At 67.6% G+C, this 54,054-nt stretch carries 57 protein-coding genes and 6 pseudogenes (1 of these 63 running past the window's edge); 31 read left to right on the top strand and 32 right to left on the bottom strand.

All coding sequences use genetic code 11. The features are described from left to right. Positions 1-192: 192 nt before the first annotated feature. Both ACWGIH_RS10040 and ACWGIH_RS10035 read left to right on the top strand, forming a co-directional pair. Complete coding sequence (locus tag ACWGIH_RS10040; RefSeq protein ID WP_453446933.1) at positions 193-1,083, top strand: NAD(P)-dependent oxidoreductase; 891 nt, start codon at positions 193-195, stop codon at positions 1,081-1,083. A gap of 240 nt (positions 1,084-1,323) precedes the next feature. Continuing rightward, complete coding sequence (locus ACWGIH_RS10035; protein WP_453446793.1) at positions 1,324-1,563, top strand: hypothetical protein; 240 nt, start codon at positions 1,324-1,326, stop codon at positions 1,561-1,563. Between the two features lie 284 nt (positions 1,564-1,847). On the opposite strand, the gene ACWGIH_RS10030 is transcribed toward ACWGIH_RS10035, so the two are convergent. Next, a complete protein-coding gene (locus tag ACWGIH_RS10030; RefSeq protein ID WP_453446795.1) occupies positions 1,848-2,474 on the bottom strand; it encodes a TetR/AcrR family transcriptional regulator in 627 nt (208 codons plus the stop codon). A gap of 186 nt (positions 2,475-2,660) precedes the next feature. Here ACWGIH_RS10030 and ACWGIH_RS10025 point away from each other — a divergent pair, with 186 nt between their 5' ends. The 4 genes from ACWGIH_RS10025 (at position 2,661) to ACWGIH_RS10010 (ending at position 6,852) form a co-directional block, all read left to right on the top strand. Further along, a complete protein-coding gene (locus tag ACWGIH_RS10025; protein ID WP_453446797.1) occupies positions 2,661-4,004 on the top strand; it encodes an MFS transporter in 1,344 nt (447 codons plus the stop codon). Further along, positions 3,997-4,962 carry a D-2-hydroxyacid dehydrogenase family protein gene (locus ACWGIH_RS10020; protein ID WP_453446799.1) on the top strand — a complete coding sequence of 322 codons (966 nt, stop codon included), beginning with the start codon at positions 3,997-3,999 and terminating at the stop codon, positions 4,960-4,962. Before ACWGIH_RS10025 ends, ACWGIH_RS10020 begins: the two co-directional genes overlap by 8 nt. Positions 4,963-5,012: 50 nt before the next feature. Then, positions 5,013-5,969, top strand: coding sequence for an MBL fold metallo-hydrolase (locus ACWGIH_RS10015; RefSeq protein WP_453446801.1), 957 nt, complete (start codon positions 5,013-5,015; stop codon positions 5,967-5,969). 436 nt (positions 5,970-6,405) lie between these two features. Continuing rightward, complete coding sequence (locus ACWGIH_RS10010) at positions 6,406-6,852, top strand: hypothetical protein (protein ID WP_453446803.1); 447 nt, start codon at positions 6,406-6,408, stop codon at positions 6,850-6,852. Positions 6,853-6,928: 76 nt separating this feature from the next. Here the strand turns inward: ACWGIH_RS10010 and ACWGIH_RS10005 are convergent, their stop codons facing one another. From ACWGIH_RS10005 to ACWGIH_RS09995, 3 genes are all read right to left on the bottom strand, one after another. Then, positions 6,929-8,242 carry a replication-associated recombination protein A gene (locus ACWGIH_RS10005; RefSeq protein WP_453446804.1) on the bottom strand — a complete coding sequence of 438 codons (1,314 nt, stop codon included), beginning with the start codon at positions 8,240-8,242 and terminating at the stop codon, positions 6,929-6,931. Between the two features lie 130 nt (positions 8,243-8,372). Continuing rightward, positions 8,373-8,741, bottom strand: coding sequence for an MmcQ/YjbR family DNA-binding protein (locus ACWGIH_RS10000; RefSeq protein ID WP_453446806.1), 369 nt, complete (start codon positions 8,739-8,741; stop codon positions 8,373-8,375). Then, entirely contained in the window at positions 8,738-9,139 is a 402-nt protein-coding gene (locus ACWGIH_RS09995; protein ID WP_453446935.1) for an MmcQ/YjbR family DNA-binding protein, read from the bottom strand. The genes ACWGIH_RS10000 and ACWGIH_RS09995 overlap by 4 nt, the downstream gene beginning before the upstream one ends. 124 nt (positions 9,140-9,263) lie before the next feature. Here ACWGIH_RS09995 and ACWGIH_RS09990 point away from each other — a divergent pair, with 124 nt between their 5' ends. Beyond that, the gene (locus ACWGIH_RS09990; protein ID WP_453446808.1) at positions 9,264-10,265 is read left to right on the top strand and encodes a helix-turn-helix domain-containing protein; all 1,002 of its coding nucleotides are present in this window, start codon (positions 9,264-9,266) and stop codon (positions 10,263-10,265) included. A gap of 646 nt (positions 10,266-10,911) precedes the next feature. Here the strand turns inward: ACWGIH_RS09990 and ACWGIH_RS09985 are convergent. Together ACWGIH_RS09985 and ACWGIH_RS09980 are read right to left on the bottom strand one after the other, a co-directional pair. Further along, complete coding sequence (locus ACWGIH_RS09985; protein WP_365824663.1) at positions 10,912-11,103, bottom strand: DUF4236 domain-containing protein; 192 nt, start codon at positions 11,101-11,103, stop codon at positions 10,912-10,914. A gap of 618 nt (positions 11,104-11,721) precedes the next feature. Beyond that, positions 11,722-12,729, bottom strand: a complete 1,008-nt coding sequence (locus ACWGIH_RS09980) for a helix-turn-helix transcriptional regulator (RefSeq protein ID WP_453446810.1) — start codon at positions 12,727-12,729, stop codon at positions 11,722-11,724. Between the two features lie 91 nt (positions 12,730-12,820). Between ACWGIH_RS09980 and ACWGIH_RS09975 the strand changes: the two genes are divergently transcribed. Beyond that, the gene (locus ACWGIH_RS09975) at positions 12,821-13,231 is read left to right on the top strand and encodes a VOC family protein (protein ID WP_453446811.1); all 411 of its coding nucleotides are present in this window, start codon (positions 12,821-12,823) and stop codon (positions 13,229-13,231) included. Between the two features lie 262 nt (positions 13,232-13,493). On the opposite strand, the gene ACWGIH_RS09970 is transcribed toward ACWGIH_RS09975, so the two are convergent. Both ACWGIH_RS09970 and ACWGIH_RS09965 read right to left on the bottom strand, forming a co-directional pair. Further along, complete coding sequence (locus tag ACWGIH_RS09970) at positions 13,494-13,874, bottom strand: hypothetical protein (protein WP_453446812.1); 381 nt, start codon at positions 13,872-13,874, stop codon at positions 13,494-13,496. A gap of 644 nt (positions 13,875-14,518) precedes the next feature. After that, a complete protein-coding gene (locus tag ACWGIH_RS09965) occupies positions 14,519-15,103 on the bottom strand; it encodes a TetR/AcrR family transcriptional regulator (RefSeq protein WP_453446814.1) in 585 nt (194 codons plus the stop codon). Between the two features lie 313 nt (positions 15,104-15,416). Between ACWGIH_RS09965 and ACWGIH_RS09960 the strand changes: the two genes are divergently transcribed. After that, on the top strand, positions 15,417-16,010 hold the full coding sequence (locus ACWGIH_RS09960; protein WP_453446816.1) for a dihydrofolate reductase family protein: 594 nt from the start codon (positions 15,417-15,419) through the stop codon (positions 16,008-16,010). A 463-nt stretch (positions 16,011-16,473) separates the two neighbouring features. Here ACWGIH_RS09960 and ACWGIH_RS09955 read toward each other — a convergent pair whose 3' ends face one another. After that, complete coding sequence (locus ACWGIH_RS09955; RefSeq protein ID WP_453446817.1) at positions 16,474-16,962, bottom strand: hypothetical protein; 489 nt, start codon at positions 16,960-16,962, stop codon at positions 16,474-16,476. A gap of 212 nt (positions 16,963-17,174) precedes the next feature. Here ACWGIH_RS09955 and ACWGIH_RS09950 point away from each other — a divergent pair, with 212 nt between their 5' ends. The 4 genes and pseudogenes from ACWGIH_RS09950 (at position 17,175) to ACWGIH_RS09935 (ending at position 19,990) form a co-directional block, all read left to right on the top strand. After that, positions 17,175-18,254: a serine hydrolase domain-containing protein gene (locus tag ACWGIH_RS09950; RefSeq protein WP_453446819.1), complete on the top strand. Its 1,080-nt coding sequence runs from the start codon at positions 17,175-17,177 to the stop codon at positions 18,252-18,254. Between the two features lie 99 nt (positions 18,255-18,353). Beyond that, positions 18,354-18,674: pseudogene (locus ACWGIH_RS09945) on the top strand (TIGR03842 family LLM class F420-dependent oxidoreductase); the annotation flags it as partial. Between the two features lie 23 nt (positions 18,675-18,697). Beyond that, positions 18,698-18,973: a hypothetical protein gene (locus tag ACWGIH_RS09940; RefSeq protein WP_453446944.1), complete on the top strand. Its 276-nt coding sequence runs from the start codon at positions 18,698-18,700 to the stop codon at positions 18,971-18,973. Positions 18,974-19,645: 672 nt separating this feature from the next. Further along, on the top strand, positions 19,646-19,990 hold the full coding sequence (locus ACWGIH_RS09935) for a hypothetical protein (protein ID WP_453446821.1): 345 nt from the start codon (positions 19,646-19,648) through the stop codon (positions 19,988-19,990). Positions 19,991-20,150: 160 nt separating this feature from the next. Here the strand turns inward: ACWGIH_RS09935 and ACWGIH_RS09930 are convergent, their stop codons facing one another. The 8 genes from ACWGIH_RS09930 to ACWGIH_RS09895 form a co-directional block, all read right to left on the bottom strand. Next, positions 20,151-20,327, bottom strand: coding sequence for a hypothetical protein (locus tag ACWGIH_RS09930; RefSeq protein ID WP_453446822.1), 177 nt, complete (start codon positions 20,325-20,327; stop codon positions 20,151-20,153). An 11-nt stretch (positions 20,328-20,338) separates the two neighbouring features. Continuing rightward, the gene (locus ACWGIH_RS09925) at positions 20,339-20,488 is read right to left on the bottom strand and encodes a hypothetical protein (RefSeq protein ID WP_453446824.1); all 150 of its coding nucleotides are present in this window, start codon (positions 20,486-20,488) and stop codon (positions 20,339-20,341) included. A 253-nt stretch (positions 20,489-20,741) separates the two neighbouring features. Further along, positions 20,742-20,912 carry a hypothetical protein gene (locus ACWGIH_RS09920; RefSeq protein ID WP_453446826.1) on the bottom strand — a complete coding sequence of 57 codons (171 nt, stop codon included), beginning with the start codon at positions 20,910-20,912 and terminating at the stop codon, positions 20,742-20,744. Then, positions 20,912-21,532, bottom strand: coding sequence for a hypothetical protein (locus ACWGIH_RS09915; RefSeq protein ID WP_453446828.1), 621 nt, complete (start codon positions 21,530-21,532; stop codon positions 20,912-20,914). Before ACWGIH_RS09915 ends, ACWGIH_RS09920 begins: the two co-directional genes overlap by 1 nt. 151 nt (positions 21,533-21,683) lie before the next feature. After that, positions 21,684-22,127 carry a hypothetical protein gene (locus ACWGIH_RS09910; protein WP_453446830.1) on the bottom strand — a complete coding sequence of 148 codons (444 nt, stop codon included), beginning with the start codon at positions 22,125-22,127 and terminating at the stop codon, positions 21,684-21,686. Between the two features lie 351 nt (positions 22,128-22,478). Then, complete coding sequence (locus ACWGIH_RS09905; protein WP_453446831.1) at positions 22,479-22,961, bottom strand: DUF4231 domain-containing protein; 483 nt, start codon at positions 22,959-22,961, stop codon at positions 22,479-22,481. Between the two features lie 633 nt (positions 22,962-23,594). Next, a complete protein-coding gene (locus ACWGIH_RS09900) occupies positions 23,595-24,461 on the bottom strand; it encodes a GNAT family N-acetyltransferase (protein WP_453446832.1) in 867 nt (288 codons plus the stop codon). Positions 24,462-24,667: 206 nt separating this feature from the next. Next, positions 24,668-25,321 (bottom strand): GNAT family N-acetyltransferase, encoded by a 654-nt coding sequence (locus tag ACWGIH_RS09895; protein ID WP_453446834.1) that lies wholly within the window; start codon positions 25,319-25,321, stop codon positions 24,668-24,670. 810 nt (positions 25,322-26,131) lie between these two features. On the opposite strand from ACWGIH_RS09895, the gene ACWGIH_RS09890 reads away from it, so the two are divergent. Next, a complete protein-coding gene (locus ACWGIH_RS09890) occupies positions 26,132-26,509 on the top strand; it encodes a hypothetical protein (protein ID WP_453446836.1) in 378 nt (125 codons plus the stop codon). 67 nt (positions 26,510-26,576) lie between these two features. Here the strand turns inward: ACWGIH_RS09890 and ACWGIH_RS09885 are convergent, their stop codons facing one another. Beyond that, positions 26,577-26,651 carry a hypothetical protein gene (locus tag ACWGIH_RS09885; RefSeq protein WP_453446937.1) on the bottom strand — a complete coding sequence of 25 codons (75 nt, stop codon included), beginning with the start codon at positions 26,649-26,651 and terminating at the stop codon, positions 26,577-26,579. 62 nt (positions 26,652-26,713) lie between these two features. Here ACWGIH_RS09885 and ACWGIH_RS09880 point away from each other — a divergent pair. The 5 genes and pseudogenes from ACWGIH_RS09880 to ACWGIH_RS09860 form a co-directional block, all read left to right on the top strand. After that, positions 26,714-26,973, top strand: a pseudogene (locus ACWGIH_RS09880) (transposase); the annotation flags it as partial. Between the two features lie 366 nt (positions 26,974-27,339). Then, a complete protein-coding gene (locus ACWGIH_RS09875) occupies positions 27,340-27,855 on the top strand; it encodes a hypothetical protein (protein ID WP_453446838.1) in 516 nt (171 codons plus the stop codon). Positions 27,856-27,868: 13 nt separating this feature from the next. Then, entirely contained in the window at positions 27,869-31,192 is a 3,324-nt protein-coding gene (locus ACWGIH_RS09870) for a tetratricopeptide repeat protein (protein ID WP_453446839.1), read from the top strand. Between the two features lie 159 nt (positions 31,193-31,351). After that, positions 31,352-32,059: a hypothetical protein gene (locus ACWGIH_RS09865; RefSeq protein ID WP_453446841.1), complete on the top strand. Its 708-nt coding sequence runs from the start codon at positions 31,352-31,354 to the stop codon at positions 32,057-32,059. A 221-nt stretch (positions 32,060-32,280) separates the two neighbouring features. Further along, a pseudogene (locus ACWGIH_RS09860) lies at positions 32,281-32,525 on the top strand (transposase); the annotation flags it as partial. Between the two features lie 133 nt (positions 32,526-32,658). Here ACWGIH_RS09860 and ACWGIH_RS09855 read toward each other — a convergent pair. Beyond that, complete coding sequence (locus ACWGIH_RS09855; protein ID WP_453446843.1) at positions 32,659-33,285, bottom strand: hypothetical protein; 627 nt, start codon at positions 33,283-33,285, stop codon at positions 32,659-32,661. 525 nt (positions 33,286-33,810) lie between these two features. Beyond that, entirely contained in the window at positions 33,811-33,942 is a 132-nt protein-coding gene (locus ACWGIH_RS09850; RefSeq protein WP_453446845.1) for a hypothetical protein, read from the bottom strand. A 318-nt stretch (positions 33,943-34,260) separates the two neighbouring features. Between ACWGIH_RS09850 and ACWGIH_RS09845 the strand changes: the two genes are divergently transcribed. Then, positions 34,261-34,767 carry a MarR family winged helix-turn-helix transcriptional regulator gene (locus tag ACWGIH_RS09845; RefSeq protein ID WP_453446847.1) on the top strand — a complete coding sequence of 169 codons (507 nt, stop codon included), beginning with the start codon at positions 34,261-34,263 and terminating at the stop codon, positions 34,765-34,767. Positions 34,768-34,836: 69 nt separating this feature from the next. Here ACWGIH_RS09845 and ACWGIH_RS09840 read toward each other — a convergent pair whose 3' ends face one another. Then, the gene (locus ACWGIH_RS09840; RefSeq protein WP_453446849.1) at positions 34,837-35,307 is read right to left on the bottom strand and encodes a MarR family winged helix-turn-helix transcriptional regulator; all 471 of its coding nucleotides are present in this window, start codon (positions 35,305-35,307) and stop codon (positions 34,837-34,839) included. Positions 35,308-35,882: 575 nt separating this feature from the next. Here ACWGIH_RS09840 and ACWGIH_RS09835 point away from each other — a divergent pair. Next, positions 35,883-37,055 (top strand): PP2C family protein-serine/threonine phosphatase, encoded by a 1,173-nt coding sequence (locus ACWGIH_RS09835; protein WP_453446850.1) that lies wholly within the window; start codon positions 35,883-35,885, stop codon positions 37,053-37,055. A gap of 85 nt (positions 37,056-37,140) precedes the next feature. Here the strand turns inward: ACWGIH_RS09835 and ACWGIH_RS09830 are convergent, their stop codons facing one another. From ACWGIH_RS09830 to ACWGIH_RS09810, 5 genes are read right to left on the bottom strand one after another with little or no spacing between them, the layout of a single operon-like run. Beyond that, complete coding sequence (locus tag ACWGIH_RS09830) at positions 37,141-38,409, bottom strand: PP2C family protein-serine/threonine phosphatase (RefSeq protein ID WP_453446852.1); 1,269 nt, start codon at positions 38,407-38,409, stop codon at positions 37,141-37,143. After that, positions 38,406-39,401: a SpoIIE family protein phosphatase gene (locus tag ACWGIH_RS09825; protein WP_453446853.1), complete on the bottom strand. Its 996-nt coding sequence runs from the start codon at positions 39,399-39,401 to the stop codon at positions 38,406-38,408. Before ACWGIH_RS09825 ends, ACWGIH_RS09830 begins: the two co-directional genes overlap by 4 nt. 14 nt (positions 39,402-39,415) lie before the next feature. Next, positions 39,416-39,892 carry an anti-sigma regulatory factor gene (locus ACWGIH_RS09820; protein ID WP_453446854.1) on the bottom strand — a complete coding sequence of 159 codons (477 nt, stop codon included), beginning with the start codon at positions 39,890-39,892 and terminating at the stop codon, positions 39,416-39,418. Then, on the bottom strand, positions 39,876-40,286 hold the full coding sequence (locus tag ACWGIH_RS09815) for an STAS domain-containing protein (protein ID WP_453446856.1): 411 nt from the start codon (positions 40,284-40,286) through the stop codon (positions 39,876-39,878). The genes ACWGIH_RS09820 and ACWGIH_RS09815 overlap by 17 nt, the downstream gene beginning before the upstream one ends. Then, complete coding sequence (locus ACWGIH_RS09810) at positions 40,286-41,161, bottom strand: STAS domain-containing protein (RefSeq protein ID WP_453446858.1); 876 nt, start codon at positions 41,159-41,161, stop codon at positions 40,286-40,288. The genes ACWGIH_RS09815 and ACWGIH_RS09810 overlap by 1 nt, the downstream gene beginning before the upstream one ends. A 541-nt stretch (positions 41,162-41,702) precedes the next feature. Here ACWGIH_RS09810 and ACWGIH_RS09805 point away from each other — a divergent pair. Both ACWGIH_RS09805 and ACWGIH_RS09800 read left to right on the top strand, forming a co-directional pair. Beyond that, on the top strand, positions 41,703-41,966 hold the full coding sequence (locus tag ACWGIH_RS09805) for a hypothetical protein (protein WP_453446859.1): 264 nt from the start codon (positions 41,703-41,705) through the stop codon (positions 41,964-41,966). A gap of 95 nt (positions 41,967-42,061) precedes the next feature. Then, positions 42,062-42,267, top strand: a pseudogene (locus tag ACWGIH_RS09800) (integrase core domain-containing protein); the annotation flags it as partial. Positions 42,268-42,311: 44 nt separating this feature from the next. Here ACWGIH_RS09800 and ACWGIH_RS09795 read toward each other — a convergent pair. Then, the gene (locus tag ACWGIH_RS09795) at positions 42,312-42,668 is read right to left on the bottom strand and encodes a hypothetical protein (protein WP_453446861.1); all 357 of its coding nucleotides are present in this window, start codon (positions 42,666-42,668) and stop codon (positions 42,312-42,314) included. A gap of 957 nt (positions 42,669-43,625) precedes the next feature. On the opposite strand from ACWGIH_RS09795, the gene sigJ reads away from it, so the two are divergent. Together sigJ and ACWGIH_RS09785 are read left to right on the top strand one after the other, a co-directional pair. After that, positions 43,626-44,519, top strand: coding sequence for an RNA polymerase sigma factor SigJ (gene sigJ, locus ACWGIH_RS09790; protein WP_453446938.1), 894 nt, complete (start codon positions 43,626-43,628; stop codon positions 44,517-44,519). Positions 44,520-45,209: 690 nt separating this feature from the next. Continuing rightward, positions 45,210-45,941 carry a DUF7873 family protein gene (locus ACWGIH_RS09785; protein ID WP_006376607.1) on the top strand — a complete coding sequence of 244 codons (732 nt, stop codon included), beginning with the start codon at positions 45,210-45,212 and terminating at the stop codon, positions 45,939-45,941. 365 nt (positions 45,942-46,306) lie between these two features. Here ACWGIH_RS09785 and ACWGIH_RS09780 read toward each other — a convergent pair. The 3 genes and pseudogenes from ACWGIH_RS09780 to ACWGIH_RS09770 form a co-directional block, all read right to left on the bottom strand. Beyond that, positions 46,307-46,577, bottom strand: a pseudogene (locus tag ACWGIH_RS09780) (IS630 family transposase); the annotation flags it as partial. A 208-nt stretch (positions 46,578-46,785) separates the two neighbouring features. Further along, positions 46,786-47,013, bottom strand: a complete 228-nt coding sequence (locus ACWGIH_RS09775) for an IS110 family transposase (RefSeq protein ID WP_453510303.1) — start codon at positions 47,011-47,013, stop codon at positions 46,786-46,788. Continuing rightward, positions 46,974-47,195, bottom strand: a complete 222-nt coding sequence (locus tag ACWGIH_RS09770; RefSeq protein WP_453446865.1) for a hypothetical protein — start codon at positions 47,193-47,195, stop codon at positions 46,974-46,976. Before ACWGIH_RS09770 ends, ACWGIH_RS09775 begins: the two co-directional genes overlap by 40 nt. 304 nt (positions 47,196-47,499) lie before the next feature. Here ACWGIH_RS09770 and ACWGIH_RS09765 point away from each other — a divergent pair, with 304 nt between their 5' ends. After that, positions 47,500-48,006 (top strand): carboxymuconolactone decarboxylase family protein, encoded by a 507-nt coding sequence (locus tag ACWGIH_RS09765; protein WP_453446940.1) that lies wholly within the window; start codon positions 47,500-47,502, stop codon positions 48,004-48,006. A gap of 577 nt (positions 48,007-48,583) precedes the next feature. Further along, positions 48,584-49,834 carry an SGNH/GDSL hydrolase family protein gene (locus tag ACWGIH_RS09760; protein WP_453446867.1) on the top strand — a complete coding sequence of 417 codons (1,251 nt, stop codon included), beginning with the start codon at positions 48,584-48,586 and terminating at the stop codon, positions 49,832-49,834. Between the two features lie 331 nt (positions 49,835-50,165). Here the strand turns inward: ACWGIH_RS09760 and ACWGIH_RS09755 are convergent, their stop codons facing one another. After that, positions 50,166-50,729, bottom strand: coding sequence for a hypothetical protein (locus ACWGIH_RS09755; RefSeq protein ID WP_453446869.1), 564 nt, complete (start codon positions 50,727-50,729; stop codon positions 50,166-50,168). A gap of 494 nt (positions 50,730-51,223) precedes the next feature. Here ACWGIH_RS09755 and ACWGIH_RS09750 point away from each other — a divergent pair, with 494 nt between their 5' ends. Continuing rightward, positions 51,224-51,421 (top strand): hypothetical protein, encoded by a 198-nt coding sequence (locus ACWGIH_RS09750; protein ID WP_453446870.1) that lies wholly within the window; start codon positions 51,224-51,226, stop codon positions 51,419-51,421. Positions 51,422-51,715: 294 nt separating this feature from the next. Beyond that, positions 51,716-52,264, top strand: a complete 549-nt coding sequence (locus tag ACWGIH_RS09745) for a DUF4262 domain-containing protein (RefSeq protein ID WP_453446872.1) — start codon at positions 51,716-51,718, stop codon at positions 52,262-52,264. A 517-nt stretch (positions 52,265-52,781) separates the two neighbouring features. Here the strand turns inward: ACWGIH_RS09745 and ACWGIH_RS09740 are convergent. Further along, positions 52,782-52,931, bottom strand: a pseudogene (locus tag ACWGIH_RS09740) (IS5/IS1182 family transposase); the annotation flags it as partial. 151 nt (positions 52,932-53,082) lie between these two features. Here ACWGIH_RS09740 and ACWGIH_RS09735 point away from each other — a divergent pair. Both ACWGIH_RS09735 and ACWGIH_RS09730 read left to right on the top strand, forming a co-directional pair. Further along, entirely contained in the window at positions 53,083-53,571 is a 489-nt protein-coding gene (locus ACWGIH_RS09735; RefSeq protein ID WP_453446874.1) for a hypothetical protein, read from the top strand. 360 nt (positions 53,572-53,931) lie between these two features. Further along, positions 53,932-54,054, top strand: partial view of a VOC family protein gene (locus tag ACWGIH_RS09730; RefSeq protein ID WP_453446875.1) — the start only. 255 nt of this gene lie beyond the right edge of the window; only the first 123 of its 378 coding nucleotides appear in the window; its start codon is at positions 53,932-53,934; its stop codon lies off the right edge, out of view.

Here is a 54,054-nt window from a genome sequence, read left to right as displayed (position 1 = left end):
CTCCGCTTCCTCACCAGCATTTCCCCTAACAAAACTGTGGGTACCAGACAGAATTGTAGGTACTTGTAGGAATGTTGGTGCCGCCGCAGCATGGATCAGGCGTCACACCGAGAGGGCAGCAACTCCGTGGGATGCCGGCTATTCGACCCGTACCGCGCTGTGCATGCATCGGCATCAGGCAGGAGCAAACGTATGACTGGGCACCACCGCACTCCCGTGACCGTCGTCGGGCTGGGCTCGATGGGCAGCGCATTGGCTGAGGCATTCATTGACGCCGGGCACCGGACCACCGTCTGGAACAGGACAGCGTCGAAGGCTGTGCCGCTCGTGTCCAAGGGCGCTGTTCACGCGCAGACGATGGACGAGGCAGTCGCGGCGAGTCCGCTGATCATCGTCTGTCTGACCACATACGAGAGCACCATCGAGGCCCTGGAACCGGTCACTGCCACGCTCAAGGGGCGTGCCCTTGTGAGCCTGAACAGCGGTTCGCCGGCCGGTGCCCGTCAGATGGCCGAATGGGCGCTCGGGCACGGCGTGCGTTACCTCGGCGGGGCGATCAAGAACGTGCCGTCTGCTGTCGGAGCTGAGGACACCCTCCTGTATTACGGCGGCGACAACACCGTCTTCGACGAGTTCGCCTCGACGCTGCGGGTGTTGGGAGGTGACACCGTCTTCCTCGGCACCGACGCCGATCTCGCCGCCCTGTACGAGATGGCAGTGGGCGGCACCCTGCTGCCTGCGCTCGTCGGCTTCTTCCAGGGCGCGGCAGCGCTGCAGGCGCGTGGCCTTGAGGTGGCCTCAATGGTGAGGTTCAGCGTCAAGTGGTTCGAGATGATCAACTCGGTGCTGCCGGTCTTCGCAGAGGAGATTGACCGCGGCGACTACAGCAAGCCCGCGTCGTCGGTAGGTCTGTTCCTGGCTGGAGCCGCGCATGACGAGGAACTCGGCAAGGAAGCCAACCTCGACATGGAGTGGCACAAGCCCTTCCATGACTTGCTGAAGCGAGCCGTCGAGGCCGGCTACGGCGACCACAGCATCTCCGCCCTGACAGAGATACTCAAGACCCCGGCGCCGACCGCGTAACTCGGGACCGCACACAACTTGGTTCCGGGCGCCCCGATGGGGGGGCCATACGCACCCCAGCAACCGTCATCATCTCAGTTACGGGACAACCCCATACACAGCGGAATGCACCCTGGGTGAAGCGCAGTCAGGTCCTTCATCGCCAGTGCGGCCTCGGCGGCCGCAGCCGCGCGCCCGCTGTTGCTCGGCGCGCGCGGTGCGTTCCTGCGCCCGACGCTACGTACCCGTGTCAGGGAAGACATGTTCTACATGCCTCTGTCCCCGCCCGACGACAGGCGGACAGGGAGCGAAGGGCGGGTCGCCATCATCGAACTGTGTGCCGACGCCATCGCCTGCCTCGGCGCATTTCTCCGGGACGAGGAACTGCCCGTACGGAGTGCCAGGGTTGAGGCCACCCGCAATCTCTGGCCTGAGTGGAAGCACGAGGACGACAGCTACTTCTACATGTGGGAAGCCGACGATGATGACTCGTTCGATTGAGCGTGCGCGGGCATCCCGGGCGCAGAGGCGGTCCGAGGGGTGAGCCGGGCGACGGTGAGCCGGGCGACCAGGACTGCCAGTACGACGGTGCCCGCGGCGGGCAGTGTGGACCATCCGGGCAGTGGGCGCACTGAGGCCCCCGGGGAGGAGGGCGCAGTAAGGCGTCACCTTGCGCGCGGTCAACCTCGTAGGTCTCGCGCCGCTGTTCAGGTCGCGATTGTCGCTGCGGGGGCGGTTTGCTGCCTTTCGCTTCGACGGCCCCTGAACCGATGTCGGCCATTGATCTATGAGCGACGCCAGTTGAGCAGTACTACGTCGACCGCGGTGTGCAGAGTCGCCGCCGCCACCCCGTCGCGCAGCTGCGTGGAGAGGCCGAGGAGAAAGCTGTGGATCATGGCGGTCACGCCGTCGATGTCGGCATCGGCGTCGAGTTCGCCCGCGGCGATGCCCCGTTCCACGCATGCCCGGATGCGTACCCGGTCCGCTTCACGGCGGGCCGCGACGGCCGCGCGTACGCCCGCGTGCTCCTCTCCCGGCGCCCGCATCGTGCCGGAGAGGGCGATGAGACAGCCGACGGGGTGGGACGAGTCGGCCTGCATGTCGATCGAGCCGTGCAGCAGGGCGGCCACCGCCTCTCGCGGGCTGATTGACTCGTCCTCGATGACGCCGGTGGCGTCGCCGGGGCCCTTCATGTAGTGCTCGACGGCCTGCTTGAACAGCCCTTCCTTCGAGCCGAAGGCGCCGTACAGGCTCGCGGAGGACAGCCCGGTGGCGGCTCGCAGTTGTGCCAGCGAGGTCGCTTCGTAACCCTGCTCCCAGAACAGCAGCATCGCGGCTTCCAGTACGCCCTCCATGTCGAAGGCGCGGGGCCGGCCGGCCGGTGGCATATGGACCTCCTGCATCAGCGTCATGGACGAGCGTCTCGGCACGGGGAGCGCTTCCCCGTGTCCCACCTCCCATATTGGACCAACCGCTCCACAAAACGCCAAGCGTCGAAGCGCCCGAACGTTGGGGGTGCGCAGTGACCCTGATCACTTACAGATCATTCAATCCATAATTGCTTGACTGGCACGCCGGGCCGGGGCAAGTATTCCGGCATGAACGATCCAGAATTCGAGAAGGGCAGCATCGCGGCCCGTGCCCCGCTGAGCCGCGCGATGGTGCTGTTGCTGGCGGTGACATGCGGCGCGGCGGTCGCGAACATCTACTACGCGCAACCGCTGCTGCCCGTCGTCTCCGAGGCACTGGGGGTCTCCGAGGGGGCCGGAGGCCTGATCGTCACCGCCTCGCAGATCGGCTACGCGCTTTCACTCGCACTGCTGGTGCCGTTGGGCGACGTGCTGGAGCGACGTCGGCTGGTGAGCGGGCTGCTCGCCCTGAGCGCTGTCGCTCTCCTCGGTGCGGCGGCCGCGCCCTCGCTGGGTGCGCTGTACGCCGCGGTCGCGCTGGTCGGGGTGACCTCCGCCGTGGCACAGATCGTGGTGCCGATGGCAGCCTCGCTGGCCGCCGACCACGAACGTGGCGCGGTGGTGGGAACGGTCATGAGCGGCCTGCTCATCGGCATCATGCTCGCGCGGACGATTGCCGGGGCGCTGGCCGAATTCGGCGACTGGCGGCTGGTGTTCGTCTTCGCCGCATGCGTCATGGTGGTGCTCGCGATCACTCTGCGCCTGGTGCTGCCTCTCGTGCCGCCGACGGTGAAGACGCCTTACCCCCGGCTGCTGAGCTCGGTGGTGACGCTGGTGCGCACCGAGTCGCTGCTGCGCAGGCGTATGGCCCTGGCCGCGGTCAGCATGGGCGCCTTCACCGTTTTGTGGACCGCCTCGTCATTCCTGCTGGCCGGCCCCGCCTATGGGTACGGTCCGGCGGTCATCGGCCTGTTCGGTCTGGTCGGGGTCGTCGGGGCCGCCGCCGCGTCGGTGGCGGGCCGCCTCGCGGACCGGGGGCACGCCCGCCGGGTGACCACCGGCGGGCTGATCGTGCTGACGGGCAGTTGGGGCGTGCTCGTCTTCGCCGGTCACGGCGGTCCACTCGGCCTTGGCGCGCTGATGATCGGCATCGTGGCGCTCAACCTGGGACAGCAGGCACTGCTGATCAGCCACCAGAGCGTCCTGTACCGCCGCATCCCGCACGCCCGCAGCCGGGTCACCACCGCCCTCATGGTCTCCGCCTTCGCCGGCAGCACCGTCTCCTCCGCGCTGACGGCCGCGCTGTATCCGCTCGTGGGCTGGGCAGGGGTCTCCGCGCTCGGAGCCGGGATCGCGCTGATCGGCCTGGCGATCTGGTCCCTGGAACTGCTCCGCCCGAGCCCCGCGGAACCGCTCGCCGACCCGTCGGCGGACGAGAACCTCCACGCCGACGTTCAGGTGGCCCGCACTTCTCCCGCAGGCCCGGCCCGCACCCTCGTACACGCACAAGCACAGGAGACCGCTGATGCCTGAGATCCGCCGAGTGGCGATTCTGGACGACTATCAGCACGCGGCGCACCGGTACGCCGACTGGGATTCCCTGCCCGAGGACACTCATCTCACCTATTTCTCCGAGCACTTGGGCAGCACGGAGGAGGTGATCGCCGCACTGGAGACGTTCGACGTGGTCATAGCCATGCGCGAGCGCACCCCATTCCCTGCCGAGGTGCTCGGCAGGCTGCCGAACCTGCGCCTGCTGGTGACCACGGGGCCGGCCAACGCGGCCATCGACACGGCCGCGGCCGCACAGCTGGGAATCGTGGTGTCCGGCACCCGCGCCGCGGGACTGACCTCCACAGCCGAACTGACTTGGGGACTCCTGCACGCCCTGACCCGCTCATTCCCCGCCGAGGACCGCAACCTGCGCGAAGGCGCCTGGCAGACAACTGTGGGGCGCGACCTCCACGGTGCCCGCCTGGGCGTGATCGGTCTCGGCGGCGTGGGGAGTCAGGTGGCCCAGGTAGGAGTCGCCTTCGGCATGGACGTCGTCGCTTGGAGCAGCCATCTCGACCCCGGGCATGCCGAAGCATTGGGCGTCATTCCTGTCAGCAAACGGGAACTGCTGACCACTTCGGACGTGGTGACGCTCCACGTCCGGCTCTCCCCACGTACCACCGGCCTCATCGGTACCGACGAACTCGCCCTGATGCGACCGGACGCGCTGCTGATCAACACCTCCCGTGCACCCGTCGTCGATGAGCGGGCGCTGCTGGCCGCGCTGTACGCCGGAACCTTGGGCGGGGCCGCCCTGGACGTGCACTACACCGAGCCGCTGCCCATCGATTCGCCGTGGCGCGGCGCTCCGCGCACCGTCCTCACCCCACACCTGGGCTACGTCACCGCCGGCGCCTACGAAACCTTCTACCGCGACGCGCTCGCCGACATCCTCGCCTACGCCGCCGACAAGCCGGTCCGCGTACTCACCCCATGAGCGGACCACGCCCCGCCACTCCCACACACGAACGAGGAATAGGACTCACCATGACCACCAGCGAGCAGACCACCACCGCCCGCCCGCAGCAAGAACCCGCCGACGACTCAGGAAGTCGCCTGCCGCACCTGTGGACGCGGACCCTGGGTGACCTCACCCTCACCTACGTCCCCGACGCCGGCGTCCACATGATCCCCACCCGGGTCTACCCCGCCTCCGCCGACAAGGACTGGACAGCCCACGGACCCCATATGACGAACGCGGGCCACCTGGCCATGGGATGCGGCGCGCTGCTCGTCGAGCGCGGAGGGAAGCGCCTGCTCCTCGACGCCGGCCACGGCCGTATCACGGGCGAGGACCCGGAACACTTCCAGCACGGCTTCGAGCACGTACAGACCCTCCCCGATCACCTGGAACGTCTGGGCGTCGACCCGGCCACGCTGGAGACAGTCGCCTTCACCCACCTGCACGACGACCACACGGGATGGGCCCGGCCGGATGCCGTCGACGACCCGCGCGGCCTGTTCCCCCACGCGCGCTGGGTCGTCGGACAGGGCGAACTGCAGGGCCTGGACCCCGCCTTCGGTCCACGGCTCGCCGGACAGGAGACACGGACCACAGCCGTCGCCGACGGAACGGAGATCGCTGAGGGAGTACGGGCCTGGGCGCTGCCCGGACACACCACCGGGCACACGGCCTACATCCTCGAGACCGGCGACGGCCGCCGGGTCGTGGCCTTCGGCGACGCCATGCACTCACCCGTCCAGGTCCAGCACCCCGACTGGGAGGTCGTCCTCGATCACGACCGCACCCAGGCCGAGCAATCACGCCGCCGACTCGTGGAATTCCTGGCCCAGGACGGCGTCTTCGGCTTCGGCGTGCACTTCGCCGACCAGCAACTCGGCACCGTCGACGACACCGGCCGCTGGCGCCCGTGGGACGACGAGACGGATAGGTGCCCGTCCAGGGACCGGCGGTCCGCCAGCCGCGACACCACCACCGCGTAGACGGCGTTCACCGTCATGTTCGCCGCCGCAGGGATCCAGGACGAGTCGGCGTCGGCAGCGGTCGCGTCAATCTCCAGGCCCCGGTGACGGCGAGCAGCACGCAGCCAGCCCAGCAGGTTGTCGGTGACGTATCCGCGTGAGTTCGGGGCGACCAACTCGGTTGTCTCGACAGCCTGGATGTTAACCCTGGGCACCTTTGTGTTACTGACCTGCTGAGCTGGGTCCTGGGCCCTGCAGGCTTCGTAAGCGCCCGCTCCGGCTTCGGGCTGTTGATCCGTGAGGCGGCTCGTCGCTCCGAGCCGCCGAGGGCCTGACTGGACTGGCTCGCGTATGCCGCCTGATCTGCTAGATCGATAACCGACTGTGGGGGAGTCGGCAGTAGGTGGCCCGTGGTTCCGGCTTGCGGCGCACAGCCGTTTATTGGGATTGTCTGCGCATGTTCGAGTTGCTCCCCGACGTGGGTTTGCGGCTGCCCAGCTGTGCTGGAACCCTGCGCTTCGGCATGGACGAGCGCGCCGCCCAGTGGGCTGTCGCCACTGTCGCGGACGTTCGCGAGGGGTGGGTCTGTGGCGCCCGTTGGGCTTTCAGCGCGCACTATCAGGGCCTGACGCTCGAGGTGTACGGCGACACCACGGACCGTCTCGGTCGGCATCAGGACGCCTCTGGTCTGGCCGCCATTCGTCTCACCCGCGACCCCTTCACGCTCACTGGATCCTGCGCCTGCCCCGTTGTCCTTTGCGGCGTCGACCTGTTCGGCTACCCGGCCGCCGAGGTTTCCGATGCCCTCGGTGGCAACCTGCCCCCCACGCTCAAGCTCAGTGGCGAGGGGCTCTACCTCACCGCCGTGTCGATCCACGCGGCGTCCGTACCTGTCGAGAGCTGATCACGGCGGTGAGCCGGACCGGCGAGACCGAGCACACCGCCGACATCCTCGCCCTCTGAACACGACACCTGTCGTGTCAGTCGCCTTGCCTGCGGGCGCGCAGAGCGGCCCACTGACGCAGTCGCTCGGCGATCTGGGCTTCGTAGCCGCTGCGGGTGGGCTGGTAGTACGTCTCGCGGTCCATGCGCTCGGGGAAGTAGTCGGCGCCGGAGAAGCCGTCGGCGGTGTCCGGGTCGTACTGGTAGTCCTTGCCGTAGCCGAGGTCCTTCATCAGCCGGGTCGGGGCGTTGAGGATGTGGGCGGGCGGCATGAGCGAGCCGGTGCGGCGGGCGGCGCGGTGTGCCGCGTTGAAGCCGCGGTAGACGGCGATTGATTTGGGGGCAGTGGAGAGGTAGACCACGGCCTGGGCGATGGCCAACTCGCCCTCGGGGGAACCGAGTCGCTCGTAGACGTCCCAGGCAGCAAGGGCCTGCTGGACGGCATGCGGGTCGGCGACGCCGATGTCCTCGTTCGCGAAGCGGACCAGGCGACGGGCCACGAACAGCGGATCTTCGCCGCCGTCGAGCATGCGGGCCAGCCAGTACAGGGCCGCGTCCGGGTCGGAGCCGCGCATCGCCTTGTGGAGCGCGGAGATCAGGTTGTAGTGCCCCTCCTGCGCCTTGTCGTAGAGCGGGGCGCGCTGCTGGATGTGGTGGGCGAGCGCCGCGGTGTCCAGGGGTGTTCCTGTCTTGGGCAGGACAAGGAGCTGTTCGGCCATGTTGAGCAGGTAGCGGCCGTCGCCGTCGGCCATGGCGATCAGAGCGCCGCGCGCGTCATCGTCGAGTGGCAACCGGTGGCCGATGAGGTGTTCGGCGCGGTCCAGCAATGCGGACAGCGCGACTTCGTCGAGGCGCTTGAGGACGAAGACCTGGGTACGGGAGAGCAGGGCACCGTTGAGTTCGAAGCTCGGGTTCTCCGTGGTGGCGCCGATCAGAGTGATCGTGCCGTCCTCGACGTAGGGCAGGAAGCTGTCCTGCTGGGCGCGGTTGAAGCGGTGGATCTCGTCGACGAACAGCAGGGTGCCTTGGCCGATGCTGCGTCGGCTGCGGGCGGCGGCGAAGACCTTGCGCAGTTCGGCGACGCCGGAGAAGGTCGCCGAGACCGGTTCGAAAGCCAGGTTGCTGCCGTCCGCGAGGAGTCGGGCGATGGTGGTCTTTCCGACCCCGGGCGGGCCCCACAGAACGGCGGAGCCGAGGCGCTGCTGGGCGACCATGCGGCCCAGCGGGGCATCCGGGGCCAGGAGGTGATCTTGCCCGACGACGTCTTCCAGCCGTGTGGGGCGCAGGCGATCGGCGAGAGGCCGGGCGGGCTCTTGGTCGAAGAGCGGCAGGGTCGGTTCGTTCGGTTCCATCGGTCTCTCGGGTTGTGGGTGGGCACGCCAGGACAGTTCGAGTTGTGAGTGGGCACGCCGGAGCGGTTCGAGCTTGACACGGGACACTGACATGTGAGGGTTCAGCCGCTCGCGGGGAAGCTCGTGGCGCTCATCGCGCTGCGGGGCGGTCCCGTCGTGGCATCTTTTCGACGATCAAGTCGTAGGAGTGCTCGACCGCGTCCGTGATCAGCTGCTTGGTGATGCCGGAGCCCGGACCGACCGAGATCCAATGCCGTTTGTCGAGGTAGCGGCCCGGTGCGATGGTGGGGTAGCCCCGCTCCAGCGCGTGGGCGTGTTCGGGTTCGCACTTGATCGTGATGATCTGCTCGTCCGGGTCGTCGGTGACGATCAGGAACACCTTGCCCGCCACCTTGTAGACGTCGAGTGCGGGAGTGAAAGGCCGTCCATGGCTGACACCGGCAAGAGCGAGCGCCGCCTGGCGGGCAGTGTCCTGAAGTCGATCGCCGGCCGCGCTCACCGGACCGCCTCCGCCCGCATGCTGGTGCCGTAGACGTGCGGGTCGACTGGCTGGTCGGCCGTAGGCAGACGGGCGACGACGAGCCGGTATGAGTCAGTGACGAGTTCCCTGACGAGCGTCTTGTCGATGTCTTCCCCGCCCTCCACTGTGATCCAGTGCTTCTTGTTCATGTGGTAGCCGGGGGTGATGTGGCTGTTCTGCTGTTGCAGAGCATGTGCCTCGCCGGGGTCCGCCTTGAGGATCACGACGGGACGCCCGGGAATCTCGGTCATCAGCATGAACACCTTGCCGCGCACCTTGAAGACCTCCCACTCATCACCAAAGGGGTGCTCCAGGCCGGCTCCAGGAAGTTCCTCCGCGCAGTCAGCGGCGAGCGTATGCAGGGCCAAACCGTTCATCAGGGTGCCTTCCTCGGGTGTGGTGACGGGACTGCCGCTTCGCAGGGCGTGCCGCGCGTTCGCGGCGGCACCTTCTATCGTTCCCCCGAAGCTGGCAAAACGGACGGTAGGCTGCGGACACGTGATGGTCAGCAAGCGACACAGCAAGTGCCTCAGCAAGCGACACCCCGGGCAGAGTGGGCAGCCCGGACCGGCCGAAGTTCCGCTGTTCCGTTTCCAGCCGCCGGTCGGCACTCCGTACGGGCTCGAGGTGAGCACCGTCGAGGACTTCTTCGCCCACCATGACGACTGGCCGTGGAGCCCGCCCCGACCGGGCCGCGCCACGTTCCACTACCTGATCGCGGTCAGTGAGGGTGAGCTGCTCCACGACGTCGACCACGTAACCCGGACCGTCTGCCCCGGCCAGTGGCTGTGGGTGCGTCCCGGGCACACGCAGTGCTGGCATCCGCCCGGCAGCGCCCGCGGCCCGTTCATCCTGTTCGAGCCGGGCGTGCTGACCCCTGACATCGCCCGCCTGCTGGCCCCGCTCACCGCGCACGAAGCCCCGGCCGTACTGTCCCCGCACCCCGATGACGGCACCTGGCTCCAGCAGACGGCGCGCCAACTCCTGGACGAACACCGTGCGTTGGGGCGCCGCCGACTCGAGGTCCACCACGCCCTGCGGCGCAGCCTGCTCGAATCGCTTTTGCTGCGCCTGGCCAATTCCCCGGACATCGCCCCCGCTGGTGCGATGGCCGACACGGGTCGGGGTGACACCTATGGACGGTTCGTCGACGCCTTGGAGCTGCACTTCCGAGACCTGCACCAGGTCGCGGATTACGCCGAGTTGCTCGGTTGCTCGGTCCGTACCCTCAGCCGCGCGGCCCGGGGTGCCACCGGCAGGGGAGCGCGTGAACTGATCGACGAGCGGCGGCTGCTCGAAGCCCGGCGCCTGCTGGCAGGCACCGGGTGGGATGCGCGGTCTGTGGCCGCCCATCTCGGCTTCACCGATCCCGCCAACTTCGGCCGCTTCTTTCGTGGACACACCGGTCTCACGCCGGCCGCGTTCGCGGCCGGAGAAGGTAGCCGTATGCAGATCTTGGCCGGTGAGCGTGACGCCGACAGGGCGGACGGGCTGGGACTTTGATCCTCCTGCTCAGGAGGCGACCTTCTCCGTCAAGGTCTGGGAGAAGGCCCAATTGGAGTGCACGATGCGCCACCGGGCGCCGACGAGAAGGTACCCGTGCGTGGCGTTCCAGGCGCGCAGCAGCTTCTCGTTGCCGTCCTCGTCGAGCGCGTAGGTCTTTCAGTTGTAGCCCATGACGGCGAAGTCATCCGCTGTCACCGACGTGCACCTGCGGGTCGAGATACTCGCTGCGCACGATGTTCGGGTTGGAGTAGGTGGACGACAGCCACGCGACGGTCTTCTCCGTGCCGACGACGACGTACTCGAGGATCGGGTCGCGAAGTAGCTCACCTCGTCCGCGAACCCGTCCAGGTAGCCATGGGGATCACCGACGCTGACGAACCGTGAGGGCCAGGGCCGCGAGCACGCGCGCCGAGGGCTCGGCCGCCGCGCCCGGCCGGTCTCGGACTCTGACACGGCATTGACTTCTACCGATTGACCTCTACCGCCGGATTCAACGAACTACCGGTGAGCGCTCGGCTGGTGTATTCCAGCCGAGCACTTGGCGTGGGCGACCGCAACGGGGCGCAGCGCGTAGCGGGATCAAATCTCTCCGGGCGGGCCTGGAGCCGTCTCAAGGCCGCAAGGCCGCACTCCTGCTGTCCTCCTATCGTCGCTTCGTTGTGCGGCGCCAGCCGAACGGGCCCGGCAGGTCCATCGACGTGGTGCGCCGACCGGTGCTGCTGTGGGTGCGGCGGGGGCCGTGGTGGCCGCCTGTGGTGAGGGACCACGAGCGCTTGTTGATGTTCAGTCGTACGCCGGGAAGTATCCGGAAGCTCTTACGGAAGGTGAGCGGCATGGAGTCCTCCTAATGTCCGTCTCCGAGTACCCGGACAGGGCCGTCTCTCACGTACGTGGTGGTCCCGGTGCCCCATGCGCTCAGCTGATCACTCGGGGTAACCCCCCGCTCGCAGGGGCCAGTTGGGAGGAGGTGGCTGCTGGGGGAGAGACCGGCGAAGCGCACCCGCATGACGAAACCCAGACACACCACCCCTCCTCGCGGCCGCCGCGCCGTCCTGTGCGGCGGGTCGAAGCGGGCGGAACGCTAGCCGTCGGCCAGGAACGAAGTGGCGCGTTCGTCGAGTTCGTCGAGTTCGGCGCCCGGACCGAGCGGATGCCGCGGGCGGGAAGCGGCGCAGAGCGCCTCGTATGTCCGTGACGGCCCTGCGGGTGCGCATGGGGTGCACGTCGGTCGTGTGGTCCATGGACCTGTTCCAGGTGGCGCAGGCGTGCTCGCCGGTTCGCGCTCGCCGAACTCGCCGCCGACACCCTGGACATCATCTCCGTGCCGAATCCGGCCGAACTGCGGTCGACCCGGACGTGGAACGCATACGTGGCCGCGCCCCGCGCCTCTTCGATGCCTGGGGCACCCGGAAGACCGCCCCTTTCCGCTGTGACACCTCGAGGACTCGGGTCGCTAGGAGGGCTCGGACCGGGCGGAGCGCACGAGCCGTTCGGCGAAGGCTTCGACGAGGTCGCGGAGCTCGTCCGGACGCTCGATGACGAAAGGCCGGTCCAGCGAGGCCAGTACGGCAGGCAGCCAGTCGAGCCGGTCCACGCGCATCTCCACGCGGGACCACGGCTCATCCGGCGGGCCCGTGCTGTCCGGGGCCTCCCGGGCCGGCATTTCCTCCACGAGCGCGACGCTCGGCGGAAGCCGGGTGTGAATGTGCTCGGTCGTGCCGTGGACGCGCAAGGTCACCGCATGCTGGTAGGGAGCCGTGGCGAGCCCTGTCAGGACGCGCTCGGCGGGGTCGAGTCCAGCGGGCGGCTCGAACGAACCCGGCAGGGTCCGTACGTCGGTGACGCGGTCCAGGCGAAACGTGCGGTCCTGGCCGCCGGTCGAAAGGTCCGCCCCCGTCACGTACCACTTGCCGGAGTGGACGACGAGCCCATAAGGGTGCAGCGTGCGTTCGCTGAGTCGGCCGCTCGTGTCGGTGTACCTGATCGAGACCGCCCGGTGGTGGTTCACCGCGTCGGCGACCGGCAGCAGGACCTCCGAGTCCGGGGCGACCGTCTCGCCGGGCTGAGCGGTAAAGGCAAGGGAGGCGAGCACGGCGTCGAGTCCGAGCCGCAGCCGCTCGGGCAGTACTCGGCGGATCTTGGCCGTCGCCGTCTCACCCGCCGTACCGGTGGCGGCCGTCAGGCCGGTGCGCCGGCCCGCGACCAGGCCGAGCAGCACGGCCAGCGCCTCGTCGTCGCCGAGCATCAGCGGAGGCATGCGGTGGCCAGGGGAGAGCCGGTAGCCGCCGTAACGGCCACGGACCGCTTCGACGGGTACGTCGAGGTCGACGAGGTGGCTGACATAGTGCCGCACCGTGCGTTCGTCGACGTCGAGCCGGTCGGCGAGTTCGGACGCGGTCCTGATGCCGCCCGACTGCAGGAGCTCAAGGAGGGTGAGTACGCGGGCGATGGGACGAGGCATGGGCGGAAGTCTCCCGGCAATACCGGGCGGGTTTCGCCCGGTATCGGTCATAGTCTCAGGTCAGAAGCACGGATCGACCAGGAGAAAACCGATGAACTTCGTCTCTGTCCGCATCATCACGAGCGACGTCGCCCGCCTCGTCGACTTCTACGAGCGCGCCACCGGCGTGGCCGCCGACTGGGCCAACGAGGACTTCGCCGAACTCAGGGTCGCCTCGGCCACCCTCGCCATTGGCAGCACCCGTACGGTTCCGCTGTTCGCGCCCGGCTCCGCCCGCCCGGCCGACAACCACAGCGTCATCCTCGAATTTCTCGTGGACGACGTGGACGGTGTGCACAAGAACCTGACCGGCTTCGTGGAGGACTTCGTGAACGAGCCCACCACACTGCCCTGGGGCAACCGCTCGCTCCTGTTCCGCGATCCCGACGGCAACCTGGTCAACTTCTTCACCCCGGTCACACCAGCGGCCATCGAGAAGTTCGGCACATCTCTTCTCTCATGACAACTTTCTGCGCCCCCACCTCACAGGTCGGCCTCACGGGCCTCACAGGCGGAGGCGAAGAAAGATGAGGCCCAGAACGTGAAGGGCGGGTGCCCGCCTGTGACCTGCACGAGGGGTGTTGCTGGTGGCGCCGCAGTGCGGCGCCAGTCACGCAGCGGCAGGTGGCGTCGCTGTTGGGGATCTCAAGGTCTGCGGCTCACCACACCCCAGTAGTCACTCGCACCGCTGCCGGCCATCTCGCGGCATCCGCCGCGGCTCCCCGTCAGCAGGTCAAGCGACGTTCGGCGCTCTCGTAGGTGGCGAGGTTGGAGTCGACGCCCACGACCGTCTTGTAGGTGTAGGTGCCAGAACCCGTGCACTTCCACCACGCCATCTTGGTGCCGCTGTCGAGCGTGGCCCAGTCCATCTCCTCCCAGCCGTACCAGCGGTGACGCTGCAGGGATATCGTGGCGTCCGTGCAGCCGCCGCGGGTCTTGCCGGCCTTGCCGATGATCTCGCTGATGCCCTTGTAGGGGGCCGAGATGCTGTAGCAGTTTCGGTCCCAATCCGAGGCGGCGGCCGGAGTGGCCGGCATCAACAAGGTGGCCGCGCAGGCCAGTGCGAGGGCGACGGATGACTTTCCGGCGAACCCGAGAGCGCTCATGACAAACGTTCCTGTCTGCGAAAACATGCGGGATGCAACCTACAAGAGCACTCTGTCATCGGGGCCGAGACAAGATCAAGCCAGTGCCTCCACACCGTCAAACTCTCGCGGTTGGAGGCGACTTGGCGGCAACCGTACTCGCCAGTGGGGCACTTTCGACCTGCGGTTGAGGTGGCGTGGTGCGGGTGAAATCGGCTTGGACGAGTCCCCCGTTATGGGCTGGTCGACCAGTGAAGTCATCTCTGGCCGACCAGGGGCGATGAGGAGACGAACGAGCGGCTGGACGACGGCGGCGAACATCGCGTCGACCCGGGCTCTCTGAGCTCTCGGGGATCACGCACGGCCGCTCTCAGACTGTTGCGGCCACCCTGACCACGGCCTCACCCGGCGGAGGGTTCTTCGGCGTGGGGCCGCCCGGATACGCGCAGAGTCGGCGGGGGGTCGCGACAGCGTGCCCTTCACGATCGGCGCGACGTCCTTGCGAGACAGCTTGCATCGTTGGAGGGCCGGCGCGGGTCCGAGGCGGTGGATGGTGCGGCCAGATGCGGACGTCAACGCCCATAGCCGCGGGACCGGTTGGCGCTTTGGTCCATGTGCCGCCGCAGCATGACATTGCTGCGCTTTACCCCGATGGGCGACCGGTCTCAGGTATCCGCGCCTGTGCCCACGAGGCGCCGTGCCAGTTCGTCGATCAGTTTGTCGACGGAGTGCGGCGCGAGCAGGTCCGGCACGGTCAGGTCGTCCACGATCAGACCGACCATGGCGAGATACATCAGGATGACGCCGGTCCGGTCGCCCGGTAGCTCGCCGTCCAGGTGGAAGCTGATGTTGGCCTCGAGCTGGGCGGTGAAGAACCGGGTGAGTTCGGCGTGCAGTTCGGGGCGGCGGGTGGCCTCCAGGCGCAGCTCCATCAGGGCGAGCCAGCTGCTGCGGTCCGCGCGCATGCGGCCGAGGAGCTGCTTGAGAAGGGTGGCGACCAGTTCGACGGAGGGCTTCTCGCTCATGGTGTCAGCGAGTTGGGCTTCCTCGGGCGTCAGGCGCTCCTGGATGCGTGTCATGACCTGGGCCAGCAACTCGGCCCGGTTGGCGAAGTAGTTGGTGGCGGTGCCCTTGGGGACCTCGGCCTGGGTATCCACGGCGCGCAGAGTGAGGCCGCGCGAGCCCTCGCGGGCCAGGACCTCGACCGCACCATCGAGCAGGGCGGTGCGTCGTGCGGGGTTCTGACGCATGACATGTCCTTCCGTAAGCCTGTTGACACCACTGCACATGCAGTACTACGTTCTAACCACTGCACTCAGAGTACCTCACTTGACGTGCCAAACGATGCCTCAAGAGGAGCGAGATGCGAAACCAACCGAAGTCCCGGGCGAGCGTCCGATTCCCGATGCCCGCCAAGCCCCGCTCACTGCCCCGCCCCCGCCCGCTGCCCAAGCCGGGCACCCGCCGCTGAAAGGCCAGATGACAGACCCCATCGCGCACTTCACCAAAAATCACCGCGCCGAAGCAGGCTGCGGCCCCGGATCCGACCACGAGGAGCCCCCCATGCGAAAGCTCATCTACTTCATCGCTGTCAGCCTCGACGGATACATCTCGGGCCCCGACGGCTCAGATCCCACCTCGGGGCCGGACGCCTTCTGGCCGATCGGGCAGGACTACGTCGAACACCTCGTCGCCCATTACCCCGAGACGCTGCCGGGCCCAGCGCGGGACGCGTTCGGGATCACCGGGAATGGTGCGCACTTCGACACCGTCATCGAGGGTCGCAGGACGTATCAGAACGGTGTGGACGCCGGAATCACCAACGCCTGGCCACACTTGAGGCACCTCGTCTTCTCCCGTTCCCTCACCGAGTCCCCCGACCCGGGCGTCGAGCTCGTCGCCGGCGACCCCGTGGCCACGGTGCGCGAGCTCAAGCAAGAGGACGGCCTGGACATCTGGCTGTGCGGGGGCGGAGAGCTGGCCGGGGTGCTCTTCTCGGAGATCGACCAACTGGTCGTCAAACTGGCGCCGATGGCGATCGGCTCGGGGACACCGCTGTTCGGGCAGAAGAGGCCGTTCGACCCGACGTTCTTCACCCTGGCCGACAGCAAGATCATGGAAAGCGGGACCATCTTCCTCACATACGCGAAGAAATGAGTACGCGTGCGAACCCGAAGAGCTCGTAACACGGTCCTGGCGAGGAGCTTCGGGCTGGCTCGGAATGCCTGCTCTCACTGGCGGCCTCGAGCTTGTACTGAGCGAGGCGCTGTTCGAACGCTCCGGCGGCTTCCCTACCAGCCCGGGCCGTCCGTACGTGGGGATTAGGCCGCAGGCCAGGGATACGAAGGCGTCGTGGTGTTCGGTGCGTCGTTCCCAGTGGACGGCGAGTCTTATGGAGTGGTGGCCGGGCCTCGATGCCCTCCGACCGATAGCCGGGCGGGGAAAGGCTCCACCGGCTCGGTCGGGGCGAGGCCGGGAGAAGACGGCCGGGGGAGACGCTAGGGGTCGGCGAACTCCTCCAGCTGTCGCAGCGACGTACGGACGTCCCGCTGTTCGGGAAAGCCGTCGCGAAACTCCGGTCCTTCGCAGCCGACGATGCGCGAATCGGAAGCGGCTCTCCTCAGGGCTGCTGGATACTCACCTCCGCCTGCTCTTCCACAGTCGTGGTGCCGAGCGCCGCCGCGCCCGCGCCGACGAGGGCTGCGACGGCCGTCGCCGCGCCGGCGACCGCAAGCCGCAAGCGCGGTCGGCGTCGCCGCACGGTCGGTTCTGCGGCAGGTGTAGCGGGCGTGAGGGGGGTGACAGGTGCGAGAGGTGGGGCAGATGGCTGTGCGCCCATCGCGAGCTCCCGGCGAGCGGCCACCCACCGTCGGGTGGCGTCGGCGTCGAGACCGCACGCGACGACAAAGGCGACGAGAACCGTCTCACGGGGCAGACGGTCCCGGCGCAGCATGGTCGCTGCCGTCGAATACGGCAGCACCTCACCCGCCGCGGCAGCCGCGCGCTCCAGCTCCCGGTAGCTGAGGCCCGACCAGGCCTTGAGGCGGCGCAACTCCGCCATGAATGCGGGCGTTTCGACGGTGCGGGGCGGCACGGGCGGTGGCGTCATGCGGGTCCCTCCGGTTCCGGTGCGCGTCACTGACCTGCGTACAGGCAGACTCGCACAAGCTCGAACAGCACATCTGTTGAACGAGCTCACGAGCGGGGATCAGTTTTGGTCTCACATCTGTCGTCGTTGTCTTGGAGGCATACGTGGGCCGCCTCGGTTCCCTCGTGCTGTTACTCGTGCTCGCACTCGTCGGGTGCTCAGACGCTCACACCGTGGCCGGACCAAGGTCCGGCGGAGGGAAGGCAGGAAAGGCCCAGGCCGGCCAGAACCCGGCGGATCCGGACATCGACCGCTACCTCGACCGCGTACTGCCCCAAGGGGCGGGCATTACCGTGGCCGCCGCCCGAGGGGGCGAGCTCAAGCACTGTGCGGGCCGCGGATACGCCGACCGCGCGGCGAAGACCCCCGCGACCTGCGACACCGTGATCGACGTCATGTCGATAACGAAGCAGTTCACCGCCGCCGCGATCCTGAAGCTGGAGATGAGCGGCAAGCTCCGGGTAAGCGATCGGATCGGTACGCACCTGGACTCCGTACCCGAGAACAAACAGGCCATCACGCTGCACCAGCTCCTCACACACACGGCGGGGCTGCCCGAAACGCTCGGCGACGACTACGACCCGCTGTCGCGATCGCAGTTGCTGGCAAAGGCGCTGAAGACTCCGCTGCGGTCGGCTCCCGGCAAGGAGTTCCGTTATTCGAATGTCGGCTACAGCCTGCTCGCCGCGATCGTCGAGAAGGCCTCGGGCCTGAGCTACGAACGCTACTTGGCCCAAAGCCTGTTCCGGCCCGCCGGGATGACCCGCACCGGCTATGTGCTGCCCACGTGGAAGCGCGAGCAGGTCGCCGTCGAGTATGACAGGCACGGGCGCGCGCAAGGACGGCCGATGGACCATCCATGGGCGCCCGACGGCCCGTCCTGGAATCTGCGCGGCAACGGCGGGATGCTCTCCACGGCCCGGGACATGTTCCGCTGGCACCGCGCCCTCACCGACGACAGCGTCCTGTCCGCGACCGCGAAAAGGAAGCTGTTCGCCCCGCAGGTACGCGTACCGCAGCTGGACGGCGCCTATGGGTATGGCTGGGTCGTCGTCGACTCCGATGACGGCCGGGTCGCCTGGCACGACGGGGGCAACGACTGGTCGCTGGCGACGGTCGCGGAGTTCCGGCGGGAGGGGACCTGGGTGTTCTGGGTGAGCAATCAGGCCTACCAGAAGGGGAAGTGGAACCTTGAGGACGATCAGATGAAGCTCACGTATGGCATCGCCGAACGGCTGCGACGCGGCGCCTGACGACACGGGCCGTCGGTGCGGGCCGGGTAGCACCGGCCCGCACCGCGGCTGCGGGGCCGCCAAGTGGTAGTAGAACCGGTCCGACGGAAGGACTGCACGCTCGGCAACCACGTGTCCGACGTGGTCACGAAGTACGGCGAACACGCGGACCTGGCCCCCGAGGCCCTCACCGAGTACATCAAGGCCCGCGAGGGAGGCGGCGACTACTCCCACCACGGCCGCGCCGACAACCCCGACCCGGCTTTCGTCCCCGACGGCATCGTGGACCGCTTCCGCTTCTGCCTCATCGGTACGGCGCACCAACACAGCGCATAGCGCATGGAGTTGAAGCAGTTGGGAGTCGATCAGTTCGCGCTGTACGCGGTGCACGATGCCCGCGAAAGCGTCATCGACGGGTACGGCGACACGGTTATCCCCGCCCCTCGTACAACTCCGACAAGATCATGCACTCTCGTCTGGACACTCCCGCGGGCTACACGCTGGTGGCGTGGGACTATCCCGATGGCAGGCCCGGCCACCCGCCCTATCGGCCCGGCAACAATGTCGCGATCTTCCTCGACGGCGACGGCCGGGGGCTTCGCGACTGCTTCGGGAAGCTGTCCGCTGGTGGCACCGTCACGCTGCCTCTGGAGAAGCAGGTATGGGGTGACGAAGCGGGCTCGCTGGTTGACCAGTTTGGGATCAGCTGGATGTTCAACATCCCCGCCCAGAACCGCTGATCGGCGACCGAGTCTCTTGCCCGAGAGGGAACAAAGCCCGTTTCTGCTAGCAGCCCCTACCGGGTTGCGTGAGGGGGGCTCTAGCAGAAACGGACGTAAGGCCCTCTGAGTGGTGTCACGATCGGACAGGCCTCTCAGGGCTGCCACGACGTCGGCCCGCACGTCCTCTCCAGTCGGCGGTGCTTGGGTGGCGTGACCACAAGCATTTGAAGCCGTTCCCTCCGCCAGTGGGTCACCGCACCACACTGTGGGTGCTGCCACCTTTCGAATGGACGGGGCACGCTGATCATGGGCTCTCGTGCTCATGCGTAGAAGCGGGTGTACCGCGTCGCCACTCCACTCGCCAGTGTGGTCCCGTGCTGCCCGCCCGCGCGGACGGGAACAAGGGGTTACGTCGGACCAGAGTTCGAGACCGTTGCGCTTGATGGGCCGCGCTTTGCTCCCCGTGTGCCTCCTGCGCGTCGACGACTGCGTAGTTCATGCGGTCAAGCCGCGAGTGGCGGTGCAGGCTGCGCCGTTGAGGACGGGCGTCACGGCCGCTCTTGAGCACTTGCCCGAAAAGGACGACATTCTCGACGTCAGCATGTGATGCGCTGTATGTCTCCATTGCGCGTAGTGTTGACCATGTATCGACAGTGAAAACTGCCTCGCCTCATCGAGGAGGTCGGGCTGATGGCTGACACACCGTCCCCGCAGTGGGGACCACGCCCTGAGGGCGGCGCCCCAGTCCCCGCCGCCGCGGGCGGCAAGGGTAAGAAGCCACGCAAAGTCTTCCTGTGGATCTTCCTCGTGGTGCAGGCGCTGTTCGTGATCTGGATCATCGTTGGCGTGAACAGCGCCAGCGACGACCCTTCCTGTGAAGGCCTTGCCGGCGATGCGCTCAAGCTTTGTCAGGATGCGGGAGATGTGGGAACCGCGATCGGCGTTGGCCTCATCATCGGCCTCTGGGCGGCCGTGGACATCATCCTTGGCGTTACGTACGGCATCTACCGGCTCAGTCGTGGGCCGCGAGCGTGATGCAGCTCCCAGGAAGGCGCAGGCAGAGCGGCTGGCCGAGAGGCATCGTTGGTGGCGCGGGTGTGCACGAGTTCGCCCCCGTGAGCGAGAGGGGCACGCCCCGTCCTGCAACAGACCAGTTCACTGATAAACGAAAGTCTCGAGTCCCTGGAGGTGACGCTCAGCGGCGGCGGTTCATGAGCGGCACGATCCACCGCGCGCCCAGCACGCTCACGAAGAGGCCCAACGTACACACGTACACGACGACCTGAGTCACCATCAACGTGATCGGGCCGATGGTGACCAACACGCAGGCGATGACGAGCAGCAGCCCGCCCGTCCAGCGCCACAGACGCACGATCGATGGGCTCACAAGCTGGGGTGCCGGCGTCGCCGGGCGGCCGTCTCGATGTAGAAGCCCTGCGGCAGGACCAGCGCCGCGCCCTGCGCATCAACCGTCACGGACGAGAACGGGTACACCGCCCTGACGATCGCCCGCAGGTCGTGCAGCCGGGGCATCGGTACGCAGCCCGGTCACAAGCTGGGGCAGACCACCGCCGGTGGCTTTCACGGGCCCGCGGGACGGGATGGTCACGAACATCTGCAGCAGGATGGCTGCCTGGACCGGTGTCTCGACGGGGGAGGGTTTGCCCGCGTGCAGTTCGCAGGCGCGCGCTCCAGTCATCGATGCCGGTCTCCTGGCCCGTCTCCTGTTCGAATTTGCTGGCGGGATTCCTCGATCCAGCTGGCGTCGACTCGACGCGCAGGAGCATCAGCGATTGCCTGCCTCGAAGACCTCCTCGAACCTATCGAGCAGATCGGTCATGTCGCTGACCAGCCCGGGCACGCATGCCTCGCGGCTGGGGTCGACGTACGCCTCGGCCCGGCCCGACATGATTTCGGCAGAACGCGACGACGTTCGGCCCGTGTCAGACCAGCGCATCAGAAGCCCCACGGATGTGGGTGCGGGGAAAGCTCCGGGTCTTCCGACCACACAAGCCGGGCCTCAAGCTGGTTCCCAAGCAGGTCGGCCAGCCGGTCGACCATCCATCCGTTCCAGCAGACGGCAGTGGGGAACTGCGTCGGCCGGAACGCCGGGAACTTCGCGGGCACCGCTTCTGCCCGGAACACCGACCTTTGGATACGGCCGAGCTGATCGGGCGGTGACGACCTCTCCGGGTCGATGCAGTCGACTGCCCGCTCCACGAGGTAGAGCATGTACGCGTCGAATCGGTCCGCCTGGGCCGCCGAGGGGTCTGGAGGTCTCTTGATGTGCACCGGCAGGAGACGGCCGGCCGAGGCGAGGTCGGCTTGAAGAGCGTCGAGGAGGCGGCGGCTGAGAACCGGCACGCTCGCGTCCCCGTTGGGAAAGTCGCTTTTGGGCCACCGCTCGTCGCCTGCCCAATCAGCGGTGAAGACAGTGGGGTGGGTGCCGGTGGATCCAGTGAGCTGCCAGCGCATGACGTCCACCACCGAGTTGTCGAGGTTCAGGAGCTGGAAGTCGCTCATGCTCGGCAGCAGGCGGTATACGGAGCGGGGTTGGGCTTGTCGGTCGATCGTCATACACCGTCACCTTCGATCAGAGAGGCAGCCGGAACCAGCATGCCGTCGGCGCTCTCCGCCCTGGTCCCGGGGGTTCGCTGGTCCGACAGGACCGCGTCCGGTTGGGGCCGCGAACGTCCTGTGGGCGGGGCGCCGCCCGCAGGAACCACCGTCACACCGGCCAGCACTGCAGCAGGAATCGCTCCATCCCATCGGGCACGCCTTGCTCCGCCAGGGCCGCGACCTCTTCCTGTCCCACCACATGAGCGCGCAGCCGCCATCGCCGGTTCGCGATGCCGAGGTCGATCCCGTTCTCGTCCGGCCCGCCAGCCGTATGGAACTGCAGGTGCCCCGTCGCGGATTCCAGCTCAGCCTCCCCCGTCGCCTCCCAGGAGACGGTGCGATCCGGCTCTGGCGGCGCGTCCCAGACCTCGACAGTGAACACGGCCGTGTGCGTATGACCTCCCGATTTGATGTCCACCCGCCCGTGCTGCGCTGACACCAACCCCTCCGCCCCATCGGGCCAGTCGTCGATCACGTCCTCGTCGGCCTCCTGCAACCAGAGCAAGAACCGCTCGACCCGGACCGGGAACTGCTCATGTTGTACCAACGCCATACCGGTACTCCGCTCGTTCAACTCACTACCGCACCATGCTTCCCGGCTCATGATCAAGGACGAGAGATTCCGGCGCGAGACCGATCAGATCCAGGACGCTCAGCCTCGGCCGCCGAACACCGAGCCGGGCGTGCTGGAGCGAGCTGCCTGGCGCCCCCTGGAGGCATGGTCCGTGTATAGCCAGACCTGTACCGAGCCGTGGTGTGACGACGGTGCGCTCTTCGACTCCGGCTGGCATTGGCATCACCGCAGGTCAGAGTGACGGCGCCCTCGGCGTATTTGAGCACCGCCGCCCATAGCCAATCTGCCTTTGGCCGAACCGCGCTCTACAAAGGAACGGGTGTGGCACTGCTAGGCATTGGCCGATGGCGGGGGTTCCCGGCGACGCTCCAGCCAGGTGCGACTTAGGCCGTCCCAGATCGCCTGGTACCGACCGAAGATCTCGTCCAGCTGATCGAACGTGAGCTCATTAGCGGCCGTCGATGCCACGAGGTACTCGACGTCATCGGCAAGCCGCTGGAACTGGTACTGCGCTTCCTCCATCAGAACCCACCGGGAACGCCAATTGAAGAACGGCTCGACGGCTCCTAGCAATGTCACCAACGCCATGCACGCCAAGGCCAGACCAGCCCACGCGTTGAGATTTTGTAGGCCCAGGATGACGGTGGATGAAGCGGACAGTACAAGCGTCGCCACTTTGATGACCGAGGCGCTTCGACCGAACCGCTTTTTCTTGCTGCGGGCGTAGCCGCTGCCCTGACGAATCTTGTCCAGCAGGAGGGCGGCCGCTTCCCTTGGGCTGAGACCAACACCAAGTCCGTCGTCCGGCTGCACTCCGCCCCCAAAGCTCTTTCGCCACCTTGCAAGTTCGCCCCGGCAGACCGCTGCCCTGGCGTAGCGCACCTAGCGTAGCCGCTTAACTGCCCCTTCTACGGGAGTGATCGCGTGGTCTAGGTGGCTCTGACCTAGTACTTTTGTGTTGGAGGGGCTGAATTTGATCCCCGGCCTCTTCGTCCTGAACGCAACCAGGTGTCTTGTGGCCGCGGTAGGGGGCCGCTGACTTGCCAGCCCGACACGGCGTCCGCTGTCGGCGACGGCGAGGCCGACTACTTCCCGCAGCAGGCTTTCGACGTGTTCCGGTACGTGGACCGCCCACTTGGTGAGCCTGCCGCTGACCTCCTTGAACGCCTTGGCGCGCGCCCACGGCTGGGTCTCAAGGGTCCAGGCGGCACCTTGCCGGTTCTTCATCACCGGGCGGCCGGTGCGCTAACCGCGCTGGGGGAGCTGTTGGCGCAACCATCTGGGCAGGCAGCACCGGGCGCTCACACCGGCATCACTATGGGGCGCGTCCGTGCGATCGCTGCGGCAGTTCCCCGCCGCATCGACAGCGAATCCGAGTAACGCCGAACGGGCTGCTGACCCAGCGTCCGCCTTAACCACGCCAGACGCCCCACCGCCTGATCATTTTCAGGCGGCTCGGCTGAGGTCCAGTCGCTCGGATGACGGCTCGTATCCAGCTGCCCGGTAGGCGGCGACGGCGGCAGCGTTCGAGGTCGGCGTGGTGACGAGTGCGCTTGATGCTCCCAGTTCACGTAGCGCTGCCGCAGCGGCGGCGCTGATCGCCGTCCCGTAGCCGCGACCGCGATGGTCGGCGTGCACGCCCATCGGCTCCAGCAGGCCGGGTTTGCCGGGCCCGGCCGACCAGACCGTCGCTGCGGCCACCGCGTTGTCCTGGTCGTCGTAGCCGATCAGGCAGCGGGCGTCGGCGTAGACCGGCCCGGCCGCAAGGACGTGCCAGATCTCCTCGGTGAACGCCGGGCTGCCGAACGCCGAGCGGTGCACCGCGGTCCGCACCCCCGCCGTCTCCGGGCCGGCTACCTCGATCCGCAGGCCGGAGTCCTTCACCGGCGCGGCGAGGTCGTGGCACAGCGGCGTCCACGGCTCGTCCAGACTCCAGCCCGCTTCCAGGAGGACCTCGCGGAGCAGGGCGCCGTTGGGGACTTCGAGGCCGACCTCCCCGGGCGGCAGGACCCCGCGCTCCGGATCAGCGAGGTCCGCCAGCAACTGGTCCGCCAGATCACCGTCCTGTCGCAGGTCCGGGGCGGTCGTCAGGCGCAGCACATCAGGGCCGTCCAGGTATCCGACGGCAATGATCCGTCCGTCCACGCTCCAGGTGCGGACGGCCGCGGCCAGCCTCTCCGCACCCAGCGCCCAGGCCCAGCCGAGGTCTCCCGGATGGAGTTGCAGGGGCGTGCGGTCGTCCTGCCATGCGCGGAGGGCATCCACGACCCAGGTCAACCCATCGACGTCGGGCTCATTCAGAACGATCGTCATGTCCCGCATCTCACATCATTGCGGCGACCGGCCGCACCTGCTTTTACTCAGCCAGCCAGATCGACAGGACACGCGCAAGATCCCTACCTGTGCCTGTCTGAACACATCTGGAGCCCTGAGCGCCTGGGCTTGCCCCTCGCTGCACCCGCCAAAGGTCGCCACCAGTGCCCGCATTCCGAACTTCCTTTGGGGCCCCGGGAATCTGCTCATATCTCCAGCTGCTGCGGCGGATCCTCGCGGACCAGACTGGTCAGCGGGCCGTGGGTGCGCCACCCCAGGAACTCGTAAAGCGCCCGCCCCTCGACCGTCGCGGCCAGCACAGCCGACGAGGAGCCCGTGGCAACAGCGGCGTTCTCAAGCGTCCGCATCACGAGACTGCCAAGTCCCTTGCGGCGATGGGCCGACGAAGTCTCGACCTGGTCGAAGACAGCGGTACGCCCAGGACCAGGCATCGCGACCTGACCACGGGCGGCGAACGCACCATCCTCCGTCAAGACGAGCACCCGCGTGACGCCGCCCCGCGCCCAACTACGCACCCGGTAGCCGTCGGGGGCCACTGCGGCGCTTGTGTGCAGCAGTGCCGACATCAAAAAACCGTCGTCATCAAGGCGCCAGCCGGGCGCTGCCCACGAGGCGACCGTCTGCGGCGGCAAGAAGAGCTTGAGCCAGGTGTCCGGGACAGTAATTGTCTCCGTCAGTTTGCGGACCAGTGACTCGTCAGCATCCGTCAGCACGTGCCGGGTTACCTGACCGGTCAGTCCGACGTCGACGGTGAAGCCCCAGGGCTCGGACACCGGCGGCGCCGCACCGCGTGAGACCACCCAGCCCTCCACCCACGAACGTACGACTTCGGCGTCCATGCGGATCCCTCCGTAATGAGTGCATAACGCGACTGAACATTACAGGGGGAGCCATGCCGAAAAGTAGCAGCCGGTGACGCCACGAACCAGCGCGCAGACGGCAGGCCCGCCTCAAGGCCGCCCGGTTGGAATGCTCGCGCGGCAGCCTGACCAGCAAGGTCCACCTCGCCTCCGAGATCCGCTGCCGCCCGCTCTCCTCCGTCCCGACGTAGGGACAGGTGGCCGACAGCCCTGACTTCATCCCGTTCCTGGACGAGGTTAAGGTCCGGGCCCGTCGGTAACGGGCCTGCTCAGTCTTCGAAGTAGGCCACGGTGACGACGGCGCGCACTCCGCACATAGCCGCTGGATCGGTCATCTCGCGTCGATCGTGCTTGTCACCGGTCTGGTCCTCCTGATCCTTCAGCTCGGGCGAACAGATCACCCGGGCCGCCGGAGGGCGTCGCTCAGTACGTCCGGACCTTCACCTCGCCCATGGATCTACCGGCATGGTGCAACATCGTGGGCGGGCTCGTTATGGTGGCAGCCAGCACGGAGCGGACACTGCGGCTGCGCTACAACTGGCTGCGCGACGGCGGGCGGGCTGACCCGCTGCTTCGGGTCCGCCGCACGGCTGGAACAGCACGATGAACAGAAAGATCAGCGGGCCATATGGTCCGACAGTGGAACGAGGGCGGGTACTCGGCCTGGAGCACTTCCTGCCCGAGTCGCATGACGTCCCGTACCAAGATCGTAACGCCCGCCGGTAGCAACGACCTGCGGACCGCTTACAGGGTCGCGTCTCGCGCCGCCGCCAGGTGCTCACGGCTAACGTGGCCTACTCGGAGACGGAATGGGAGGTGCATACGATGGCTCACACGCCGGCGGAGGGCGTCCTGGCTCGCTCCTTCACCTCCGATGATGGCGCGACCAGGTTCACTGTCACCGACCTGACGGCCGACCACCACCCGGACCGCAGCCTCACGTTGACCTACCGGCTCATCATCGAGCGGCAGGATCACGCCGAGGAGTGCTGGGTGTTCACACTGCCGTGGAGCGACAGATCCTTCGTGGACGTGTTCACCTCGCCTGCCCCTGACCCTGAGCGTCTGCGCCAACTAGTCGAGTTGGTGCGGGGCCTTTTGGAAGAGTGGTGGGATACCAAGGATTCCAGCCGGCACTTCGCGAAGATGGGGAGCCGGTGTTCCTGAGCGGCCTCGGCGGGCGGTAGGTAAGACGAGCCGTGCCGAGGCGGTGACCGCTCTGTCGGCCAGATCGTCAAGGACTTCGGTCTGACCGGATCCAGCCCATGGCGTGGTTGCAGCACACGCATCTCTCGGTGCTCTCGCTGATGGACCCGCTGGCGAGCGGATCAGGGTGGCAACGGAAGACAGGAAGTTCGGTGCTCGCTGGTGCAGCACCACCTCGTCGTCGACGGCCGGGGCGTCCCGCTCGCGGTGTCGCTGACCGGCGGCAACCGCGACGATGTCACCCAGCTCCTGCCCCTGTTCGACAAGATCCCGGCCGTCTCGGGCCGGGTCGGCAGGCACCGTCGGTGCCCTGACGTGCTGTTGGCCGACCGCGGCAACGACCACGACATGTACCGCCGTCTGCTCTGGCAGTGCGGGATCCGCCCCGTGATCGCGAAGCGAGGCGAGCCCACGGCACCGGCCTGGTCACTGGAGCCGTCCTCTGGGGGATCGGCTCCTGACGCGACACCCGGATCATGCACCTACACCCTGCTCGCCGAGGCTCCCCGAGCCATTCCAGGATGAGCAGGGTCGCGTCCTCGACGCCGCTGTCCAGGTCCACCTTGGGTCGCCGCCACAACCTACTCAGGGGCTGTATTGGCCTTGCCGCACGCTTCCAGGACAGTTCAGACCGTGAAGGACACGCTGATGCTGGGGTGTTGGTCCGCCCTTGGCTCGCCCCGCGCCCGACGAGAAATGCCCCGCGCCGACTTGATTGGACGCCCGACGTGCGCTGGAGTGGTACGTCGCGATGATTTCGGTCCAAGTGGCGTGAGGAACAAGCCTTGTTGGTGGAGACGTTGACCGCGCTGGCCGCGGCGAGCGGCAGTGCGGTGGTGCAGGCGGCGGGAACCGACGCGTGGCAGGCGGTGCGGGACCGGGTCGCCGAGCTCTTCGGGCGGGATGACGCCGAGCGGGCCCGGGCCGAACTGGAGCGTCTGGATCGCACCGCCCAGGCGCTGGAACCGGGTGCCACCGCCGACCCCGAGCGGGAGGCGCTGCGTCAGGAAGGGGCGTGGCAGGGGCGGTTCGAGTCCCTGCTGGAGTCCTTGGACGCCGCCGCTCAGGAGCGTGCCGTGCGGGACCTGCGTACGCTGCTGGCCTTCGTCGACGGCCCGGGAGAGGATGTGGCCCTGGCGACGGGCAGGGCGACGGCGCGGGACGGGGGCAGTGCGGTGACGGGGATCAGAAGGTCGGCCGATGGGGAACCCGGTGCCGGGCAGCCAGCTGCGCGGGCGGTGAACACCGGCGACGCGCAAGCGACCGGCGCCGGGTCCAGTGCCGTCAGCGGCATCGTGACGGAGTAGGGCCGGGGCGCGGATGGCCAAGTGGCGGTGGGGCAGAAGATACGACCTGGGCAAGCGGACCCTGGCCGGGGGCACAATCCCGGACGACTCCGGAGCCCAGCACGTCTCGGGCAGCGGCAACGCGACCGCGTCGAACGGCGGCATCGCCGTGTCGGGCATCTACAACGACCACTCCAGCGTGGTGCTCCCTCCGGAGGCGGTGCGCCCCGTCACGGACGTGCGGGCTCGGCGCGGGCTCGACAACTTGCCGTACAGGACGGCCCAGTTCGTGGGTCGTGCGGAGGCACTCGACGCGCTCGACGCCTCGATGAAGAAGCGCCGCGGTGGGTGTGTCCAAGCCGTGCACGGGCTCGGGGGAATCGGGAAGAGCACACTGGCCGTGCACTGGGCCGCTACCCGGGCCCGCAAGCATGGCCTCACGCCCGTCCGCTGGATCGCCGCTGACAGCGCATCGGCCGTGGAGCAGGGCCTCGCCGCCCTGGCCGCGTCGCTGCAGCCCGCCGCGTCGAAGGCGATGACGGTGGAAGCCCTCGCCGAGAACGGCATGCAATGGCTCGCCGCGCACAGCGGCTGGCTGCTCATCCTCGACAACGTCAACCACGTCGCGGACATAGCCCCGCTCCTCGCCCGCGCCCCCCAGGGCCACTTCCTTATCACCAGCAGGCTGGCCACCGTGTGGCACGACGCAACCGCCGTCATCCGGCTCGACGCGCTGCAGGCGGCCGAGTCGCTGGCCCTGCTCACCCGTATCGCCGGATCCGGTGGCTCCCGGGACCTGACTGGAGCGGACGAGTTGTGCACGGAACTGGGCCACTTACCGCTGGCGGTCGAGCAGGCCGCAGCCTTCCTCGCTCAGAACCCCTTGCTGACGCCCCGCGCGTACCTGGAGCTCCTCCGGCAGGACCCGACGCCGCTGTACGAGCGCGGCGGTGACGGATACACGATCGCCGAGCGGACCATTGCCCGCATCTGGCGGGTGACCCTGGACCGGATCGGCGAACTGCAGCCGCTGGCCCCGGCCGTCCTGCGCACTCTCGCCTGGTACGCCCCGGACGAGATCCCGGTTGACCTGGTGGACGGCGAGGGCGGTCCCGCCCTGGTGGCGAGCGCCGTCGGCATCCTCAACGCATACAGCATGATCACCGTGGATCCGGCGGCCCGGACCTTCTGCGTGCACCGGCTGCTCCAATCCGTGGCGCGCACCGCCGACGCGGCGGACCCGCACCGCACCGCAGGTCTCGTCGACGAAGCCCGGGACCGTGCGACGGCCGCCCTCGAGACGGCGGTGCGGTCGACCGACTGGCAGGATCCCGCCACGTGGCCCTTCGGACGGTCAGTGCTGCCGCACATGGACTCACTGGCCGATCACTCGCCGGCGTCCGCCGACACGACGGCGACGGCCCGGCTCCTGAATCACGCGGGCGTGTTCTGTCTCAGCCAGGGGTTGGCCGCCCGAAGCACCGCGCACTTCCAGCGCGCACTTGACCACCACGAGCGGGAGCTCGGCTACTACGACGTCCACACACTCGCCTGTCGGCACGGCCTCGCAGGCGCCCAGGAAGCCGCGGGAAATGTGCGGCAGGCCGTCTCCCTGTACGAGGGCGTCCTGCGCGACGCGGAGGACGCCCTCGGGGCGGCGCACCCGCTCACGCTGGCCAGCCGTAACAACCTGGCCGACGCCTATCGGGCTGTGGGGCACCCGGACAAGGCCCTTGCGCTGCTCGCCGACATGTCTTTCGCTCGCGCGGCGACGCGTCTGGGCCTACCGATGGACCTGAGCATGTCGCTGCCTCCGGGCCCGCCGACGGAGGACGAGGACCTCGTCACCCTGTCGGCACGCAACACCCTGGCCCGCACCCGGCAGGAGGCGGGCGACCACGCCGAAGCCATGCGCCTGTACGAGGAGAACCTCGCCGCGTGCGTCCGTACGCTCGGCGCGGAGCATCACCTCACCCTCACGACGCGGAACAACCTGGTCGCCGCCCGACGCGAGGAGAGAGGGACCTCGGACCGCCCGCGGGGGCCAGAAGAGACCGTCGCCCAGTTCGAGGCGATCCTCGAGGTGATGGAGCGGGTCCTCGGCGACGAGCACCCCGACACGCTTCTGGTGCGGGCCAACCTCGCGGGCGCCGTGCGGGACGCGGGTGACCTGCGGCGGGCCATCTCCCTGTTCGAGAAGGTGCTGCCCGCCATGGAGCGGGTACTCGGCGAGTTCCACGGCCTCACACGCACCGCGCGCGTCTCGCTTGCGCTCGTGTACCGCTCGGCCGGTGACTTCGAGCGGATGGCCGGGCTCGGCTCCGCACCCCAGGAGTCCTCGAACGGGCCGCAACCTTCGGCCCCTGGTCCCGGGGGAGGCGGGACCACTGACAGAACGAGGACGTCCGCCGAGGCCGACGTCCTAGACACCCGGAACGCCGACCTCGGCTACGGGCTTTTGGCGGCCGGGGACGCCGCACGGGCCGTCCCCCTGTTCGAAGAGGCAGTACGCGAGGACGTCGGCGCTCAGCAGGCCGCCGACGACCGTAACGCGCTCACCGCCCGCCACAATCTAGCGGTGGCCCACCTCATGGCGGGTGCTCCCGAGCGCGCGCTCCCCCTCTTCCAGGAGGTCCTGCGCATCCGGGAGGAGTCGCTTGACCCGGATCACCCCGACACCCTCAACAGTCGTCGCCACTTGGCCGATGCCTACCGCGAGGCGGGGGAGTTCGGCGAGGCCGCCTCGCTCTACGAGCAGACGTTCATCGCACGGGAGCGGGACCTTGGCCCCGATGATCCGGACACCCTCTCCGCCCTCGGCCTTCTCGCGTACGCGCGGCAGCGCGCGGGAGGACCTGCCCTCGCCCTGCCCCTGTACGAGCGGGCGGTCACGGGCATGGAGAGGGCGATGGGCCCCTCGGACACCGGCACACTCACCGCGCGCAACGGCCTGGCCGGCGCCTACCAGGAAGCGGGGGACCTGACGCGCGCCGTAAAGGTCTACGAGGACAACCTCGACGCCTGCACCGTGGCGCTGGGGCGCGACCACGCGTACTCCCTCACCACGTCCCACAACCTGGCGGTCGCCCTCGCCACAGCAGGAGACTTCCGCCAGGCCCTCCCTCTGTTCTGGGACACCCTTCGCCGGCAGAAGAAGGAACTGGGCGCGGATCATCTCGACACCCTCACCACCCAGATGAATCTGGCGGGCGTCTACCGGGCGGCGGGCGCCCCGCGCAAGGCGCGCCGCCTGTACACGCGGACCCTCGCGACCTGCGTACGCACGATCGGTGAAGCCCACCCCCTGACCCGCGGTGTGCGCCGGCTGATGGCGGCCGCCGGAATGGCCGGACCCTGAGCGAGCGCCGAAGCGGTCGCCCAAGTACCGCAAAACATCCACACCGGGCCCCGGGCCCCGGGTCCCGGCCCTGCCGCGCGGCACACACCAAGTCGCAGGCTGAACGCGCCGCGGCGAGCGTGAAGTTCTCGCCTTGCGGTCAGTTTGGAGGTTGGCGAGATGAGCGAACACCAGAATTTAGAAGAAGAGGCGACTGGATTGCGGTGGATCGGCGAGCACAGCTACGAGAATGCGAAAAGCGGCGTGCCCGGGATGCGCGGCAGTATCTCGCTGACAGCCGTTCGGGGCGTCGAGGCCGAAGACTTCCTGGTCCGTCTTGGAGCGGACGGGGAACAGCTCGCCTGCCGGGACCTCTACCGGGACCGAGATGAGCTGACTGTGCCTTCAGACGTGGACATGACGCACGTCAGCCGTGCGATGTACGGCACTTGCGGGGACTGGTCGTACGTCCTGGAGGACGGGCCCGCCGCCGCTACCTTCTATTTCGGCTACCGGGGAGTGCCCGAAATGGAGCCTCTGGTCGGTGAGGAAGTCATCTGCCTCACGCTGAACCGCCACGATGCCCCCGCTCTGATCCTTCACGCTCCGGGCGACGGGCAGACCCGGCAGGCGGAGTTCGGTGAGCCCGCCGGCTGGTCGGCGGCACTGGATGCTGCGCTGCGCGCGGAGGGCGCGGTATTCCCCTCCGCGTACGACGGCTCCGATACGACTGAGGAAGAGGCGCAGCTCTACTTCGAGGAGCATCAGGAAGAGCTCTACCCGGCCGTGTTCGCTGCTGTCGGACAGTACTGCGGATTCAGGATCAACCGTGACACGGCCGAGGCGGGCCTGCTCCCATTGGCCATGCTCCCCATGCCGGTGATCTGACCCAACGACCGGTGGAAACGCCCTATGCGGGGCGGCCTCATAGCTGTCACTTGGTGCCTGTGGTTTGACCATCGCCCTCACCGGGCCACCAACGGGGCACGGACGAGGGGGAGCGGTGGTCTATGTCGAGGGCAACCAGGTGCACATCGACTGGTGCACCCCACGACCGTCTGGACCTCGCGTCGCTCGACATGGCTATTGGGGGGTGGTGAGCAGGATGCGCCTGCTTCGCCGTCGACGTGGAAGTCATCCAACGCGCCCCGGGCGTCAAAGGCTTCAACTTGATCCCGCGACGCTGGGTCGTCGAGCAGACCTTCGGCTGGTTGATGCGATGCATCACCGCCGCCTGGCCCGCGATTACGAAACCCACCCCCACCGTTCCGAAGCCATAATCCACGTCGCGATGATCGATCTCATAAGCCACAGACTCACTCGCGGATCGACCCTGAACTGGCGCGACACCTGAACCTCGAAACAACCAACGCCGCCGCGCCAAACGCTCTTCAAGGGCCAGGCGCCCGAAAGTGCGTACCGCCTGGCATCGGAAACGTGGCGGGGGCGGACTCGAAGCCCGCCCCCGCCACGTAATGCGCTGCCGCTCAGCCAAGGCTGCGAGTGCGGTCAGCAGTGCGCTGCACCGGTACGTGCTGCAAACGTCGTGGCCGTGCCTCGCTTGTCCCTTCCTCACCAGGCCGCGTCGTCAGGAGCTCTTCGAAGAGCAACTGGCCGGCCACCATGGCCTGTCGCATCCTCTCGAGTTCCGTCTCTCCGGCGGCGGCCTGTTGTGCAGCCGCGTGCAGTTGACGGATGCCATCTACACGGCGCGGGTGATGGACGGACAGTGCTTCGACCTGCCGGGCATGTGAATCTGCCGGGTAGCCGCGGGCGACGGCGAGTTGCCACAGCAGGCGGTTCGCCTTGGCGACGGCGACACCGGGGCATTCGACGAACTGGCCTTGCAGGTCCGCCCACTGAGCGGCGTACTGCTCCCGAGCGGAAACTGTCAGGCTGAGAAGACGCAGGTTACCGAACCGGCGTACTCGAGCCTTCAGTTCACGCTCTGCCGCTTTGGTGTCCCCATGATGTCGGGCCGCGACGCGGTCAAGTTCTGGTCCGAACCGATCTCTCAGGCTACCGGAGCGAACTTGAGCCACGGGTGGGGCGAGTACGAGTGCGGTGATGATGACTACCACCACGCCGAAGACGATTCCGAGACCCACGGACATGTGTTCCGCCTTTCTCCGAGGTTCCTTCAGGCGCTTCCGTGACCCAGCGTTTCCAGAAATTCGCGAGGGAAACACAGGCTGTAACTGAAGGAAACGCTTCCGCACCGTCAGAAGCTGCTCTCAACAGGGGGGTTGAAGCCGACGCGTACGAATCGTCCTGTCCGCCGCGCGGACGCTGGGGAACGTGCTTCCAGCTCTGCCGTCCGATGTCCGCCGGCAGGTGATCGATCCGGTGCTCACCGCGTGGCGCGACGGGCGCGGTGCTGCGCCCTGGTATCGGCCGCCCGTCCGAGCGCGACGTCCGCCGCTGGGGCCCTGGTGCTGGGAGTCGGTAACACGCTGTGTCTGGTCTCGATGGTGTTGCCGCCGAAGGTGAGGCAGTCGACGAGGGCCGCGCGGAGCTGTCGCTCCGGGCAGAAGGCTGGAAAGGTGCTGGACCGCACCCTGATATCACCAGATGCGCAGAGCTCGGATCGTTTTCGCGTCGGCTCGCGGTGAAGCCTCCCTCGCGATCGTCGCGCAGCCTCAATCGCCGAGTCCGCTCTGCGCTATGTTCCTCGCCGCTTCTTCGTCGTCCAGGTCGAGGCTGCCACGCCAGGAGAGCAGGCCCTGAAGGACGGTGGACGTCCCCGCTGCGCGGATGCGCTCGCGGTCCACCTGATCGTGCAGGTCGGCCCTGGCTGTGTACTCGCTTTCGCCAAGGAGGACCGATATGCACCTATAACTCCATTTTGGGCCATTGTGTCAGGTAGAGACTCAGGCGAGGAGGAGGTGCTTGTGCTTCCGGAGTGAGATACGTCGGACCGCTCGGAGCCGGGCAAGGCAAGCTCTGGACTTGCGGCAGGAGGCGAGACGGGCGGACTTGTAGCCAGTCGTCTCTCAAGAGGGCGGCGGTGATGTGCTCCTTCCTGAGACGGAAGTGCGATGGCGAGCTTCTTGGCTGACAAGCTCGATTTCTAGTGAGAGAGTGTTTGGATGCCCCGAAGCCGTCCTTCCCACAGCCCTGAGCGGGTGGCACATGCCGCGTGCAGTGTGTCGGACCTTCTGGAGGTGCTATGGGGGCGCGGTCACGAAGCCTCCCCTTCGGGGCCCCTTCCGCCTTCGCAGTTCCGGGCGCTGACGGTGATCAAGGAGAAGGGGAAGGTCAACCAGCGGACCCTTGGTGAAGCGCTTGGATCGCGGCCGTCGGCCGTGAGCCGGTTGTGCGACCGCTTGGAGGCCGCCGGTCTCATCGAGCGGCTTCCCAGCAGCACCAGTGGCCGTGAAGTTGATCTGCGCCTGAGTCGGCGTGGATCCGCCACCCTCGGAAAGTTTCGTACGTTGCGCGTGCGTGAGGTCGAAGCCGTACTGGAAACAATGTCACCGGATCAATTGGCGACGCTGGCCGAGGGGCTCGATCTTTTCCAGGCAGCCGCCGGCGAGCACATTGGATTGCCCGGCGAGGCGAATGCGGACGATGGTCCGTCTCCGGCTATCGCTTAGACGTCAGCTCGGCCTCCCTCGCGGCGTGCTCAGCCTCCGTGTCTGCCTGGCGGCCGCCGCAATCAAAGGTCAGATTTGTTCCCTGCCATTGAGCGCGCGCGCCCTCGCCGCGTCTGTAAATTCCTGCAAACCTGCCAAGAATTGTCGCTGCGCAGCGGTCGGCATGCAGCTCAGAACGTCGCCGAACAGCTGAGAACGGCGGGAGAGCAAAGCGTCTATGATCTCCCCGCCTTGCTGTGTCAGCGCAAGCCCTATCTCTCGTCGGCTCGTGGGCGCCGGTTCGCGGCATAGGAGCCCAGCTGCTTCCAGCCGGTCGCACAGTCTGCTGACGGCTGGCAGTGCAGCGCCGACTTCTACCGCAAGGCCAGTGAGATTGATGCCGGGGTTGCGACTCGTGATGAGCAACGCTTCCAGTTGGAGGGCCGAAAGGCGGGGGGAGAGGGCCTGGGAAGCCCGTGCCCACAGGGACACCAGCATTTCCACAGCGGCGACAGTCTCCTCGGTCGGCTCGTCCAGGGGATCCAGCCCCTCGCGGTCCATATGGCCGTCACTCCCCATGAACTGATGTGCACTCTCGTGAACCACGGATGTCGTGCCACGTGCCTGGTCTTCTGCCCGCTCGGCGCGAAGTATCCCTGGGTGCCTTTCGTCGCTCCCTCGACGCCGCAGGTCAGGCCGCAGAGCGGCCTGCAGGCCAGGGCGCACCCGGCCGGTCGACTCCCGGCCCGCGCAAGGGAGTTGTGACGGTCGCCGAGCTGGTGAGATAACCGCGTGCTGAGTCTCACGCGCGGCTCCCCCCGCGGGGGCCGGAGGCGTGGAGACGGCCCGGCAGGAACTGCTGAAGAAGCCAGGCTGGAACAGCCGCCATTTTTGGCCCCGGCGAGCGGTAGGATCAACAGTTGCCGCATAGCAATATTCGCTGGCTCCGTGAAGGCCTGCTCGGTCTCAGCAGATCGCGCTGTGCGGGGCACCGCGGCCAAGGTCAGGTTGGTGAAGGGCGTACACCGCCAGGAGCGTTCTTCCCGGGCAGTGAGCGATCCGATGGCCGATGCCTGCGGTCCCGCCAGTACTCAGTAAGCCCCCGATCCGCCGATGAAGATGAAGAAGGCCTCACCGTGACGAATTTCCTGGCTGTGGAACGCGCCGTGCGGACAGCGGCGCCGCACAACCTCCTCGGCACGGTGCAAGCGGCCCTGGTCGAGCACTATGAGGCCACCGAAGTCGATCTGCTCATGGCTGATTACAGCCTCACTGTTCTCCAGCCGGTTACGGCGCTGCCTCACACTGCTGAGCCTTTGTCCGTGTTCACCAGCCCGGAGGGCCGGGCTTTCGGCAGCCAGGAGCCCTATGGGCGGACCGTGAGCCGCGAGGGTGTCGTGGACCTGCACCTGCCCGTGACGGTCCGTGGCGACAGACTGGGCATCCTCTCGGTGCGTCTTTCCAAGGACCGGTGCACGCCGGAGACGGTGGAGGAGCTGACCGCGGTCGCTGAGCTCCTCGGGCACGAGATCGTGGTGGCTGAGCGGGACACCGATCTTTACCTTGAGGCCCGTCGGGCCAGCCGCCTCACGCTGGCTGCCGAGATGCAGTGGCAGCTGCTGCCGGGACGGGCCTGTACCCGCCAGGAATATGCGATTGGTGCGCAACTGGAGCCGGCGTACGCCATCCATGGCGACAACTTCGACTGGGCCACGACGCCTGAGACGCTCACCCTCAGCGTCACCAACGGTATGGGCGAAGGGATCCAGGCCTCCCTTCTGTCCAATCTGGCGGTCAACGCGCTGCGTAATGCCCGAAGGGCGGGTATCGGGATTGCGGACCAGGCGGCTTTGGCCGATCAGGCGCTGTATGCGCAGTATCGGGGTGATGAGTACGTCTCCACCTTGCTGCTCTGTTTCGAGCTGGCCACCGGACGTGTGCAGGTGGTGGATGCCGGCTCCCCGCAGTTGTGGCGTCAGCGTGACAAGAGTGTGGAGCGCGTGCACTTCGAGGCGCAGTTCCCCTTGGGGATGTTCGAGGAGACCGAGTACGTCGCCCAGGAGTTCATGGCTCTGCCGGGTGACCGGTTGATCTTCGTGAGTGACGGTGTCTACGGCGCTGCGACTGAGATGGGTGAGGCCTACGGCGAGCGGAAGCTGGCGCTGGCGATCCAGGCCGCGGGCCTTTTGCCGGCAGCTGCGGTTCCCCGGGCGATTTTGCAGGAACTCGCGGTATACCTCGACGCCGATGCTGATGACGACGCGTTGGTCGTGTGCCTCGACTGGTTCGGTCGCGATTCTCGCCCCTGAGCGCGGAGGCCCTCGCCTATGGACGCTTGCCTCTCGCCGGTTTCCCTCACCGCCGCTTCTGCTTCCGCGTCCGCGTCCGCCGAGCCTACGAAGCAGATGGGGTGCGGCGGATGGCAAGGGCCAGGGTGTCGTCGGGATGGAGCACGACGGTGTGCATCTCTGCGGCGATGGCGCTGGGGAGTTCAGCCAGAGCATCGGCCGCGTGCCGACGGGCTGCTGCGACGAGTCGTCGTTCGCCTTCGCACGGGTCTCGGCGGCTTTCGGTGAGTCCGTCCGTGTAGAGGATGAGGAGGTCGCCCGGGTGGAGCTCGGTGTGCAGCAGTTCTTCGCTGCCTGGCAGCGGGAAGCCGACGCCCCGGCCGCGCAGTTCGAGGAATTCGGATGAGCCGTCGGCCCGAAGCATGAGCGCGGGAGGATGGCTTCCGTTAGCCAGTTGCAGTTTCCCGGTGGCCGGGTCCAGTCGCGCCAGGAGCACGGTCGCCATGAGTTCTGGTGCGAGCGGCATGAGGATTTCGTGCGTGCGTTCCAGGATGGACTCCAGCGGGTGGCCTTCGAGTGCCAGTGTCCTGACGGCGTGGGTCACGTTGAGGGCACTGCGGGTGCTGCGTACCCCATGGCCGAGCGCGTCAACGACGGTGATGTGCAGGGTGCCGTCGGGCAGCGCGAACCAGTCGTAGAGGTCCCCGCCGGTGGGGGCGTTGGGCTCCGCGGGGGCATAGTGGACCGCCAGTTCCAGGCCCTCGATGTCCATCGGCTTGGGACGCAGCGCGTCTTCGAGATCACTCAGTATTTGGCCGTGCGCCTTGCGGAGCTGTTCGTCGCGCTCTTCGAGCTGGACATAGAGGGCGAGAACACCGCCATTGGTCTCGGCAAGCTCGTGCTTGAGGCGCCGATACTCGGCTGCGAGCGCGTCGGCACGAGCGACGGTGGCGCGCAGTTCCTCGTCGATGGCCTGAAATTCCGTCCTCGACGACTGCTCTGCGGTTGGATCGCCGGCGGTGCTAGGGCTCGGTCCGAGCAGCGATGAGCCCGCAGGATGGGGCACGGGCACGCGCCAGATGACCGAGCGTGGGCCGTTGGCCAGAGCAGGCAATGGCAGGTCCCTGATACTCAGCGGTCGACGGGCGTCTGGGGCGCTGAGAGCAACGGCCAGGACGGGCGAGTCGTCGTGCGCGCCGGCCTCGTGGGCAGTGCTGAGCACAACGTGCCCACCTGCGCCCAGCTCGTCGGCGGCTGCGTCGGTCACGGACAGCACCAGGCGCGCCCGGACGTCTACCGCAAGTCGATGGGCGTCGGCCACGCGGCGCACGGCTGCGCGAAGCGGGGGCAGAGCGGCGAAGCAGTTTCTGGTCATGGGCGCCTTGGATGGGGCATGGCGGCGAGCACGGCGGCGTCGTCACGGGTGGAGCGGTGGTGGTGGGCGACTGCGCCGGCGAGCAGGGAGGGAGGCAGGCGCAGCAGGAACCGCGGTGGAGTGTGCGTCCACCTGTTGTCGATGCCGTCGCTGTGGAGCACGGCTGTCCTGCCCGGGGGCAGGGGGAAGCGGTGACTTTGGGGAGTGGGAATGTTCCAGCCGACGACTCCGGGTTGTCCGGTCAGCCGGTGGTGGACTTGATGGGGGGAGATCGCTACCGCGCGTACGTTGCCGATTCCGCAGTACTCGCCTTGTTCTGGTCCAAGGCGCAGGGCGCCGACGGCGGCGCCACGGGTTCGGCGCAGTGACCGGTGGATTGCTGTGAGGATGTGCGTCAGAGGACGGTCCACGACTGTGTGGAATGTCCGGAGAGCGGTCTGGGCGGCTTCGGCGGCGTGGGGGCCGTGGCCGAGCCCGTCGATGACGATCGCCGTACGCGCGCTGTCCGTGTCGGTGATCGCGCAGGCATCACCGCAATGCTGCTCTCTGTCGGCGGGTAGGCAGACGAGCCCGACCGCCTGCCGTGCTGTTTGGGGCCGCTCGGGCGGTGCGAGCCGCGCGCAAGCAAGGGTGCCCATCTCGGCATCGGTCCGGATAGTGAAGTCGGTGGCGATACGGGTCACCGCTCCAAGGCCGGCGCCCATGGTTCCGGTCGTGCTGTAGCCGTCCGTGAGGCATCGCTGGAGCTCGGACATGCCCGGACCCCGGTCGGCTGCCAGGATCTCCAGGCCCCCACCCAGTGGCAGCGGATGGATATAGAGAGTGCCGCCGTGCGCGTGCTTGTCGAGGTTGCTGGCCAGTTCCGAGGCGATGACCGCGGCCTGGTCCGGCATCGCACCCGGCAGGCTGCACCGCTCCGCGAGCGAGCGGGCGGTCGAGGCGGCGAGGTGGACGGCGCTGTAGTGGTCAATGGGAACGCAAGCGGTTGCCAAGGTCGGCAGAGATGTCACCGGCGGGCCCATCGAGTGGCGACCACGGTCGTGCCCCTGCCCGGTGCAGTGTGCACATCGAAGTCGTCCATGAGGCGACGTGCCCCGCCCAGGCCGTGGCCGAGCCCGGCGCCGGTGGTGAAGCCGTCCGTGAGGGCGGCCTCCAGGTCCGGGATGCCAGGCCCCTCATCTCTTATGGTCAAGCGCAAACCGTGCAGGCCCCCTTGGCGGAGGCATTCGATGGACAGAGCTCCGCCGCCGCCGTGGATATAGGCGTTGCGGGCCAGTTCGCTGGCCGCGGTCACCACACGGGTCTGGTCGACAATGCCGAAACCGATCTTCAGTGTTGCGGCGCGCACGGCATGGCGCACCGTCAGCAGATTCTCCTCCGTGCGCAGTGCGATCCGTGTGGCGGGCTGGGAGGCAGAGGGAGCGGCGGGGGAGCGGGCCTCGGCACGGCCTGCCGCATCGGGGCTGCTAACGAGTTGATTCACGCCGGGCCCCTTCAGGGGGCTGGGGGGTCTCGCGCCAGCCGAGGGCGGTCATGCCACGCTCGGCATCCAACGCGGTCTCCACACCGGCCAGTTCGATGCCCAGCTCGACCAGAGTGATGGCCACCGGAGGCCGCATACCGGCCACGATCACGCGAGCACCCAGCAGCCGTGCCATGGTCGTCAGTTCCATCAGCGTGCGTGCCACGAAGGAGTCGATGACCTCAAGCCGTGAGACATCAATGAGTACGCCTCGAATGCTCTCTCTCGAAATGCGTTCGGTGAGCTCATCGGTGAAAGCAAAAGCAGCCTTGTCGTCTATCTCGTTGAGCAACCCCGTGACCAGCACATCGCCGAGTCGCAAAATGGGAACACCGGTGCTCGAGCGGACCTCCATCAACGTGCCGCTCCATGGGACTCGGGCGCAGCGCTGCCCGTGAGCTTGATGGCCTCGGAGAGGGCGTCGGCGAGGGTGGCCCGCGTGATTATCTTCGACAGGTCGATGCCCAATTGGGCGATGGTCTGCGCGATCGGCGGCCGGATGCCGCTGATGACGCAGTCCGCCCCCATCAGCCGCACCGCGTTGACAGTCTGCATCAGGTGCTGCGCGACGGCCGTGTCGACCGTCGGGACTCCCGTGATGTCGATGATGGCGACGAGTGCTTCGTGGTCCTGGATGGCCTGGAGCAGGCTCTCCATGACGACCTGAGTCCGGGCGGTGTCGAGTGTGCCGATCAGCGGGACAGCGAGCACCTGTTGCCACAGCCGTACCACCGGCGTCGAGAGCTCGAGCAACTGCCGACTCTGCCTCCGGATGATCTCCTCCCTGCCTTCGACGTACATGTCGAAGGACAGAGCACCGGCTGCGTCCAGCAACTGGTTGATCAGCAATGCTGCCGAGAACAATTCATCGGCCTTGTCGGTGCTCTGTTGCACAGCTTCGAGCACCGCCTCCTTGAGGGAGAGGACTGCCAGAGAGGTAGCCGTAGGCGTCGTGCCCATCCGAGCCCGGAGCAGTGAGAACTCGCTTACCGCCCGCTTCAGTTCGTCGTGGGAGTTCACGATCCTGCCGACGGGGAGCGCGCTGTCCATTCCCGCGATCAGAGCGGCGACCAACGCATCCGCCTCTTCACGCAGTTCACGCTCGGTGATGCCGGCCCCGGGCTCCTGCTGACCCTGCTGGAGCTGCACCCAGCGATCAGCAACCCCCTCGGCACGTCCGCGCAACGCCGTCGCCACGCGTTGTCGAACGACGGCTTCACTGGTACTCACTCAAATGATCCCCTCGACGAAGCTGTCCCTGCACGACACCCGTCGTGGTGGACCACCTGCGCTGGATGTCAGGGCATACCTGATCACCCAACTGTTTCCATGTGGCAAATATAAGCATGCGGTCCGTGGCGTGGGGAAGCCCTGGGGGTTTTGTGGGTCGGGACGCACGGTGGGTGGTCCCGCTGGCGTCGGCGATCATCACGCTCGCCACCCTTGGCGAGCTCGACTCGCACAGGTCTCCGCTCCGGCAGCACTTGCGTGAGCAGCCACGGCCGCGCTCGCTTGTTTTGGCGTGGGGCTGGATCGAAGCAAGGGCCCCGGAGAATGTTGCTAGATGGAAACTATCGTCCTATGGTGATGGGGTAGTGCTTGGGTGCAGGCCGGCGATGCTCTTCATGGGAAGGGCCCTTGAGCCCGAGAGTCCGCAAGGGCGGAGCGGGCGCGCTTCCGGGCGTGCGCCGGTTCTCGATGCCGCCGTACGGGGGGCTGTTGTCCATATCCGCGGCACAGCGATGGCGTGGTCCCACCCGAAAGGTGACCGATGCGCCACGCACGGCTCTGGCCGGTAAAGGAAGCGAACCCAGCAGAACCGGATGAGGTTCTGCGTGATTCCGAGAGTGTGTCGGTGGAGATTCCTGCTGGGCAGCGTGCCGCTATCACGGAGATCGTGCAGGCGGTTCGCGAGGGTGAGCAGTGGCGGATCGGCGTCCTACTGGATCGCTTCGTGGTGGATGCGGATTTGCCCGCGCTCATAGCTCTGCGGGAGGCGCTGGCCGACGCGGTATCCCGGCAGGGCGAGCCCTGAGGCCCTCCGTGGGCCCTTCTCGTACGGGAGGGGCGTGGCCTGTTGTGATGGCGAACAAGCTCCGGTCCTTGCGAAACGAACTCGCGTAGAGGGCCGCCGCTGACGCAGAGATCACCCACAAATGCACTCGCCCCTACCACCCCCAGACCAACGGGAGGGTCGAACGCTCCAACCGCACCCCCCTCGACGAATGGGCATACGGGTGACTCCATACCTACAACCATCGCCGGAGATATGCCGCCCTGATGGGGGCTGCCCCCCCCGTCGCCGTGTCCCTAACCTCTCGGGTCAGTACAGGTAGCCAGGCGGAAGGCATGCGCCACTTCTCGCCGCCAGTGTGCTGGATCACGGTGCCTGGCTGATGTGTCCGCACACCCATGCCAGGGCGTCGTGCACACCGCGGCTGTGATCTCGCAGGCCGGGCGAACTTGTCAGATCCTCTGTCTGCACGACTGCAGCATCCACTTCGGCGGTGAGCGCCTGCAGGTCCGGGACAGTGCCTGTGCAGCCTGCCCCAGTGACCGGTGAACGGTCCGCGCATCCCAGCGCCCACTGATAGGCCGCTGCCACGCCACTGGAGAACTGAGAAGACGAGCCCTGATCCACCGCAGTGACGCCCAACTGCTTCTGCGCCAACTCGACATCGGTGTAAGCCCTGGTGCCTACCAGTGTCTCCTCATCTCGCCTGCTCTTCCCTTGCATGCTCATCCTGTACGTCTACCCTGCTCGTCTCGCGTGATGTCGCGTCCAGATGGGTGTAGGCGTATAGCACCTGCCCGGCGCTTCCTCTGGCGATGGCGCAGGCCCGAGAGCAGGGACGGGGAGGCGCAGCACCGTGCGGGGGTTGATGCGATAGGCCGTGCCGCCGCCACTTGATGCCGAAGGTCCGTCCAGGGCTGCCCTGGGTGAAGGTCCGAGACGCAGGGTTGCGGAGCCAAGACGGGCTTGTGGTTGCTGCCTCATGTGTGCGCCTGGGACGGGGGCGGCTCCTGCAGGTCACCTCGATGGGTAGCGGCGGCGGCAGTCCGCTTCTGCGGTGCGGGCAAGGCCGCGCTGGACTCGGTTAGCGAGGCGTTGGCGATGGAGGTCGAAGGCTTTGGCATCAAGGTCACCATCGTGCAGATGGGCGGCTCCGACACCGGCCTGTTCACCGCCGGCATGACGATGATCGAACCTCTGGCGCAGTATCAGCCCGTACACACCGAGATGGCGGCGATGTGGGGCGGTGCCGTCGCCCCGGAGCCTCACGCTGCTGCCCCGGTCATCATGGAGCGGGCTGCGCTGCAGGATCCGCCGCGACGACTGACCGTCGGCAGCCAGTCCTCTGCCACGTGCTCGAGATGGACCGGGCGCAAACAGAGCTGTACCGATCCTGGGAGCACCTCAGCCGTAACGCCTCGGGTTGACCAAGTTCCGCGCCACGACGCCGTTCTCTTCGTGCCTGAACGCCTCCCGCTGGCGGGCGCGGTCTGCACCGGTGGGCACTGCCCCGCTCGACTCCGCGAGCCCCAAAGCCGACTGCGCCCACACCGTTTGGCGCCGTCGCTGCTGGCCGTCGTCGTGTGCAAGGGGCGGGGAATCCGGCGTGATCAGTCCGGTCACCTTTTCGAGGGCCGGAGCGTCAGGGTGGTGATGCCGTCAGCAGTAATAAGGGGTTGTGTGAGCGTGGATGCACGAGAGTCTCTGGCCGTTCATTTCGAGGAACATCGGCCTCATCTCCGGGCGGTCGCGTACCGCATGCTCGGTTCGTTGGCTGAGGCGGACGATGCGATCCAGGAGACGTGGTTGCGGTTGGGTGGGTCGGGGGAGCGCGGGATCGAGAACCTCGGCGGTTGGCTGACCACTGTGGTGAGCCGGGTCTGTGTGGACATGCTGCGCGCCCGCAAGCGGCGGCGCGAGGAGTCGCTGGATGTCCGGATGCCCGATCCGGTGATCAGTCGGGAGGACGGGGCGGGCCCCGAGCAGCAGGCGCTGATGGCGGACTCGGTCGGGCTGGCGCTGCTGGTGGTGCTGGAGTCGCTCAGCCCGGCGGAGCGACTCGCATTTGTGCTGCACGACATGTTCGGGCTGCCGTTCGAGGAGATCGCGCCGATCGTCGACCGCACACCGGCAACGGCCAAGAAGCTGGCCAGTCGGGCGCGGCAGCGGGTCCGCGGTGCGACGCCGCCACCGGATGCGGACCGGGACGCCCAGCGCCGGGTGGTGGACGCCTTTTTGGCCGCGGCGCGCGGTGGCGACTTCGAAGCGCTGGTGGCCCTTCTCGACCCTGAGGTGGTGCTGCGCGCGGACGGCGGCGCGCATACCGGCGGGGTGCGGGTCATCCGTGGCGCCGCCGCGGTGGCCGGGCAGTTGGCGACCTTCCAGCGGATGGCTACCGCCGCCACGACGCATCCCGTCCTGGTCAACGGCCTGGCCGGATTGGTCAACACCATCGATGGTCAGCTGTTGTCGGTGATCAGCTTCACCGTTGCCGACGGCAAGATCGCAGCCGTGGACATCCTCTCCGACCCGGACCGCCTGGCCCGCCTCGATCTGGCCTCCGTGAGCGGCTGATTTCCGGGGTACCCGGCCCCCTTCCGGTGACTCTCGACCGTCGGCGAGGGCTCGCTCTGTATGCAGAGAGCAGGTGGCTCCGGTGTTAATAAGAGGTCTCCTTGCCGGCAGCTCGGAAGACGCACTACCCAACGGATGATCACGAAGTGCCAGAATCGGAGAGCCGGTTGCGCGCAGCCTCAATGAAGTAGGGCTCGAGCTCTGGCTCAGGACCAGACACCCTCCGGCTCTCCGTCACCGTCGTGCACCACCGTTGCTGATTTCTTGAGGTGTTGTCGGAGGGGTGAGGGGTGATGATCCCTGCGGTAGGCCGGCGGTATGAGGTACGCAGGCCGGCGGGCTGACCGCGGAGCGAGCAGCTCAGGGAACGGATCCGGTTCGAGGCCGACGAGCGGTTCGCGCGGCGAGAAAGACACGGCGATCGCTAGTGCTGTGACCGGGAAGGTTCACCGTGTCGCGACGTCCGGCATGGCGCTCGACGGGTTATTCGGGCCACCGACGTACGTGCGGTAGGAGCCGTGGCCCTCCGCCTTGCGATGCACGGCACGGCCGCCGGCCGGGCGGCCTCCTTACGGTTGGTAACCTTCGCGCCCCGGTCCGGGCTCACACTCGCCGCCCCGCCCTCTCAGGCGAGACGGGGCAGGCGTTTAATCGGATGTGCGTGCGGCGCGGGGTTGTTACGTTTGCCATGTGCCGAAGCTGAATCAGATCATCGCAGTCGAAAAGGGCGTCAAGTCCAAGGCCCTCCAGGAGCTCACCCAGGCTCACCAGGACGTGCAGAAGCCCGCCCTGCTGGCCGGCATCTCCCGGACCTACCAGCCCAAGGACGAGGAGGGCGAGCAGCTGCCGCCCGAGTCCACGCGGGTGCAGATCAAGGCCGAGGATGCTCTGCGGGCCACCGCCGGGACGCTGACGCGGCTCTTCGACGTGACCGCGACGAAGGACTGGGCGAACCGGTCCGCGGTCGCGGACGTGGTGGTCGACGGTACGGTGCTGTTGCCCCAGGTGCCTGTCCCGTACCTGTTGTTCCTGGAGAAGCAACTCACCGACCTGCACACCTTCGTGCGCAAGTTGCCGGTGCTCGACGCCTCCGAGTCTTGGAACCTGGACCCCTCGACGGACTCGTGGAAGACGGACCCGGTGCGGACCATCCGCACGAAGAAGGTTCCACGCAACCACGTGAAGGCCGAGGCCACGGAGAAGCACCCGGCGCAGGTCGAGGTGTACTACGAGGACGTCCCGGTCGGTTACTGGACCACGGTGAAGTTCTCCGGCGCGCTGCCCGCCCGGCGGGTCAATGAGCTCCTCGACCGCGTCGAGAAGCTCCAGCAGTCCGTCAAGTTCGCCCGCGAGGAGGCGAACAACACCGAGGTCACCGACCAGCGGGTTGGCGACGCGGTATTCGGCTACCTGTTCCGGTAGCCTCCACACACGCCCTCCGTCGCGAGCGGAGGGTGCGCGATGAGCGCAAGCTGAAACTGACGTTGAAGCTGATAAAGGGGTGTCAGTTGGGGGTTCGAATCCCTCCCCCCGCACCACGTGCGGGGGTGGCCCAAGCCTGGCAGAGGCGGCCCCGTGAAACTCAGATTCTCGCTCCAGTCTCAGTATTCGCCGCCGAACACCGGATCGACCGAGCGTGGGCGAACATCGACGGATGGGGGTTCAAGTCCCCTCGGCGCCTCTCTCGTGGCGCTGTAGTTCAAAGGCAGAACACGTCGATCTCAATATGACCCGCGGTTCTTAAAACGCCGCCGGTGTGCGCAAATGGGTGGCAAGCTGGAGCCCGGGAGCTGGACATGCTCCCGGGCTCCGTCACGTTCCGGGATTCTCCAGTTCAGGTGAGTGGAGAGGTTGTCGAGGATCACGTAGATCGGGGCGCCGTCCGGGCGGGCTGCCCGGAGCGTCTTCAAGGCGGCCCAGGTGTGGTCGATGCCTTTGCGGCGCCGGTTGATCCCCCACAATCTGGTCGTCGCCGACGGAGTAGCAGCCGTGAAAGTAGGTGATTCCATGGGTGCGCCGGTAGGTGGCCGGCAGGCGGTCGAGCTGCGACTGCTCGGCGCCTGGAGCGTGACCTGCGCGATCTGCTCGGTGCTGGCCCGGGCCAGTTGGGCCGGGGAGCCGAAGGTCTGCAGCAGAGCCAGAGCTGCCGGTGCCGGAGGCGGGCACGAGGACGGATGGATGGGAGTGAGCAGTCCACGCAGTCGGTTGCAGGTGCGGGTGCAGGTGGCGCTCCGGGTGAGGACGTCGTCGTGGCCCAGGACCATGGTCAGTTCGGCCGCACGCTCTCGTCGGCCTCAATGGAGTGCAACAGGTGGGGCAGGTTGCGGGTGGCATCGGCGATGACGTAGGCGTCGCGGGCGTCGCTCTTGCCCGTGCCGGGATGCAGGTCGCCCAGTCGGCGCATCGAAAGCCCCTGGAGATAGGCGACTTCGCATCCACTGGCGCGGGCGACGGTCACCGCCAGGGTGCCGAGGGAGGGTGGCTTGCCGACCACCACCAGGACCTTCCCTTTCGCTTGAGGCGGAGGAACAGTTCCCCCAGTTCGGGTTCGCCGTTGGGCAGCGACTTGTCGAAGGCCGTACGGCCATCACGCAGCAGGGCGGTGCCGTGGTGAGCGGACTGGCCCACGGCCAGGGCGCAGAACACGTCGATCGACGTGAAGTTGTTGCTGGACACCGGGCTTTCCCTCCCCGGAGTCGTCACCGGCGGCCGCCCGGGCACCGGAGATCGGCAGCCACGTTATGCAGCCCTGCCTGTCGGCGGACACGCTTCCATCAGTGACCATCCGGTGCCGTCGGGATCGGCGATAGCCCGCCTGGAACATCAAGGACAGGGGCAACTCCCCGATGGCGCAGATATTTTGGAAATAGTGCGCACAGCCGGTCACCTTTGACCGGTGCGGGTCGTCAGGGCGGTGAACGAGTTAATCGAGCGGGTGTGAACGGCCCGCATCCCGGAAGGAACACTGCCCGTGAACACGATGGCGCACAATCTCGAGACCCACACTTCCCGGTTTTCCGACCCCCAGCGTCTGGTGCCCGAACTCGGCGACGTCAGCGCCGCCCTTTTCAAGATCGTCAAGAACGGGGCGGTGGCGCCCAGTACCATTGGCCTGGTGCACCTGCGCGCCGGACAGCTGGTGGAGAACACATATCTGACGGTGCTGCACACCGGTAACCTGCGCCGCGCCGGAGTACCGGAAGAGAAGATCACCGCCGTGGTCTCCTGGCCGGACGCCCCCTATTTCACCGCTGCCGAGCGCGTGGCGCTGGAGCTGGTGGAGGCCGTGCTCACGCCCGGCCGGCCGGGGGAGCGTGTGCCCGACGCACTGTATGCGCGGGCTGCCGAGCACTACGACGCCACGGCGCTGGCCACACTGGCGATGGCGATCGGGCAGGTCAACTTCTTCATCCCGCTTGCGCTGATTGGCAAACCGCTGCCCGGCGTGTCGCCGAGCGAGCAGTGGCGCGCCAGTACAGGCGAGTAGCCGCGCACAAACAGCCGCCCCCGCCTTATTGCCGAGGCGGACGCTGTTGCCAGGCGTCCGCCCCGGCACTTCGCCCCACCGCTCGTGCCCAGCGTGGGCCGGAGACGGGGGCGGCGACCGCACTGGTGCGCATCGCCGCCCGACCGGCGTGGTCATCTTCAGTCGACCGACGGTGGCTTGCTCACCGCACTGCCCGGCTCCACACCGGGCGACGACGTCGGCACAGGGGCTGACATCGCGCACCACACCTCAGGCGACCTGTGCCCCCCGGCCAGGCTCAGACCCCTCTGGCCCGGAGCCTGGCAAACCGTACCCCGGCACACACGGCGGATCGTTTGCCCGACTCTGGTGGCCGCACTACCTCCTGTCCGCATCACCGCCCCCCCGGGCGACGGTGAACGCCTCGCGGCCCCTGGCAAGCACCGAAGGCTCTCACACCGGCACGTGCACCGCCCGGTCTCGACCGGTCCACCGGTTTGATCACCACCGTCCTGTCTCACAGCCGCCGAGTCCGCTTCTGCCAGATGTCGATCCACTCACCACCCCGTACGCAACCAGCAACCAAGGAAGTTCGACTATGACCTCGCTCAACATCCACACTCCGCTGCCCGCGACCGCGCCGGTATCCACGGCTGACACCCGCACTGTCTGGCACGGCGCATGGACGGCGGCGATCATGCGGCCCTCCCAGGCTCCGTGGTTCGACACCTGGGCCGAGCAGGGCTTTTCCGACCAGTCGCTGCGGCAGGTCGTGCGGGTGAACACCGGCGGCACCCGGTTGCGGATCCGCCTGTCCAACGCCTATGGCGCCACACCCCTGCACCTAACCGGAGCCAGCATCGGCCGCACCACTGCGGGCGCAGCTGTGCAACCGGGCAGCATCCGCACCCTGCGCTTCGCCGGCTCGCCCTCCACCACCATCCCCCCACGCAGCAGCGTCGTCAGCGACCCGCTCACCCTGCCCACCACACCACGCGAACAGCTCACCATCACCTTGTACTTCGAGGACGCCACCGGCCCCGCTAGCTACCACCAAGTGTCGATGACCACCACCTACCGCGCCATCGGCGACCATCACCGCGACCCGGCCGCCACCGCGTACACCGACAGAGTCGAGCCGGGTTTCGGATCCTGGTACTACCTCGAAGGCGTAGAGACCTCGGGCGGAAACCCGCAGCCCGGGGCGATCGTCGCATTCGGCGACTCCATCACCGACGGGTTCGGCGCCACCATCAACGGGGACGACCGCTATCCCGACGCCCTGGCCGGGCGCCTGCTCGCCGCCCACCGCCCGAGCCCGGTGCTGAACGCCGGCCTCGGCTCCAACCAACTGCTCACTGACTCGGCCTGCGCGGGTGACGCCGGGCTCACCCGGTTCGCACGGGACGTGCTGGGTCAGCCCCGCGTGGCCACAGTGATCGTCCTGATCGGCATCAACGACATCCAGATGAGCGAGCAGCCGATGTCCCAAGCCGTTGGCGCCGACCCTGCCGGCCTACCGATCACCGCGCAGCGACTGATCGAAGGCCACCGGAAGCTGATCCGCGCCGCACGCTCCTCCGGCGTCAGGATCATCGGAGGCACACTCACCCCGTACCGGGATGCGGCGGGCTGGACGGCCGGGGGCGAGAAGATCCGCGGCCAGGTCAATCAGTGGATCCGTACCGGCGGCGAGTACGACGCGGTCGCCGACTTCGAGCGCGCTCTGGATCCTGCCGCCACCGGCCGCATCCCGGACGGCTTGCACATGGGCGACCACATCCATCCCAGCCCTGCCGGCTACGAAACCATGGCCAACGCCATCGACCTGACCGCCCTGGGGCAGTGACGTTGGCGCCTGCCCCGGCGTCCGGCCGGTGCGCGCCAGCCGCCCCGGATCCAGTTTCACAGTCACCCGGGCAGAGCCGCTCACCTTCAGTGATGTCACAGACAACGACGGGGCCACCGTCGAGGTGTCTGCGCCCTCTCGGCGCACAGCGGGCAACAGGCCTGTGCCCGGCTGCTGCAGCCCCGCCCGCCGCGCTGACCCGGCGCGGCGTCAGCGAGGCCGAGCAGCGCGTGCGGCTGGTAACGGTGGCCGGGGCGGACATGGAGTGAGACCCAAGAGCGTCACCTGATGAGAGGTTGCAGCGCGCTGAGGTGAGACGTTGCAAGAGCAACTAGCCTTCGATCAGGGTTCCTGGTGGGATTTCCGCGTCTTTGGCTTTGTCGCCGGGCTGCAGTTGGCGGTCGTAGCGGCCCTGGCGCCAGACGAGTTTTTTGAACTGTTCGGTGGTGAGTACGCCCTGCCAGGGGGTGCCGTCGGGGCAGAAGACGCCCTCGCAGCCGTAGCAGTAGTGGGCCGGCAGCCAGTATTCGTTGGCCAGCATCTCGCCGGACGTCTCGGCGTCCTTGTCCCGGCCGTCGTCGCGCACCACCGCGATGGTGACGGCGAGGATGACCAGCCCGAGGACTACGCCGCCTATCGTGTACAGCTGGTTGTCCTTCTCGACGCCCGTGTAGGCGAGGCCGCCGCCGAACATGAGGCTCAGGACGAGCCCCTCGGCGAAGTGCATACAGCCGTCGCCGCCGCCGCTCGTCTCCGGGCCCTTTGCCAGGCGGGTGCCGAGGTTCTTGGCCAGGGCGCCCTTGCCGGACTGTGCCTGTTCGACCGTGCGTACCTCGGCTCCGCCACAGCGCGGGCATATCGGTGTCGGTGGCCCGGGCGTTGTGTCCGTTGTCATGCGCAGAACGCTATCGGGTGTGGGTGTCGGCGCTGATGGGGGAGTGCCCGTGCGAGGGGCTTGCGGGGCAGGCGAGGGCCCGGGACGGCGGTGGGGCCTGTGACGCACGAGTCGTGGGCGGGCTGCTGACGGAGTCTGCCGCGGGTGTCCCCGGTGCCAGCTACTTGGCGCTGTCCAGGAACTGCGGTGTCCTCTCCCTGGGAGTCGGCAATGTTGAACTGGCCGGCAACGGGGTTGGGCGGTGACGGTCCGAACCCGGGGGAGGGGGTCAGCCGGGGCTGCGGCAGGAGGTCTTGCGGGCACCGGGAGGGCGGTGGCTTACAGGTCGGGGCTGGGCTGGAGGGGCCACCCCGTGCTGTGAAACCGAAGTATCCGGCCGTGGAGAATGACGCACGGGCGCGGGCGGGTGCTCCGCTTGGCCCCCTTGGAATGGCGGCTGCGCGGCAGCGCAGAGAGGTTGACGGAGACCGTTCCTTACGAAAGGTGTTCTCACTATGTCTGCTCTGCCCCGTACCGTTGCGGCAGTTCTGATTGCGTCACTCGCCCTCATGGGCGGCGCCACGGCGGCGTCGGCGCAACCCGCCGACTCAGCCGGCGCCCACCAGCCGACCGACGACGGACCCACCAGCGACCTCAATGTCGTTCACCACTCGACCAATGTGGCGTCGTTCGGCGACATGGTCCTGGACTGACCGGCACACAGTTCGAGCACCACCCGCAAAGGGGGTCCGCCAGGCGCGGGCCCCCTTTGCGGGTGTCCGCATCCGGCCGGACACCAGGCATGCACAGCCCCTGACACCGTCCCGGGAGGAGTCCGGTGTCGACGTCCGCATCCGCCGCTTCCGCCGGTCCGGACCCTGGGAGAACCAGCAGCCGTTGGGTCTTGAGCCTGAATCCTGAATACGGGTTGTGCAGCTGGAGGTCTGCGTGGGGAAGCTCGCGAGCCCGGCTGTTCAGCTCAGACACGCACCTCGTAGCCTCCGCATATGACTGCTGATCCGTTCCAGTGCCGCTGCGTCCTCTGTCATAACTACGGCGGCCGAGACGAAGCGGACCGCATGGATCTGACGATCATCGAGAACGTGCAGCAGCACGGATGGCACGTCGTGATGGTTCCCGAGGACGACATCGGTCCTGGATTCGCCTACACGATCGGCCTCGCGCACACTCACAGCGCACCTGAGCTGGCCACATTCGGACTCGAAATCCACGTCATGCACCGCATACTCAACAGGCTCGGAGAGACCTCCGGCGCGGGCGCTGTACTGGCCGCCGGTCAGAGACATCCTGACGTTGCCGAGGGTAACCAGGTCGCGCTCAGGCAGGTTGATCTGCGCTGGTACCGGACCTTCTTCGGACAGGCCATCGGGTTCTACCGGCGGCCTCCGTTCCCTGTGCTGCAAGTTGCGTGGGCTGACGCGGATGGCCGCTTTCACTGGGACGAACAGGCTGAGGTGAGGCATCGGGGGTCCCAGCCTCAGTTGTGGCTGCCCCCGAGTGAGCACCCTGTTGGAGTTTGGCCGACCGAACTCTGACCCCGTGCCTGCCAGCGATAAAGCAACTAGGCCTGATTCGCTTTGACGGATATCCGAGAGGGGGCGGCTTCGGCGGTGAGGCGGCGGTCGTTCATCGCGAGGTGAACGGTGGCCCGGTCAGCAGGCTGCGGGTGTTCTCCGCGCCGAACCCGATTCGGCGGCCGATCACGCTGTGGTCGCGGACCAGCGCGCTGGCCGCCACGACGGCGCCGGTGCAGATCAGGACCGGACCGATTACCTGGGCGCCCGCCTCGATCCGGGCCCCGGCCTGGACGACCACTTCGCCCCGGAGCGGGGCGCCGTTCTCGACGGCGCCCTGGCCATCGCGCAGGTGCTCGCCGCATTGGTCGAGGTCGGAGGCGATGGCGGCCTTGGTGCCGAAGACGCTTATGCACCCGGCCAACAGGCAGGTAACGTACGGGCCGAGGCCCTCGGTGCGGATGTAGTAGTCAGGGGTGAGACGGCCGTCGGAGGCGAGCGCCGTGTGCGGGATGGGATTCGCGGACTGCATCAGGCAGTAGTGCACCGAGACCAGCAGCACCCGTACCGCCAGCGGCAGGCTCCGCGGCCGCCCCTGCATTGTGCCGTTGCCACCGCGCTCCCGCACTGCTTTGAGCAGGCGAGCAAACTGCGTCACCCACAGCCCGGTGAACGTCTCCACCCACATCCGTTCAGCTCTCAACAACCCATCCGTACAATGGCGATGTCCAGCTCGCAGCCCTGTGCAACACCTTTGAGGGCCGTCCTGTAACTGCCCCGGCGTGTGTGGCCCGTGGGGAGCCCGTCGCTCTCTGGCAGTGAGTTGAGAGACTTTGGTCATGGGATCTTGGGGAACCTTGGGGCCGGCGCTGTTGTCTCTGGCAGGCGTTGCGCTTGGCGCGGGCGGGTCACTGTTTGGTCAGTACCTGGTGTCGCGAGCGAGCGCCCGGCAGCTTGAGATACAAGAGTCGACCGCGCATCGTGCGGAGTTGAAGAACGTGATCCTGAAGTTCCTGAGCATTGCGTCGCAGGTGGAGAGGGGCGCGTTCACGCCTGCGCCCAACGGCGAGACTGTAGCGGATCCCGTGCTCGACCAGCTCGTCGATGACCTGTGGCTTGCGCAGGCGGAGATCGACCTGGCGGCCAGAAGCGAGCGGCTGCGGGGCGCTACGTATCGCTACGCAGCACGTCTCGCTGAGGCAGCCCGAGGTGAGGTAGCCGATGTGTCGGCGCTGCGAGGGCCGCAGGTGCAGTTCATGGACGCGTCGTATGACGACCTGTGGCCTGGACAGCGACGCGCGGCCGGGGATTCCCCGGCACCTTCGTGAGGCGGGACGGCGGGTGATGCGGTCTTGCCGTGGCTGGTGTGATCATGGCGTCGTGGCTTTCCTGGGTAGCCCCGTTCTCCTGGCTGAGCCCGGTCCTGTGGCCCGACGGTCGCCTTGCTCTCATCAATGCCGAGTCTTTGCGCCCCGACCTCACTGGGATGCCCGACCTGATCACCCTCACTTATCTCGCCACCACCGACGGACGCGGGCTGTCCCCGCGCTGGGTTCGCCAGACGTACCGTCGTCACCCTCGGCGCCCTATGGAGGGATGCTGGCCTCAGACAGGCCCTGCGAGCGTTCGCCGATGCCACCGGCCTCGCGTCCCGCCACGGCGCCGACCAATGACCCAAGGAGCACCACGTGTTCAACGGCATCCGAGCCATCATGATCTTCAGCGAAAACCCCGAGAAGTCCGCCCGCTGGTGGAGCGGCGTCCTCGACACCGAGGCCCACATCGAGGTCAATGACAAGAACGGCGCCGTG

Source organism: Streptomyces sp. NPDC054872, from assembly GCF_053610705.1.
This window is presented reverse-complemented; position numbering and strand designations above follow the sequence as displayed.

What these genes read in the sequence shown, in the direction of transcription:
- ACWGIH_RS10040 (WP_453446933.1), top strand. Translation starts at nt 193, where the DNA reads ATGACTGGGCACCACCGCACTCCCGTGACCGTCGTCGGGCTGGGCTCG.
- ACWGIH_RS10035 (WP_453446793.1), top strand. Translation starts at nt 1,324, where the DNA reads ATGTTCTACATGCCTCTGTCCCCGCCCGACGACAGGCGGACAGGGAGC.
- ACWGIH_RS10030 (WP_453446795.1), bottom strand. Translation starts at nt 2,474, where the DNA reads ATGACGCTGATGCAGGAGGTCCATATGCCACCGGCCGGCCGGCCCCGC.
- ACWGIH_RS10025 (WP_453446797.1), top strand. Translation starts at nt 2,661, where the DNA reads ATGAACGATCCAGAATTCGAGAAGGGCAGCATCGCGGCCCGTGCCCCG.
- ACWGIH_RS10020 (WP_453446799.1), top strand. Translation starts at nt 3,997, where the DNA reads ATGCCTGAGATCCGCCGAGTGGCGATTCTGGACGACTATCAGCACGCG.
- ACWGIH_RS10015 (WP_453446801.1), top strand. Translation starts at nt 5,013, where the DNA reads ATGACCACCAGCGAGCAGACCACCACCGCCCGCCCGCAGCAAGAACCC.
- ACWGIH_RS10010 (WP_453446803.1), top strand. Translation starts at nt 6,406, where the DNA reads ATGTTCGAGTTGCTCCCCGACGTGGGTTTGCGGCTGCCCAGCTGTGCT.
- ACWGIH_RS10005 (WP_453446804.1), bottom strand. Translation starts at nt 8,242, where the DNA reads ATGGAACCGAACGAACCGACCCTGCCGCTCTTCGACCAAGAGCCCGCC.
- ACWGIH_RS09995 (WP_453446935.1), bottom strand. Translation starts at nt 9,139, where the DNA reads ATGAACGGTTTGGCCCTGCATACGCTCGCCGCTGACTGCGCGGAGGAA.
- ACWGIH_RS09990 (WP_453446808.1), top strand. Translation starts at nt 9,264, where the DNA reads ATGGTCAGCAAGCGACACAGCAAGTGCCTCAGCAAGCGACACCCCGGG.
- ACWGIH_RS09985 (WP_365824663.1), bottom strand. Translation starts at nt 11,103, where the DNA reads ATGCCGCTCACCTTCCGTAAGAGCTTCCGGATACTTCCCGGCGTACGA.
- ACWGIH_RS09980 (WP_453446810.1), bottom strand. Translation starts at nt 12,729, where the DNA reads ATGCCTCGTCCCATCGCCCGCGTACTCACCCTCCTTGAGCTCCTGCAG.
- ACWGIH_RS09975 (WP_453446811.1), top strand. Translation starts at nt 12,821, where the DNA reads ATGAACTTCGTCTCTGTCCGCATCATCACGAGCGACGTCGCCCGCCTC.
- ACWGIH_RS09970 (WP_453446812.1), bottom strand. Translation starts at nt 13,874, where the DNA reads ATGAGCGCTCTCGGGTTCGCCGGAAAGTCATCCGTCGCCCTCGCACTG.
- ACWGIH_RS09965 (WP_453446814.1), bottom strand. Translation starts at nt 15,103, where the DNA reads ATGCGTCAGAACCCCGCACGACGCACCGCCCTGCTCGATGGTGCGGTC.
- ACWGIH_RS09960 (WP_453446816.1), top strand. Translation starts at nt 15,417, where the DNA reads ATGCGAAAGCTCATCTACTTCATCGCTGTCAGCCTCGACGGATACATC.
- ACWGIH_RS09955 (WP_453446817.1), bottom strand. Translation starts at nt 16,962, where the DNA reads ATGACGCCACCGCCCGTGCCGCCCCGCACCGTCGAAACGCCCGCATTC.
- ACWGIH_RS09940 (WP_453446944.1), top strand. Translation starts at nt 18,698, where the DNA reads ATGCACTCTCGTCTGGACACTCCCGCGGGCTACACGCTGGTGGCGTGG.
- ACWGIH_RS09935 (WP_453446821.1), top strand. Translation starts at nt 19,646, where the DNA reads ATGGCTGACACACCGTCCCCGCAGTGGGGACCACGCCCTGAGGGCGGC.
- ACWGIH_RS09925 (WP_453446824.1), bottom strand. Translation starts at nt 20,488, where the DNA reads ATGCCCCGGCTGCACGACCTGCGGGCGATCGTCAGGGCGGTGTACCCG.
- ACWGIH_RS09920 (WP_453446826.1), bottom strand. Translation starts at nt 20,912, where the DNA reads ATGCGCTGGTCTGACACGGGCCGAACGTCGTCGCGTTCTGCCGAAATC.
- ACWGIH_RS09915 (WP_453446828.1), bottom strand. Translation starts at nt 21,532, where the DNA reads ATGACGATCGACCGACAAGCCCAACCCCGCTCCGTATACCGCCTGCTG.
- ACWGIH_RS09910 (WP_453446830.1), bottom strand. Translation starts at nt 22,127, where the DNA reads ATGGCGTTGGTACAACATGAGCAGTTCCCGGTCCGGGTCGAGCGGTTC.
- ACWGIH_RS09900 (WP_453446832.1), bottom strand. Translation starts at nt 24,461, where the DNA reads ATGACGATCGTTCTGAATGAGCCCGACGTCGATGGGTTGACCTGGGTC.
- ACWGIH_RS09895 (WP_453446834.1), bottom strand. Translation starts at nt 25,321, where the DNA reads ATGGACGCCGAAGTCGTACGTTCGTGGGTGGAGGGCTGGGTGGTCTCA.
- ACWGIH_RS09870 (WP_453446839.1), top strand. Translation starts at nt 27,869, where the DNA reads ATGGCCAAGTGGCGGTGGGGCAGAAGATACGACCTGGGCAAGCGGACC.
- ACWGIH_RS09865 (WP_453446841.1), top strand. Translation starts at nt 31,352, where the DNA reads ATGAGCGAACACCAGAATTTAGAAGAAGAGGCGACTGGATTGCGGTGG.
- ACWGIH_RS09855 (WP_453446843.1), bottom strand. Translation starts at nt 33,285, where the DNA reads ATGTCCGTGGGTCTCGGAATCGTCTTCGGCGTGGTGGTAGTCATCATC.
- ACWGIH_RS09845 (WP_453446847.1), top strand. Translation starts at nt 34,261, where the DNA reads ATGCCCCGAAGCCGTCCTTCCCACAGCCCTGAGCGGGTGGCACATGCC.
- ACWGIH_RS09840 (WP_453446849.1), bottom strand. Translation starts at nt 35,307, where the DNA reads ATGGACCGCGAGGGGCTGGATCCCCTGGACGAGCCGACCGAGGAGACT.
- ACWGIH_RS09830 (WP_453446852.1), bottom strand. Translation starts at nt 38,409, where the DNA reads ATGACCAGAAACTGCTTCGCCGCTCTGCCCCCGCTTCGCGCAGCCGTG.
- ACWGIH_RS09815 (WP_453446856.1), bottom strand. Translation starts at nt 40,286, where the DNA reads ATGGAGGTCCGCTCGAGCACCGGTGTTCCCATTTTGCGACTCGGCGAT.
- ACWGIH_RS09805 (WP_453446859.1), top strand. Translation starts at nt 41,703, where the DNA reads ATGCGCCACGCACGGCTCTGGCCGGTAAAGGAAGCGAACCCAGCAGAA.
- ACWGIH_RS09795 (WP_453446861.1), bottom strand. Translation starts at nt 42,668, where the DNA reads ATGCAAGGGAAGAGCAGGCGAGATGAGGAGACACTGGTAGGCACCAGG.
- ACWGIH_RS09765 (WP_453446940.1), top strand. Translation starts at nt 47,500, where the DNA reads ATGGCGCACAATCTCGAGACCCACACTTCCCGGTTTTCCGACCCCCAG.
- ACWGIH_RS09760 (WP_453446867.1), top strand. Translation starts at nt 48,584, where the DNA reads ATGACCTCGCTCAACATCCACACTCCGCTGCCCGCGACCGCGCCGGTA.
- ACWGIH_RS09755 (WP_453446869.1), bottom strand. Translation starts at nt 50,729, where the DNA reads ATGACAACGGACACAACGCCCGGGCCACCGACACCGATATGCCCGCGC.
- ACWGIH_RS09750 (WP_453446870.1), top strand. Translation starts at nt 51,224, where the DNA reads ATGTCTGCTCTGCCCCGTACCGTTGCGGCAGTTCTGATTGCGTCACTC.
- ACWGIH_RS09745 (WP_453446872.1), top strand. Translation starts at nt 51,716, where the DNA reads ATGACTGCTGATCCGTTCCAGTGCCGCTGCGTCCTCTGTCATAACTAC.
- ACWGIH_RS09735 (WP_453446874.1), top strand. Translation starts at nt 53,083, where the DNA reads ATGGGATCTTGGGGAACCTTGGGGCCGGCGCTGTTGTCTCTGGCAGGC.